38 protein-coding genes and 1 pseudogene (2 of these 39 cut by a window edge) are annotated in these 57,671 nt (G+C 60.2%); 23 read left to right on the top strand and 16 right to left on the bottom strand.

What is annotated here, in order from left to right; genetic code table 11:
- From C9422_RS00730 to tpx, 6 genes are all read right to left on the bottom strand, one after another.
- A protein-coding gene (locus C9422_RS00730) for a bifunctional diguanylate cyclase/phosphodiesterase (protein ID WP_116579309.1) crosses the window boundary here: on the bottom strand, positions 1 to 1,588 show its 5' portion. It extends 494 nt beyond the left edge of the window; 1,588 of the gene's 2,082 nt are visible here — the first part of the coding sequence; the start codon lies at positions 1,586 to 1,588; its stop codon lies beyond the left edge, outside the window.
- Positions 1,589 to 1,884: 296 nt separating this feature from the next.
- A complete protein-coding gene (locus C9422_RS00725; protein WP_116579308.1) occupies positions 1,885 to 3,366 on the bottom strand; it encodes an efflux transporter outer membrane subunit in 1,482 nt (493 codons plus the stop codon).
- A complete protein-coding gene (locus C9422_RS00720; protein ID WP_116579307.1) occupies positions 3,363 to 6,470 on the bottom strand; it encodes an efflux RND transporter permease subunit in 3,108 nt (1,035 codons plus the stop codon). The genes C9422_RS00725 and C9422_RS00720 overlap by 4 nt, the downstream gene beginning before the upstream one ends.
- A 100-nt stretch (positions 6,471 to 6,570) precedes the next feature.
- The gene (locus C9422_RS00715) at positions 6,571 to 9,666 is read right to left on the bottom strand and encodes an MdtB/MuxB family multidrug efflux RND transporter permease subunit (RefSeq protein ID WP_116579306.1); all 3,096 of its coding nucleotides are present in this window, start codon (positions 9,664 to 9,666) and stop codon (positions 6,571 to 6,573) included.
- A complete protein-coding gene (locus C9422_RS00710; RefSeq protein WP_116579305.1) occupies positions 9,663 to 10,979 on the bottom strand; it encodes an MdtA/MuxA family multidrug efflux RND transporter periplasmic adaptor subunit in 1,317 nt (438 codons plus the stop codon). Before C9422_RS00710 ends, C9422_RS00715 begins: the two co-directional genes overlap by 4 nt.
- 443 nt (positions 10,980 to 11,422) lie before the next feature.
- Complete coding sequence (gene tpx / locus C9422_RS00705; RefSeq protein ID WP_007974363.1) at positions 11,423 to 11,923, bottom strand: thiol peroxidase; 501 nt, start codon at positions 11,921 to 11,923, stop codon at positions 11,423 to 11,425.
- 419 nt (positions 11,924 to 12,342) lie between these two features.
- Between tpx and C9422_RS00700 the strand changes: the two genes are divergently transcribed.
- The gene (locus C9422_RS00700; protein WP_116579304.1) at positions 12,343 to 12,768 is read left to right on the top strand and encodes a YciI family protein; all 426 of its coding nucleotides are present in this window, start codon (positions 12,343 to 12,345) and stop codon (positions 12,766 to 12,768) included.
- Here the strand turns inward: C9422_RS00700 and C9422_RS00695 are convergent.
- The 3 genes from C9422_RS00695 to C9422_RS00685 all read right to left on the bottom strand — a co-directional run bounded on the left by C9422_RS00695 (position 12,710) and on the right by C9422_RS00685 (position 17,354).
- Positions 12,710 to 14,227: a bacteriocin immunity protein gene (locus C9422_RS00695; protein WP_116579303.1), complete on the bottom strand. Its 1,518-nt coding sequence runs from the start codon at positions 14,225 to 14,227 to the stop codon at positions 12,710 to 12,712. The genes C9422_RS00700 and C9422_RS00695 overlap by 59 nt on opposite strands.
- Positions 14,228 to 14,325: 98 nt before the next feature.
- Positions 14,326 to 14,802, bottom strand: a complete 477-nt coding sequence (locus tag C9422_RS00690; protein WP_116579302.1) for a DUF6392 family protein — start codon at positions 14,800 to 14,802, stop codon at positions 14,326 to 14,328.
- The gene (locus tag C9422_RS00685) at positions 14,802 to 17,354 is read right to left on the bottom strand and encodes an S-type pyocin domain-containing protein (protein WP_256589840.1); all 2,553 of its coding nucleotides are present in this window, start codon (positions 17,352 to 17,354) and stop codon (positions 14,802 to 14,804) included. The genes C9422_RS00690 and C9422_RS00685 overlap by 1 nt, the downstream gene beginning before the upstream one ends.
- A 365-nt stretch (positions 17,355 to 17,719) precedes the next feature.
- Here C9422_RS00685 and C9422_RS00680 point away from each other — a divergent pair, with 365 nt between their 5' ends.
- The 14 genes from C9422_RS00680 (at position 17,720) to C9422_RS00615 (ending at position 36,422) form a co-directional block, all read left to right on the top strand.
- Positions 17,720 to 18,511 (top strand): hypothetical protein, encoded by a 792-nt coding sequence (locus tag C9422_RS00680; RefSeq protein WP_116579301.1) that lies wholly within the window; start codon positions 17,720 to 17,722, stop codon positions 18,509 to 18,511.
- Positions 18,512 to 18,521: 10 nt separating this feature from the next.
- Positions 18,522 to 19,937, top strand: a complete 1,416-nt coding sequence (locus tag C9422_RS00675; protein ID WP_116579300.1) for a DUF1254 domain-containing protein — start codon at positions 18,522 to 18,524, stop codon at positions 19,935 to 19,937.
- 12 nt (positions 19,938 to 19,949) lie between these two features.
- Positions 19,950 to 20,897 carry a transporter gene (locus C9422_RS00670; RefSeq protein WP_116579299.1) on the top strand — a complete coding sequence of 316 codons (948 nt, stop codon included), beginning with the start codon at positions 19,950 to 19,952 and terminating at the stop codon, positions 20,895 to 20,897.
- A gap of 13 nt (positions 20,898 to 20,910) precedes the next feature.
- Complete coding sequence (locus C9422_RS00665) at positions 20,911 to 21,954, top strand: hypothetical protein (protein ID WP_116579298.1); 1,044 nt, start codon at positions 20,911 to 20,913, stop codon at positions 21,952 to 21,954.
- A gap of 14 nt (positions 21,955 to 21,968) precedes the next feature.
- Positions 21,969 to 22,949 carry a MoxR family ATPase gene (locus tag C9422_RS00660; protein WP_102673574.1) on the top strand — a complete coding sequence of 327 codons (981 nt, stop codon included), beginning with the start codon at positions 21,969 to 21,971 and terminating at the stop codon, positions 22,947 to 22,949.
- Positions 22,949 to 23,893 (top strand): DUF58 domain-containing protein, encoded by a 945-nt coding sequence (locus C9422_RS00655; RefSeq protein ID WP_371924641.1) that lies wholly within the window; start codon positions 22,949 to 22,951, stop codon positions 23,891 to 23,893. Before C9422_RS00660 ends, C9422_RS00655 begins: the two co-directional genes overlap by 1 nt.
- Positions 23,890 to 24,462 carry a DUF4381 domain-containing protein gene (locus C9422_RS00650; RefSeq protein ID WP_116579296.1) on the top strand — a complete coding sequence of 191 codons (573 nt, stop codon included), beginning with the start codon at positions 23,890 to 23,892 and terminating at the stop codon, positions 24,460 to 24,462. The genes C9422_RS00655 and C9422_RS00650 overlap by 4 nt, the downstream gene beginning before the upstream one ends.
- Positions 24,449 to 25,441 (top strand): VWA domain-containing protein, encoded by a 993-nt coding sequence (locus tag C9422_RS00645; protein WP_007979883.1) that lies wholly within the window; start codon positions 24,449 to 24,451, stop codon positions 25,439 to 25,441. The genes C9422_RS00650 and C9422_RS00645 overlap by 14 nt, the downstream gene beginning before the upstream one ends.
- Position 25,442: 1 nt before the next feature.
- Positions 25,443 to 27,029 (top strand): VWA domain-containing protein, encoded by a 1,587-nt coding sequence (locus C9422_RS00640; RefSeq protein WP_116579295.1) that lies wholly within the window; start codon positions 25,443 to 25,445, stop codon positions 27,027 to 27,029.
- Positions 27,026 to 28,468, top strand: coding sequence for a BatD family protein (locus C9422_RS00635; RefSeq protein WP_116579294.1), 1,443 nt, complete (start codon positions 27,026 to 27,028; stop codon positions 28,466 to 28,468). The genes C9422_RS00640 and C9422_RS00635 overlap by 4 nt, the downstream gene beginning before the upstream one ends.
- Positions 28,465 to 29,493 carry an HAD family phosphatase gene (locus tag C9422_RS00630; RefSeq protein WP_116579293.1) on the top strand — a complete coding sequence of 343 codons (1,029 nt, stop codon included), beginning with the start codon at positions 28,465 to 28,467 and terminating at the stop codon, positions 29,491 to 29,493. Before C9422_RS00635 ends, C9422_RS00630 begins: the two co-directional genes overlap by 4 nt.
- A gap of 71 nt (positions 29,494 to 29,564) precedes the next feature.
- Entirely contained in the window at positions 29,565 to 31,145 is a 1,581-nt protein-coding gene (locus C9422_RS00625) for an arylsulfatase (RefSeq protein WP_116579292.1), read from the top strand.
- Between the two features lie 178 nt (positions 31,146 to 31,323).
- Positions 31,324 to 33,837, top strand: coding sequence for a fused MFS/spermidine synthase (locus C9422_RS00620; RefSeq protein ID WP_116579291.1), 2,514 nt, complete (start codon positions 31,324 to 31,326; stop codon positions 33,835 to 33,837).
- A gap of 224 nt (positions 33,838 to 34,061) precedes the next feature.
- On the top strand, positions 34,062 to 36,422 hold the full coding sequence (locus C9422_RS00615; RefSeq protein WP_116579290.1) for a tetratricopeptide repeat protein: 2,361 nt from the start codon (positions 34,062 to 34,064) through the stop codon (positions 36,420 to 36,422).
- 278 nt (positions 36,423 to 36,700) lie between these two features.
- Here C9422_RS00615 and C9422_RS00610 read toward each other — a convergent pair whose 3' ends face one another.
- Together C9422_RS00610 and C9422_RS00605 are read right to left on the bottom strand one after the other, a co-directional pair.
- Positions 36,701 to 37,180, bottom strand: a complete 480-nt coding sequence (locus C9422_RS00610) for a DUF934 domain-containing protein (RefSeq protein ID WP_116579289.1) — start codon at positions 37,178 to 37,180, stop codon at positions 36,701 to 36,703.
- Positions 37,177 to 38,850 carry a nitrite/sulfite reductase gene (locus C9422_RS00605; RefSeq protein ID WP_116579288.1) on the bottom strand — a complete coding sequence of 558 codons (1,674 nt, stop codon included), beginning with the start codon at positions 38,848 to 38,850 and terminating at the stop codon, positions 37,177 to 37,179. The genes C9422_RS00610 and C9422_RS00605 overlap by 4 nt, the downstream gene beginning before the upstream one ends.
- Positions 38,851 to 39,179: 329 nt before the next feature.
- Between C9422_RS00605 and ccoN the strand changes: the two genes are divergently transcribed.
- Both ccoN and C9422_RS00585 read left to right on the top strand, forming a co-directional pair.
- On the top strand, positions 39,180 to 40,607 hold the full coding sequence (gene ccoN / locus C9422_RS00590; protein WP_102698834.1) for a cytochrome-c oxidase, cbb3-type subunit I: 1,428 nt from the start codon (positions 39,180 to 39,182) through the stop codon (positions 40,605 to 40,607).
- Positions 40,607 to 40,828, top strand: coding sequence for a cbb3-type cytochrome c oxidase subunit 3 (locus C9422_RS00585; RefSeq protein ID WP_116579287.1), 222 nt, complete (start codon positions 40,607 to 40,609; stop codon positions 40,826 to 40,828). The genes ccoN and C9422_RS00585 overlap by 1 nt, the downstream gene beginning before the upstream one ends.
- 40 nt (positions 40,829 to 40,868) lie before the next feature.
- Here C9422_RS00585 and C9422_RS00580 read toward each other — a convergent pair whose 3' ends face one another.
- The 5 genes and pseudogenes from C9422_RS00580 to C9422_RS00560 all read right to left on the bottom strand — a co-directional run bounded on the left by C9422_RS00580 (position 40,869) and on the right by C9422_RS00560 (position 44,864).
- Positions 40,869 to 41,363 carry a hypothetical protein gene (locus tag C9422_RS00580; RefSeq protein ID WP_007979904.1) on the bottom strand — a complete coding sequence of 165 codons (495 nt, stop codon included), beginning with the start codon at positions 41,361 to 41,363 and terminating at the stop codon, positions 40,869 to 40,871.
- A 189-nt stretch (positions 41,364 to 41,552) separates the two neighbouring features.
- Complete coding sequence (locus tag C9422_RS00575) at positions 41,553 to 42,074, bottom strand: GNAT family N-acetyltransferase (protein WP_116579286.1); 522 nt, start codon at positions 42,072 to 42,074, stop codon at positions 41,553 to 41,555.
- A 185-nt stretch (positions 42,075 to 42,259) separates the two neighbouring features.
- A pseudogene (locus C9422_RS00570) lies at positions 42,260 to 42,475 on the bottom strand (arginase family protein); the annotation flags it as partial.
- A gap of 246 nt (positions 42,476 to 42,721) precedes the next feature.
- A complete protein-coding gene (locus tag C9422_RS00565) occupies positions 42,722 to 44,260 on the bottom strand; it encodes an FAD-dependent monooxygenase (protein ID WP_116579285.1) in 1,539 nt (512 codons plus the stop codon).
- On the bottom strand, positions 44,250 to 44,864 hold the full coding sequence (locus tag C9422_RS00560) for a class I SAM-dependent methyltransferase (RefSeq protein WP_165824735.1): 615 nt from the start codon (positions 44,862 to 44,864) through the stop codon (positions 44,250 to 44,252). The genes C9422_RS00565 and C9422_RS00560 overlap by 11 nt, the downstream gene beginning before the upstream one ends.
- A gap of 600 nt (positions 44,865 to 45,464) precedes the next feature.
- Here C9422_RS00560 and C9422_RS00555 point away from each other — a divergent pair.
- The 6 genes from C9422_RS00555 to C9422_RS00530 all read left to right on the top strand — a co-directional run.
- Positions 45,465 to 48,545, top strand: coding sequence for a non-ribosomal peptide synthetase (locus C9422_RS00555; protein ID WP_116579283.1), 3,081 nt, complete (start codon positions 45,465 to 45,467; stop codon positions 48,543 to 48,545).
- A 13-nt stretch (positions 48,546 to 48,558) separates the two neighbouring features.
- On the top strand, positions 48,559 to 51,750 hold the full coding sequence (locus C9422_RS00550; protein WP_116579282.1) for a non-ribosomal peptide synthetase: 3,192 nt from the start codon (positions 48,559 to 48,561) through the stop codon (positions 51,748 to 51,750).
- A gap of 3 nt (positions 51,751 to 51,753) precedes the next feature.
- Complete coding sequence (locus C9422_RS00545) at positions 51,754 to 56,052, top strand: non-ribosomal peptide synthetase (RefSeq protein WP_116579281.1); 4,299 nt, start codon at positions 51,754 to 51,756, stop codon at positions 56,050 to 56,052.
- Positions 56,053 to 56,080: 28 nt separating this feature from the next.
- Positions 56,081 to 57,133 (top strand): hypothetical protein, encoded by a 1,053-nt coding sequence (locus C9422_RS00540; protein ID WP_116579280.1) that lies wholly within the window; start codon positions 56,081 to 56,083, stop codon positions 57,131 to 57,133.
- Between the two features lie 66 nt (positions 57,134 to 57,199).
- Positions 57,200 to 57,385: an MbtH family protein gene (locus C9422_RS00535; RefSeq protein ID WP_116579279.1), complete on the top strand. Its 186-nt coding sequence runs from the start codon at positions 57,200 to 57,202 to the stop codon at positions 57,383 to 57,385.
- A gap of 60 nt (positions 57,386 to 57,445) precedes the next feature.
- Positions 57,446 to 57,671, top strand: partial view of a methyltransferase gene (locus tag C9422_RS00530; protein ID WP_116579278.1) — the beginning only. The gene runs 842 nt beyond the window's last position; only the first 226 of its 1,068 coding nucleotides appear in the window; it begins with the start codon at positions 57,446 to 57,448; its stop codon lies off the right edge, out of view.

Raw genomic sequence — 57,671 nt, 5'->3', positions numbered from 1 at the left:
ACAGGTTCACGGCGATGCGCCAATCGGTGTAGCCCAGCACGTACCATTCGCGCATCTGGCGGCACGCTTCGTTGAGCACCCACTCGCCGATCGGAATGATCAGCCCGGTTTTTTCCGCCAGTTCGATGAATTTGTCCGGCAACAGCAACCCTTGCGTCGGATGCTCCCAGCGCAACAGGGCCTCGGCGCCCACAGGCCGGCCATTGGCGGCATCGAACTTGGGCTGGTAATGCAGGCTGAATTCCTGATGTTCCACAGCATTGCGCAAATCCTGCAGCAATTGCAGTTGCTTGCGCGCGTTGGTGTTCATCGAGGCGTCGAAAAAGCTGTAGCCGTTTTTACCGGCGCCCTTGGCGTGGTACATCGCCGCGTCGGCATTCATCAGCAATTCGTGGGCGGACTGACCGTTACCCGGATAGAGCGCAATGCCGACACTGGCGGAAATGTGCAAATCATGTTCGGCAACCCGGAACGCCTGCGCGATCAACCCGACCTGGCGGGCCGCGAGGTTCAAGGCATCGTTCTGTTCGCTCAATTGCACCAGCAACACGAACTCATCGCCGCCGATCCGCGCCAGGGTGTCCTGGCTGCGCAAGTCTTCGCGCAGGCGCAGGGCCACTTCGCGCAACAGCAAGTCGCCCATGTGGTGGCCGAAGGCATCGTTGACGGGCTTGAAGCCGTCCAGGTCGATGAACATCAGGGCAAAGCAACCACCCTGTTCACGAACCCGCGACATGGCCTGATCGATGCGGTCGGCGAGCAACGTCCGGTTAGGCAACCCGGTGAGGGTGTCATGCAGGGCCAATTGGGTCAGTTCACGGTTGGCTTCGGTCAGCGACTGGGCCAGGCTCGCGGTGCGGGCCTCCAGGCGCGCATCGAGGATCGAGGTCAGCAAGGCAATGCACAGCACCGCCAACGTGGTGATCAGCACCAGGTTGTCCAGGCCCTTACCATTCAGGCCGTTGACCGCCGCCCCGCAAAAGCTGCCATCGGCAAAGCGTGCAGCGGCCATCCCGGTGTAGTGCATGCCGACGATGGCGATGCCCATGATCACGGCGGCACCGCCACGGATCAGGCGGACATAAGGCGTGTGTTGGCGTAAATGGAACGCGATCCACAATGCCGCGCCCGAGGCAGCGACAGCGATCATCAGCGAAGCGCCGAACAGCGTTGGGTCATAGTCGATGCCCGGTTGCATGCGCATGGCGGCCATGCCGGTGTAGTGCATCGCGCTGATGCCGGCGCCCATGACCAGCGCGCCAAAGGCCAGTTGCCAGGCCGGCAGTTTTGGCTGGTTGACCAGCCACAGCGCAAAACCGCTGGAGAGCACGCCGATCAACAGCGACAACAGGGTGATTGCGCCGTCATAGCCCAGATCGATCGGCAGTTTGAACGCGAGCATGCCGATAAAGTGCATCGACCAGATACCGATGCCCATGGCAATGGCCCCGCCCGCGGTCCACAAATGCACGGAACGGCCTTTGGCAGTGGCAATGCGTCCGGTCAGGTCGAGTGCGGTATAGGAAGCGAGAATCGCTACACAGAGCGAAATGATAACCAGGGTGGGGGAATAGCTACCGATGAGCATGGGGACTTCTCGCGAATGCCCCCGTTAATGGTATTGATTCTCGCCGGGGGAAAATGCGGCGATTGTACTGATTCCAAATGAGAACGCACTCACAAAATTAGCAAAGGGCCATCAGTCCGATGAAACGTCTGTTTTAAGGTTTTACATTAAGTCGCATCAAGCTGCTGGCACCACAAAACCTGTGGGAGCGAGCTTGCTCGCGATGGCTGCGTCACATTCAGCATGAATGTTGCCTGAACCACCGCTATCGCGAGCAAGCTCGCTCCCACAGGGATTGCAGTGTCCGTTAGATTGCGCTATCGGCTCTCGCTCACCTCAAGCTGCCCGTCCCAGCCACCGCCCAGCGCGGCAATCAACTGCACGCTGGCGATCAGGCGGCTTTGCAACAGGTCCAGGTTGCTGCGCTCATTGCTCAGCGCTGCCGCCTGGGTCACCACCACATCGATGTACGCGATCAAGCCGGCCTTGTACTGGTTCTGGGTCAGGCGCAACGATTCACGGGCGGCGTCCAGCGCCTGTTGGCGCACGACGGCTTCGTCCTGCAGTACCTTGAGCTGCACCAGGAAGTTTTCCACTTCGCGGAACCCGTCCAGCACGGTCTGGCGGTACTTGGCCACTGTTTCGTCATAGGCCGCTTCACTGCGGTCGACTTCCGCCGAGCGCTGGCCGCCGTCGAACAGGGTCATGGCCAATTGCGGCCCGACGGACCAGAAGCGGTTCGGCAGGCTGAACAAGTCTTTCGAGGTACTGCTGCTGTAACCACCGTTCAAGCTCAGGGTCAGGTCCGGGTAATAGGCCGCCTTGGCCACGCCGATGTTGGCGTTGGCGGCCATCACCGAGCGTTCGGCGGATGCGATGTCCGGGCGACGCTCCAGCAACTGCGAAGGCAGGGCCGGCGGCACTTGCGGCAACTGTGGAATGTCCTGGCTTTCCGCCAGGCTGAACTCCGCCGGCGGCAGACCGATCAGCACGGCAATGGCGTTCTCGAACTGGGCGCGTTGCCAGATCAGGTCGATCATGTCCGCTTCGGTGCTCTTGAGCTGGGCCTGGGCCTGGGCCACGGCGTCCTTGCCCGATACGCCGGCGCGGTACTGGTTCTCGGTCATCTTCAGGGAGCGCTGATAGGCCTCGACCGTGTCCTGCAGCAGACGCTTCTGCCCATCGATCACGCGCAATTGCAGGTAATTCTGCACCAGCTCCGACTGCTGACTCAGGCGCATGGCCGCCAGATCGGCAAAGCTTGCCTGGGCATTCGCGGTGTCGGCTTCCAGGCCACGGCGCAGCTTGCCCCACACATCCGCTTCCCAACTGACGCCCGCCTGGGCCGAATAGGTGTCGCGAATACCGCTGGACGAACTGCTCAGGCTGGAGTTGCTGCTACCGGTGCCCTGGCTTGAACGGTTCTTGCTGACGTTCAGGTCGACAGTCGGGAAAAACGCCCCGCGTGCGCTGCGCACCAAGGCCTGGGCCTGGCGGTACTGGGCTTCGGACTGGGCGACGGTCTGGTTGGCGCTGTTGAGCTTCTCGATCAGGCCATTGAGCTGTTGATCGCCATACAGCTCCCACCATGCGCCGCGCGCCAGGGCATCGCTCGGGCTGGCCTGGCGCCAGCCTTCTGCGGCCTTGTACTGCGCAGGTTCCGCGGTTTGCGGGCGCTGGTAATCCGGGCCGACGGCGCAGGCACTGAGCATCGCCACGCACAGTGACAGGCTCAGCAGACGCGAGCCTCGAGCCGTGATCAGCGGTGCAGCCAGGTTGAAAAGCGAACGTTCAGTCATAGCGGAGTTTCCAGAGCAGCATCGGTACGCACTCCACGCCATTTGTTGAAGCGATGGCGCAGTTTGTCGAGATAGAGGTAAACCACCGGGGTGGTGTAAAGCGTCAGCACCTGGCTGAAGATCAGCCCGCCGATGATGGTCAGGCCCAGCGGCTGGCGCATTTCCGCCCCTTCGGCGCGGCTCAGCAACAATGGCAAGGCACCGAGGATCGCCGCCAGGGTGGTCATCAGGATCGGTCGCAAACGTTGCAGGCAGGCACTGCGAATCGATTCCAGCGGCGCCATGCCCTGATGCCGCTCCAGCTGCAACGCCAGGTCAATCATCAGAATGGCGTTTTTCTTGACCACGCCGATCAGCAGAAACAGCCCCAGCAACGAAATCAGGCTGAACTCGCCGCCCAGCGCATAGATCGACAGCAACGCGCCGACCCCGGCGGACGGCAGGGTGGACAGGATGGTCAGCGGATGAATGTAGCTTTCGTACAGCACACCCAAGACCAGATACACCGCCACCAGCGCCCCCAGAATCATCCACGGCTGACTTTTTTGGGTCGCCGCGAAAGCGTCGGCTGTGCCGGCCATTTTCGCGATCACCTCTTCCGGCAGCCCGACCTTGGCAATCGCCCGCTCGATGGCAGCACCGCCCTGCTCCACGGTCACGCCTTCAGCCATGTCGAAGGCAATGCTTTCCGAGGCGAACTGGCCTTCATGGCTGACCCGGTCGTTTTCCAGGCTGTTTTCGTAATGGGCGATGGTCGACAGCGGGATCCGCGCGCCATCGGCAGTGATCACCTGGACCTGCTTGAGGGTGACCGGGTCCTGAGCGTATTTCGGGTTGACCTCCATCACCACCTGATACTGGTTGAGGCTGTCGTAGATGGTCGAAATCTGCCGCTGGCTGTAGGCGTTGTTCAGCACCGCCGTGACCATCTCCATGTCGACACCCAGGCGCTTGGCCTGGTCGCGGTCGACGATCAGGGTCACTTGCCGGGCGCCCCGACCTTCCCGCGCATCGATGGCCGTCAGTTCCGGCAAGGCCTTGAGCGCGGTGACGACTTTCGGATACCACTCGCGCAACGCCCCGAGATCCCCGCTTTGCAGGATGTAGGAGTATTGCGAGGTGGTCTGCTCACGGCCGCCACCGAACTGCAGGTCCTGGTCGGCCATGAGCATCAGCTGAGCGCCGGGCACCTTGGGCATTTCCTTGCGCAGGCGTTCGATGACTTTCTGCGCGGAAATGTTGCGCTCCTTGATCGGCTTCAGGCGTACCAGCATGAAGGCGTTGTTGGTGCCGTTACTGCCGCCTATGAAACCGGCGACGCTTTCTACCGCCTCATCCTTCAATACAGCCCGACGGAAAATCTCCATCTTCGGCTGCATCACGCTGAAGGACAGGCCGTCGTCGCCGCGCACGAAACCGATCAGTTGGCCGGTATCCTGCTGAGGTAGAAATGTTTTAGGAACAACGACATACAGCGCAATATTAACGCCGATTGTCACGAACAGACTGAGCAACGTCAGGCGTTTGTGGCGCAGCACCCAGTCGAGGCTGGTGGCGTACTTGCCAACCATCCAGTCGTTGGCCCGCCGGCTCCAGCGTTGCAGGCGGTTCTCCTGCCCCGGCGTGTGCGGCTTGAGCCAGCGGGCGCAGAGCATCGGGGTCAGGGTCAAGGACACCAGCAGCGACACCACGATGGCCGCCGCCAGGGTGATGGAAAACTCGCGGAACAGGCTTTCAATGATCCCGCCCATGAACAGTATCGACAGGAACACCGCCACCAGTGACACGTTCATCGACAGCAAGGTGAAGCCGACTTCCTGGGCGCCGAGGTAGGCCGCCTTCATCGGCCGCACGCCTTCGTCGATGTGCCGGGAAATGTTCTCCAGCACCACGATGGCATCGTCCACCACCAGCCCGGTGGCCAGGATCAGCGCCATCAGCGACAGGTTGTTCAGCGAAAAGCCGTAGAGGTACATCACGGCAAAGGTACCGACCAGCGACACCGGCACCGCCAGGGTCGGGATCAGCGAGGCACGGAAATTACCGAGGAACAGGAACACCACCAGGATCACCAGCGCCACGGCGATCAGCAAGGTCATTTCCGCCTCATGCAGCGTCGCCTTGATCACCGGCGAGCGGTCCATGGCCAGGTTCAGCTTGACGCTGGCCGGCAACACCGCCTGCAGCGCCGGCAGCTGCGCCTTGATCTCGTTGACCGTCTCGATGATGTTGGCGCCGGCTTGCCGGTTGATCACCAGCAGCACCGCCGCGTCGTCGTTGAAGAAACCGCTGTTGTAGCGGTCTTCGACGCCGTCGCTGACCTTGGCCACGTCCTTGAGGCGCAGGGCCGCGCCGCCGTTGTAGTGGATGATCAGCGACTCGTAGTCCTTGGCTTTTTCCAACTGGTCGTTGGCCTGGACCTGCCACAGCCGCTGATCGTCTTCCACCGAACCCTTGGGCCGGCGCACGTTGGCATTGGCGATGGTGTTGCGCACATCGTCCAGGGCCACGCCGTATTGGTTCAGCGCCTGCGGTTCGAGTTCGATACGCACCGCCGGCAGCGAACTGCCGCCGATCTGCACCTCGCCGACGCCCTGCACCTGGGACAGGCTCTGGGACAGGATCGTCGAAGCCAGGTCATAGAGCTGGCCTTTTTCCAGCACATCTGACGTCAGCGACAGCACCATGATCGGCGCCTGGGACGGGTTGACCTTCTTGTAGGTCGGCATGCTGCGCATCCCGCTGGGCAGCAGGTTGCGCGAGGCGTTGATGGCCGCCTGCACTTCCCGCGCCGCGCCATTGATGTCGCGGTCGAGGTCGAATTGCAGGATCACCCGGGTCGATCCCTGGCTGGAGCGGCTGCTCATGGTGTTGACCCCGGCGATGGCGCCGAAGGAGCGCTCCAGCGGCGTGGCCACGGTCGACGCCATGACTTCGGGGCTGGCGCCGGGCAGGCTGGCCTGGACCACGATCACCGGAAAGTCCATTTGCGGCAGCGGCGACACGGGCAGCAAACCGAAGCTCACGCCACCCAGCAGCATGATGGCCAATGAAAGCAGCATGGTTGCCACGGGGCGTTTGATGAATGGACCCGAGAGATTCATAGGTGGTAACCACTAGCGGCAAGCTGCAAGCTGCAAGAAAAAAGCAGGGATCGCGCAGGCTTTAACTTGCGGCTTGAAGCTTGCAGCTTGTAGCTCGCCGTCATACCACCACCTCTTTCGAGTCAGACTTTCCAAAGCGGCGTCCCAACCGATCGAAATACAGGTAAATCACAGGCGTAGTGAACAGGGTCAACACCTGGCTCAGCAACAGGCCGCCGACCATCACCAACCCCAGCGGCTGGCGCAGTTCCGCGCCGGAACCGGTGGCCAGCATCAACGGCACGGCACCGAAGAGCGCGGCCAGGGTGGTCATCAGGATCGGCCGGAAACGCAGCAAGGCGGCCTGGTAGATCGCCGTTTGCGGGTCCATGCCCTGGTTGCGCTCGGCGTCGAGAGCGAAGTCGATCATCATGATCGCGTTCTTCTTGACGATGCCGATCAGCAGAATGATGCCGATGATCGCGATCATGCCCAGGTCGTTGCCGCTGAGGATCAACGCGAGCAAGGCGCCCACCGCCGCCGACGGCAAGGTCGAGAGAATGGTGATCGGGTGGATGTAGCTCTCGTAGAGCACGCCCAGCACGATGTACATGGTCACCACCGCCGCCAGGATCAGCAGCAAGGTGCTCGACAACGAAGCCTGGAACGCCTCTGCCGCGCCCTGGAACTGGGTCTGCACGCCAATCGGCATGCCGATGTCCTTCTGCACCTGCTCGATGATCTCGACCGCATGCCCCAGCGCCACGCCGGGCGCCAGGTTGAAGGACATCATCACCGCCGGGAACTGGCCGATGTGGGTGATCGCCAGTTGCGCCTGACGCTCCTCGATATGCGCCAGGCTGGACAGGCGTACCTGACCGCCATCGGTGGTCTTGACGTGAATCTGGTTCAACGCATCCGGGCCGATCTTCTCGCCGGACTGCGATTGCAGGACCACGCGGTACTGGCTCGCCTGGGTGTAGATCGTGGAAATCTGCCGCTGGCCGAAGGCGTCGTACAGCGCATCGGTGATGTTCGACACCGACACCCCGACCCGCGACGCCGCATCGCGGTCGATCACCAGATAGACCTGCAAGCCCTTGTCCTGAAGATCGCTGGCCACGTCGGTCAATTCCGGGCGGTCGGCCAAAGCCTCCACCAGGCGCCCGCTCCACAGAGTCAGCAGCTCCGAGTCCGGTGACGACATGCTGAACTGGTACTGCGTGCGGCTGACCCGGTCCTCGATGGTCAGGTCCTGCACCGGCTGCATGAACAGGCGGATGCCGACCAGCTTGTCCAGCTCCGGTTGCAGGCGGGCAATCACTTGCGTTGCACTCAGGTCACGGTCGTGGTGCGACTTGAGGTTGATCAGCAAACGGCCGCTGTTGAGGGTCGAGTTGTCGCCGTCCACGCCGATGTAAGAGGACAGGCTCTCGACCGCCGGGTCGGCCAGAATTACCTTGGCCAACTCCTGCTGGCGCTCGCTCATGGCGGCGAAGGAAATCGATTGCGGCGCTTCGGAAATGCCCTGGATAACCCCGGTGTCCTGCACCGGGAAGAAGCCCTTGGGCACCACCATGTACAGGAATACCGTGAGCGCCAGAGTGCCAATGGCCACCATCAAGGTCAGTGGCTGGTGCTTGAGCACCCACTGCAACTTGCGACCGTAAGCGGCGATCATCCAGTCGATGAACGCACCGCTGGCGCGATAGAAACGTCCCTGCTCGGCTTCCTTGGGTTCGCGCTTGAGCAGCCGCGCGCACATCATCGGCGTCAGCGTCAGGGAAACCACCAGGGAAATCAGGATCGCCACCGCGAGTGTGATGGCGAACTCGCGGAACAAGCGCCCGACCACGTCCGCCATGAACAGCAGCGGGATCAGCACGGCAATCAGCGACAACGTCAGGGAAATCAGGGTGAAACCGATCTGTTTGGCGCCCTTGAGCGCCGCGTTCAGCGGGCTGTCGCCCTCCTCGATGAAGCGCGCAATGTTCTCCAGCATGACGATCGCATCGTCCACCACGAAACCGGTGGCGATGGTCAGGGCCATCAGGGTCAGGTTGTTGACCGAGAACCCGGCCAGGTACATCACGCCGAACGTGCCGATCAGCGACAGCGGCACGGCCACCGACGGAATGATCGTGGCGCTGGCGCGACGCAGGAACAGGAAGGTGACCATGACCACCAGGGCGATGGCGATCAACAATTCGTGCTGCACGTCCTTGACCGAGGCGCGGATGGTCTGGGTGCGGTCGGTCAGCACCACCACGTCGAGGCCGGCCGGCAGGTTGTCGGTGATGCTCGGCAGCAGCGCCTTGATCCGGTCCACCACCTCGATCACGTTGGCGCCGGGCTGACGCTGGATGTTGAGCAGAACGGCCTGGTTCTCGTTGGCCCATGCCGCGAGGCGTTCGTTCTCGGCGCCGTCGACAATTTCAGCGACGTCCTTGAGCCGCAACGGCGCGCCGTTGGCATAGGCCAGGATCAGGTTGGCGTAGTCCTTGGGCGACGTCAGTTGATCGTTGGCATCGAGCATCGAGACCCGGGTCGGGCCGTCGAAGTTACCCTTGGGCTGGTTGACGTTGGAGGCACCGATCAGAGTGCGCACGTCCGACAGGTTCAAGCCGTTGGCGGCCAGGGCCTCAGGGTTGACCTTGATCCGCACGGCCTGGCGTTGACCACCGGCGATGCTGACCATGCCGACGCCGCTGATCTGGGCGATTTTCTGCGCCATGCGCGTATCGACCAGATCGTTGAGTTTGGGCAGCAACATGGTTTTGGAGGTGATGGCCAGGGTCAGCACCGGCGTGTCGGCCGGGTTGACCTTGTTGTACACCGGTGGTGCCGGCAGGTCCTTGGGCAGCAGGTTGGTGGCCGCGTTGATCGCCGCCTGCACCTGTTGCTCAGCCACGTCCATGTTGATGTCGAGGCTGAACCGCAGGGTCAGCACCGACGCGCCGCCGGAACTGGTGGAGGCCATTTGTGTCAGGCCGGGCATTTGCCCGAACTGCCGCTCAAGCGGCGCGGTCACCGCGCTGGTCATGACATCCGGGCTGGCGCCGGGGTACAGGGTCATGACGCGAATGGTCGGATAATCGACCTGGGGCAATGCCGATACCGGGAGCAGCCGATAGGCAATCACGCCGGCCAGGATAATCGCCAGCATGCTCAGCGTGGTGGCTACCGGGCGAAGGATGAACAGCCGCGAGAGATTCATGCGCCGCCCTTTTTCGCCTTGTCGGTGGTCGCGGGCTCAGCCGCGTTGAGCGCCGACTTGCCTTGCAGGTGTTCGGTTGGCGTGGTCGGCACGTCCTGGCTGTCGTTGACCACCTCCACATCGCTGCCGTCCTTCAGGCGGTCAGTGCCTTCCAGTACGACCCGCTCGCCCGCGGACAGGCCTTCGGTGACCACGGTGTTCAGGCCGTCACTGGCACCGACTTTCAACTGACGGATCTTGACCTTCTTGTCACCGTCCAGGACATAGGCGAATGTGCCGTTGGTGCCGAACTGGATCGCGGCGGACGGTGCGAGCACCACGTTTTTGAGGGTGTCGGCCAGCAGACGCACATTGACGAACTGGTTGGGGAACAGCGACTGATCGCGGTTCTCGTAGCGGGCCTTGAATTTCAGGGTGCCGGTGGTGACGTCGATCTGGTTGTCCAGGCTCTGCAGCACGCCAGTGGCCTGCAATTTGGTATCGCCACGATCCCAGGCTTCAGCCGGCAATTTGGCACCGCTGCGATAACGGGCGAGCACGGTGTCGAGGCTGTTTTCCGGGAGGGTGAAGGCCACGCTGATCGGTTGGGTCTGGGTGATGATCGCCAGGGCGGTGGTGTCGTTGGCCGCCACCAGGTTGCCGACGTCCAGTTGACGCAGGCCCACGCGACCGGTGATGGGGGCGCGGATCCGGGTAAATTCAAGGTTGAGCCTGGCATCGTTGACCGCTGCCTGATTGGTCTTGACCGTGCCCTGGAACTGACCGACCAGCGCTTCGGCGGTGTCCAGGGTCTGCTTGGCAATACTGTCTTCGCGGTACAGGCCGCGATAGCGCTCGACATCGACCTGGGCGTTTTTCAGTTGCGCCTGATTCTGCAGCAAGGTGCCTTCGGCCTGAAGCAAGGCGTTCTGGTAAGGGCGCGGGTCGATTTCGGCCAGCAGGTCGCCGGCCTTGACCATCTGCCCTTCTTCGAAATAGATCTTGACCAGCTCACCGCCGACTCGGCTGCGCACGTTGATGGTGTTCAGCGCCGTGACCGTGCCCAGCGCCTTGAAATACAGCGGGAAGTCACCGGTGACGGCCGGAGCCACCCGTACCGGCACCGGCCCTGACGCACCGCCGAATCCCGGACGCATGCCACCCGATCGACCAGTATGCCCGGCAACGGCTTTCTGCCCCGCCGCCTCTTTGGGTGCAGCGCTGCCCGGCCAGAATTTCCAGCACAGGGCGGCAATGACCAACAGGACAAGCAGGCCGAACAGCCAGCGACGGGGACTACGGGAAGCGGAGGATTGCATTGAGTGATCAACCATTGGGCGCGTGGGCTTTTTTACATGAGGCTGAACGATAAGCACTGGCGGGTTTTAAGCAAAGCGCCTTTACCGGCAATTTACTTTCGGCTTACGTAACAGGAGTTTTGTGTAAGACACTGAAGCACAAATGAAAACGGCCTGGACAGAGGGGGGCGGTCTTAATTGATTTCCACGCCGCGCCGGGCCTGCTGTTGTGCAGGGCAAGGCGCGAGAAGCGCGGTTTGGTGATTCCAAATAAGCTTCGAGCAACGCAGCCCTGCACAACAGCAGGCCCGGCCCTTCGGGTTGTGCCTTAAAACGGGCCAGGCTGCGTTGCAGGCCTTGGAAAGGGAACAACCATTCCCGGCGGCCTGCGCCTTGCCTGGCCCGTTTTAAGGCGACAACGCGGCGGGGAAATCAATTAAGACCGCCCCCCTAGGCCGTTAAACATTGTAAAGGTACGCTTATTTCAGAACAGCAAGTGCCGCTTCGTAGTTCGGCTCGTCAGCGATTTCGCCAACCAGTTCGCTGTGCAGCACGTTGTCGTTCTCGTCCAGAACCACGACGGCGCGAGCGGTCAGGCCCTTGAGCGGACCGTCGGCGATGGCCACGCCGTAGTTCTGGATGAACTCTGCGCCGCGCAGGGTCGACAGGTTCTGTACGTTTTCCAGGCCTTCGGCGCCGCAGAAGCGGGCCTGGGCGAACGGCAGGTCAGCGGAGATGCACAGCACAACGGTGTTGGCCACGTCGCTGGCCTGGGCATTGAACTTGCGTACCGAGGTGGCGCAGGTCGGGGTGTCAACGCTTGGGAAGATGTTCAGCACTTTGCGCTTGCCGGCAAAGTCCTTGAGGGTGACGTCGGACAGATTGCCGGCAACCAGGGAAAAGGCTGGCGCCTTGGAACCGGCTTGTGGCAGTTGGCCGTTGACTTGAACCGGGTTGCCTTTAAGAGTGACTTGAGCCATGAACGGAGTCCTTCTGAACGTTGTGGTGGAGAATTTTGACGAGGCCGAAGTTAACCACGAAATTGTCCTGCGACCTACGGTCAAACATAAATTGTCATGTATCAGCGCACAAAACTGGATACAACCCATAACGCTGTGGGAGTGGGCTTGCCCGCGATGACGGCAGCAGCTCCAACATACCTGCCGACTGTCCCATCGCTATCGTCGGAGCGCCGCCCGGAGCAAGCCCGCTCCCACAGGGTTCGCGTGTTACGTGAGTGATCGTAATCCAGCGTAACCCCTTCACCCACAGCCACCCGGTGTTCATGACGAAAGGCAGCCGAGGCAACCCGATGACAAATTTCGTTACGGGCCTGTCGAATTGCGTCCCGGTCAATCGACTATAAATCGAATCACTCAACTGCAACGGAGACGACACCATGCGATTCATGATCATCATCAAGGCCAGCCAGGATTCCGAAGCCGGCGTCATGCCCAGCCAGGAACTGCTGACCGCCATGGGCAACTACAACGAAGAACTGGTCAAGGCCGGCATCATGCTCGCGGGCGAAGGCCTGCATCCGAGCAGCAAGGGCGCTCGAGTAAAGTTTTCAGGTGACCAACGCACGGTGATCGACGGCCCCTTCATCGAAACCAAGGAACTGATTGCCGGTTTCTGGTTGTGGAAAGTGAAGTCCAGGGAAGAAGCCATCGAATGGGTCAAGCGCTGCCCCAACCCGATGCCGGGCACCGAGGCCGAGATCGAGATTCGCCAGGTGTTTGAAGCCGAAGATTTTGGCGCCGAGTTCACTCCCGAATTGCGTGAGCAGGAAGAGCGAGTGTTCGGGCAAGTGAAGAAGTGCTGAGCGTGACGTACAGCGGGTCAATTCCGGAGTCGGCGGGGAAAACCAGGATGTAATCGTCGAACCGAGGGACATCTCCTTCGTCGGACATAGGCTCGAGTATCGGCACTGGCGAAGATTGCACAAAACCCACGCGGCGCGGTGAGGTTTGAGCTTCGGGCGGACTGGCTTGAAGCGTGGTCGGGGCCGTCAGGCAGATGGTAATGGGTGTGGCGCCATCGGTGGCGAAACTGAATGTGTTCAGTTGCGGGTCGTATTGCACCGCCCTCACCCTGACCGACCTTTGAATACCAAGGGCCGGGGCAATGTAAACCTGCACCAGGGCTTTGACCTCGCGCAAGCCTTTGAACATCTTTCCAGGATTGGCGCGGACAATCGTCGCACCCATTCTGAAAGGAACCTCTATCTCCGATTGGCTCGCCGCCAACGACAGCCAATCCTGCCCTTCCAGTGGCATCAATTCCACGAGTGCCACGCTGTGACCATGAATCTGAGTATCTGCACGACTTGAAAACTCAAAGCGCAGCACCGCGGCACAAAGGTTTCCATCGGTCGGTTCGGCGCAAGTGTTCCTCCAGGTAAATTCGGCAACGACCGAACGAATGGCCTTGAGCCAATCGATCTGTTGACTCGACAACAAGCCCGATGGCCCACTCTCCAGCAAAACATCCGGACGTTTGTGAACAGAGGCCAATGACGCAGTAATCACGCTGCCAACCTGAGCCAGACTACGAGCCCCCATCAATTGCTTCTGCGCCTGTATCAACAGTCCTTCTGCCTGGTCATGCAAGAATCGGTGGCGCTGGGCAAATGCCGCCAATCGTCCAATGTAACGAACCTGTATTGCGTTGATCTGTTGAGCGATGTCCTGCCACTGCGCTTGCTCGGACCGAGCATAAGCGAGGTTACGCTGGGCATCGTTTTTTGCGAACTCCACCATCATTTTCAAGGACTCGAACTTCCTGACTGCCGTTATCGCTTCATGCTGAACATGTTCCAGTGCAACGATGTTCGTCTCCAGGACCGGAATGTCAGTTGTACCGCCTGACTGACCATGCAATTGCTGGATACCTTGTTCAAACCGATCAAACGTCGTTTCAATGGCCCTTTCCGATATGGCCACGTCTGCAGCAATTTTTTGAACTTTTGCGAGGCTGCGCGCAACGGGAGTGTTTGGTTTCGACGGAGCAGGTACCGACACCGGCACTTGCTTGAACGCTGTCATACCCTGCCTGTCGTGCCAGTCACTGACCTCATGCACAACCGATTCCGGATCATTGATGTTGGTAACGTCGTCAGGATAAAACAACAAGTCCGCCCCCTTGGGGTGGCCACATATCCGGTCAAAATGGTTGATCAGCCGGTCATGCTCCTGTTTGGGTAGATCCACGGCCCAGATCTTGTCGACCAGAGCCTGGAATTCCGTTGCGGTGTAATCCTGGAGTGTTGGTTTAAGTTCCATCTTGGGTTCTTCCTTGTGTGTATTTCGCAGCAATGGCACCTGCTCAATCCTTGCGAGCAGGTGCGCAGGAAACGTTCAAAACCTTCCAAAACTCACAATCAGTCGTGACCTTTGTCGATCAAAGTAAAGACCAGCGTTTTAACTTCCATTGCAGCCGTGTATTGAAAGACGACCTTCTTGCCCGGATAAACAGCAGGATCCAGTGGATAGGATTCCCATCCACCTGTTTGGCCCATCGGCTGAGGCATTTTGATTGGGCCTCTTGATTCCATTGGCTCGCCAAAAAGCGTATGGACGTCGGACTGGGTCATTACCAATTTATAAGGCTCAGGAAGTTCGCCTTCATACTTCAACGTACTAGGCGTTGTCTTCATCAAAGTTACAAAAAAACTATCCAACACTTTTGTTTCATACCAAAACGTCAACGCTATTCCATTTTCCATCTCGAGATCCAATCGGTCACAATCGGGATAGAGCTCAGCAAGAGGTTGGTCGGGAATAACTCCGCTCGCCAACAATGATTCATGAGTGCAACCAACACCCTCTATTAGCTCCACAACTTTTGCAGCATCCATTAGTACCACCCCTGTTGTTTATGAAGAATATGCAACTGCTCGCGCCCAATCTCGATGCTGCTTTCGTCCATACCCGAGTCAAGCAACCCAATTTTAATCGCGTCAAAATTCTGATCCACAGCTTGTTTCAGATCAGATGCATCTTGAGAGCGTTTTATTGCGGTATTACGCCCGCCATAGGTTTCACTGAATTTTCTGTGCACTTCAGCAGGTATCGCTATGCTCGGGGCTCGCTGAACATAATCTCTACGTTCACGCGGTGTAATATCGGCGAAGTTTTCTAGAAGGTACTCCTCCAACGCTCTCCGCGATGGAATATGATCAATATCCAACCCATCTCCCCTACTCCGGCCACTTAACTCGTTATACGGTCCAACTTCCAAAGGCTCAACCGGCGGACCAACGAAAACCAGTCCCGGCGAGGGAAGCTCCATATCCCCCGGATACCCCGGAATACTCGCACCAACTTCCCCTACATCAACAGCCGGAAATGTCTCGTTTTCCGGTAGGACGGGGATGGCCGGGCTACCGGGATAAATCAACGGATCGGTCGGTGTAATCGGCGATGTCGTCGACCCGATGTGTTCGCTGCCTGGCGGCACCACGGGTTTCCAGCTGCTGGCCGGAGGAATCGGCCAAGGAACAACCGCCGGGACGATCCCGAGCCATCCTTCAGTAGCTTGCGGCGTCTTGATGCTGATTCTGTCGAGGTTGAAAGGATCAGACCAGAACTCCGAACGCTCCTGGTAACGCAGTTCGAATTCACGGCTTTCACCCACCCATGTGCTTTTCGGCGCGTAGGGGGCGAAACCTTGTTCGACGCGTTTTTTGTTCACCTCATCGAATGACGAGACAAGTGGGTGATGCTCTCCTATTGTTCGCCACAACGCTTCATCGAAGGCCTCGAACGACTTGAATTCGCGACCTCGGAACTGGTCTCCGACTTGAGTCGGGATAGCCGCACCCGCAGTCTGAGTCGCCGAATTCCACCATTCTTTTGTCGGCGGCTGACCTGTTCCTGTAACGACGCCTGTGCCCATAGGCGGGACGCCGAAAGACAGATAGATCGGCTCAAGGCCAGGCACGCAAACAATGCAATCCTGGATGCGCAGATCGACGCCTGAGGGGATGTCTTGAGCCTGGGGCTCCATCACCGCCAACGGCGTCCGGCCAGGCATCGCAGCCTGGGAAGGGGCATCGGCAGCGAACAGCAGGTGCCGGGTTGGCGATCCAGGGACCTCGGCGGTGTAGAGCCCTGTCAGAGGGTCGAGTACTGCATTGACGACCGGAACCCGGGAGTCGATCTCGCCGCCAGTACTGGCGATGACAATTGCAACACCTTCCGGCATGGGTAAGGGCTTGAGCCGGTACTCTGCTTCTACCGAGCCACGTTCGTCAGCAATCCCTTGCAGTTCCTGAGCGTCGTAAAGCTCCAGTGTTCTCGCGGGTACACCTACGGCGTAGAACAAGCGATCTCGTTGCTCCGGAGTCAACTCACCGTTGCCCAGGACGGGTGACTCCAGCATCCCCGTAATGAACACCGGTCCTGTTTTCAGCGCTATGCGACCGAGATCGATCAGACCTTTGATGCCAGCCTGGACTGCATTTTCGAGTACTGCTGCAACTTCCTGGGCAACAAGCACGCCTTGTGGTGTCAACACCACGCCGCCAGCGGCCAGCGCAGTGGCAGGTAACCTCAGTGTGTTGGCTTGCCTGATGCGCTCAATGCGCGTATCCGCATCTGCCTGTTGCTTGAAACGGATGCGTGCATCACGTTGCTCGGCAATCTGCCGAAGACGCTCCCAATGAGCTTCCCTTTCACGCCAGACAATGGTCTGTTCAGCATGATGACTGGCTAGTCTGTTTGACTTTTCGGTGAGCGAAGTAACTTGAGTGGATAGCAGCCGGGATTCATGGGCAGCTGTATAGGCGTTTTCCCAAGCTTGATAACCACTGTCGAGCGCATCGCCGAACTGGTCCAGTCGCTCCAGAAAATCAGCTGGCGTACGCGTGAGAGGATCGTGCCCATCAAACGATCGGGCAACGATATTCCTTGCATTGAGTTCCGATGTTTTGCGGGCGATCAGCCCATCTATTTCGTTTTTTTCTTTGCTGATCAAATACAGTTGCCAGCGTTCGCTGCTCGAACCACTGTCAAGAGGTTGTCTTGCGCTCGATATCTCGTGTTCAAGTGATGACGACAGCTGAGCAGCCCTGGCCGCAAAGGCCTGGTCAATCTCAGCCCTCACGATGCCATGACGCTGAGCCTGCCCTGCAAGCAGTTGTTGCCGCGTCTGTACACGGGCCTGCTCCTGCGCCCGAGCTGCAGCGTCTGCTGCATCTTTGGCCGCCTTCTCTTTTCGCTCCTGTTTGGCCTTTTTCCTGAGCGCAATGGTCTTGGCGCCCGGGCCACCAAAATTGCCGGACGCGCCGACACGATTACCCCCGAAACCACCACCTCCCCATGAACCACCACCGCCACCCGAAGCCGGCGGGCCGGACCTTATTACTACGTCTCCTGACGTCCCATCATTGAATGTTCGCTGTGCCATACAGTCTCTCCTTGTCTGTAGGGCACAGCTTGTTTACAGGGCAGCGATCAGGTGCGGTACATATGTATAGGATGCGATTGGTTTACGAGATCAATCAGTGATCGGATGGATTACAATCAGCTCCAACGTGATGACATTTTTAGCTAATGATCCTAACCAACTGATCCGCATTAACTTTTTAGTACACGAAAATAACGAGAATCCACACACAAAACGAAAGAATTAATCCACAGGACTGGCCAACCCGTGGTTAACTGCTAACTTCATCCGATAAGTCCTACAGGCTTGATCGGAAAGGGATTACGCAGTTACGGCCAAACTTAAGGACCGTCTGCCCAATCAGCCACCAGGGAGCCGGGGGATTAATGTCAAAGAAATTGGGGAAGTACGCCTTCGTCTGGGTGACTTCGCTCGCGCCTGTTTTTTGTGCTCACGCCGATAACGCCGAGACGGCCAACAAAAGCAACAACCCGCTGAACCTGGCGCCCGGCGTCAACCTTCAGGACTACTACACACCCAGGTTGTTCGACACCAACGCTCATACCAATGACGCGCTATTGCGTGGTGCGTTGCCCATGGCGCCGAATGATTTCATTGGTGTCCCGCAACTGTTGCGCGTCACCCTTCCCGTCAGCACCCGCCCGGATCCCCACAACGGCTACAGCACCGGCATCGGTGACCTGAACCTGTTCGATATTTTCCTGCTCAAGACCGAAGGCGTGCAGTTGGGCGTCGGCCCGCAAATCACTGCGCCGACCGCTGAGCAGGATGAGTTGGGAACCGGCAAATGGCAGGCCGGACTGTCCGCCATCGCCATCGACTCCTCGCCGCGCGGGCTCCTTGGCGCACTGGTGCAGTACCAGAGCTCGTTCGCCGGTGATCACGACCGCCCCCATGTCGAGTCCGCCACTTTCCAGCCGTTCATCATCCACAACCTGGAAAAAGGCTGGTACCTGCGCTCGACCGGCATCTGGACGTTCGACCTGAAGAACAACACTCACTACATCCCACTCGGTTTGGGTGGCGGCAAAGCCTGGAAGTCCGGGTCCAATATCCTCAATGCCTTTATCGAGCCACAGTGGACCGTTGACCGAAAAGGCGATGGCCTGCCGCAATTCACCCTGTTCGCCGGGATCAATGTCACCTTCGGTAAATAAGGACTTTTGTATGCACGGTGCACTTCGCGCAGCCGGTTTCAGCCTGATGACAATGTTCGTCAGTTGTGGTGCAGGGGCCAGTGTCGACTTCACCGCCACCCCGGACGAAGCCCGGGCCATTGCCAAGGAGGCCTATCTGTACGGTTTCCCGGTGGTGGAGATGTACAAGACCCTCTACACCCAGGCCGTGGACAGGAAGAGCCCGAATTTCAAGGCACCGTTCAATCAGATCGGCAATACCGCCAAGGCGTTTACCGCGAAGGACACGGCGTTCGTCACCCCGAATTCCGACACGCCCTACTCCTTTGTCTGGATGGATTTGCGCACCGAGCCGTTGGTGCTGACCCTGCCGCCCATCGAAGAACACCGTTACTACTCGGTGCAACTGATCGACGCCTACACCCAGAACTTTGGCTATCTGGGCACTCGCAGCACGGGCAACAACGGGGGTCACTACATGATTGCCGGCCCGAACTGGCAGGGTCAGCAACCGGTCGACATCGACCGCATGGTCCGCAGTGAAAGCAACATCGCTTACGCGCTGTACCGCACGCAATTGTTCGATGAAAAAGACCTGGCCAAGGTCAAGCAGATCCAGAAAGGCTACAAGGTCGAACCCCTGAGTCACTACGTCAAACAGAAGGCCCCGGCTGCCGCGCCGAAAATCGACTGGCCGAAACCGACGCCGACCATGAGCGAGACCCCGGACCTGTTTCGCTACCTGAATTTCATGCTGGCATTCACCCCGGCCCAGGACGTGGAAAAAGACCTGCTGGCGCGCTTCGCAAAAATCGGCGTCGGGGCCGGCAAACCCTTCAAGCTCACTGATCTCAGCGCCGAACAACGCAAGGCACTGGAAGACGGCATCAGTGACGCCAGGGCCGAGTTCGCCGAATTCAAGAAAACCAAAGTCGACACCCATGAGATCAGCAGCGGTGACCTGTTCGGCAGTCGCGACCACCTCAAGGGCAACTACCTGTACCGCTATGCAGGCGCCAACATGGGGATTTTCGGCAACTCTGCCGAAGAGGCGAACTACTTCGGCTATTTCATCGACAAGGACGGAAAACCGGTCGACGCGTCAAAAACCGACTACACCCTGCATTTTGACAAGGACGCCCTGCCCCCGGTCGATGCGTTCTGGTCGCTGACCATGTATGACGGCAAGAACAAATTGCTCGTGGCCAATCCGCTCAATCGCTACTTGATCAATTCGCGAATGTTGCCCGACCTCAAGCTCGATGCCGATGGCGGCCTGACCCTTTACGTGCAGCACAAGGCACCGGCCAAGGCATTGCAAAGCAACTGGCTGCCGGCACCGAATGGTCCGTTCTACGGCGTGCTGCGCCTGTACCTGCCCAAACCTGAAGTCAACAACGGCCAGTGGAAACTGCCGCTGTTGACGCCAGCCACCCCACAACAATAAGCGGAGTCGTTCATGATCAGGCCTTTCGTAGTGCGCCCCTTGTTGGCGCTGTGCATGGTCAGCGTCAGTCCATGGGGCCTGGCGGCCGAAGGCGGTGTCGGTCGCCCGATCACCGGCCAACAAGTGTTTTCCGATGCCGGGATCGTGCCCCCGGAGCCGGGTTGGGTCATGTCCCTGACCAGCATCTGGTACGACGGCGACCTCAAGGGCAACGCCCAGGTGCCGATCGTGGGCGCCCTGGGTACCGGGCTGGACATGAAAGTGTCTTACACCATGGCCAACTTCACTCACGTCTGGGACACGGGCAAGGGTCGCTGGAACTACGCCTCGGCCATCGGTGTACCGGTGCAGTACACCGACATTACTGCAAGCATCACCGGCCCTCGCGGCAGGACCCTGGGCTCCGAGGATACCGGCACCCAGTTCGCCGACATGCTGGTGACGCCGATTGCCGCCGGTTATCACTTCGACGAGCTCAACCACATCGCGTTCTCGCTGCCGATCTACGTGCCGACCGGCGCCTACAACGACGATCGCCTGGCCAACCCCGGGCAGAACACTTACACCTTCATGCCGACCGTGGCGTTCACTCATCTGGACGGCAAGGGCGGCGAGTTCACGTTGTCGAGTGGCCTGGAGTTCTACACCGAGAACGACGCCACCGATTATCGCAACGGCAACATTTTCACCCTCGACGCCCTGTGGACCCACGGCTTCGGCAACGGCTGGAACGCCGGTTTGGTGGCAGGCTATATCCAGCAGGTCACCGATGACTCCGGATCCGGCGCAACCAGCGGTTTTCGCGGACGCTCGGTGGGCGCGGGCCCGACGGTAGGCTGGAGCGGCAAGTTCGCCGACGCCCAGGCCAACATCAGTGCCCGCTGGGTGCCGGAGTTCGACACCAAGAACCGGCCCGAAGGCAATGGCATCAGCGTCAACCTGACCCTGGCATTTTTCTAAGAGGTAGCCTGGGATGGCCATCAGTACTCGTTTGACCTTTTGCAGTGTCCTGTTGAGCGGCTTCGCCTGCGCCAGCGGTGAATTGCCCACGCTGACTGACGCGCCGGCGCAGGCCGCCGCCAAAGGTGACCCCGAGACTTGTCACCGGCTGCAACAGGACTTCGACATCGACCTGAAAAAAGTCGTGGCGGCCGGCTGCGACCCGTCGACCGAGCAAATCGCCAAGTTGATGGATAACCCGGTGGGCAATCTGGTGTTGCTGTTCAATCAGTTCGACTACACCGCACTCAAAGGTCCGCACAGCAACGGCACACGCATGCTGGGCAAGTACAGTTTCATGCCGACCTTCCCGATTTCCATCGGCGAAGACTGGAACCTGATCAACCGCCTGCCCATTAGCTACGTCAGCGCCCCGATCAACCACCGGGCCGGCAACCTGATCGGCATGGGCCCCAGCGATATCCTCAGCGACCGTGGCGACTTTGCCTCGGTCGTGCAAGACCCGTTCGACCGCACCAGCGGTTTTGGCGATCTGGCCTATGTCGGTGTGTTCTCGCCCAAGGAGCCGGTGCGCTTCGCCGGGGGCGGCAAGATGGTCTGGGGGTTCGGCCCGACCGCGATGTTCCCCACTGCGGAAAAAGACGTTCTGGGCACCGGCAAATATTCCCTGGGCCCGGCGTTCGTCGCCGCGTACCTGGGCGAAGACTGGACCCTGGGCCTGTTCCCGCAACACTGGTGGTCGGTCGGTGGCGACAGCCGGCGCAAGGATGTGAGCCTGACCAACATTCAGTATTTCATCCAGCGCGCCATTCCCGGCCCCGAGCAATGGCGGATCGGCATGACGCCCAACGTCACCGTGAACTGGAAAGCCGAAGGCGGCAACAAAGTGACCTTCCCTGTCGGCCTCGGCGCCGGGCGGATATTCAACTTCGGCAAGCTGCCGGTGCGTATTTCCGGGGAGATCCAGTATTCGGCGATTCACCCCGACGACCTCATCAGCAGTCGCTGGAATTTCCGGCTGTCATTCATTCCGGTCATTCCGACCTTCATGCTTTGAGCGAGGAACCTTTCATGACCGCACTCAACGACCTCAACGCCCTGCAAGCCAGCATCGCCGAAGCGGTGCTCGGTCAGGACCAGGTGATCCGGCAAATCCTCGTCGGCCTGCTGGCCAACGGGCATCTGCTGCTGGAAAGCCTGCCGGGCCTGGCCAAGACCCGCACGGTGAAAGCACTGGCCAAACACCTGGACGCGAAGATGAGTCGCATCCAGTTCACCCCGGACTTGCTGCCGTCGGACATCACCGGCGCCGAGGTACTGCATCAGGTCGAAGGCAAGAACGAAATCCGCTTCCAGCCCGGCCCGCTGTTCGGCAACCTGATCCTGGCCGACGAAATCAACCGTGCGCCGGCCAAGGTCCAGGCGGCGTTGCTCGAAGCCATGGAAGAACGCCAGATCACCGTGGCCGGCAACAGCCATGCCCTACCGGAACTGTTCATCGTGGTGGCGACCCAGAACCCGATCGAACAGGAAGGTACGTACCCGCTGCCGGAAGCGCAGATGGACCGCTTCCTGATGAAAGTGCTGCTCGATTACCCGAGCGCGGAAAACGAAAGCCAGGTGCTGCGCCTGCTGCGCGAAGAAGAACAGGCGCTCGGCGCCAAAACGGCTGCGGTGCAGGGGTTCGCCCTGGCCCAGGACGTGATCTTTGCCGCGCGCCGGGAAGTCAGTGCCGTGCACGTGTCCCCGGCCATCGACCGTTACCTGATCGACCTGATCAACGCCACGCGCCATCCGGCCGACTACGACGCCGATCTCGGGCGCTGGATCAGCATCGGCGCCAGCCCTCGCGGCGGTATCGGCCTGGACCGTTGTGCCCGGGCCGACGCCTGGTTGCAGGGCCAGGATTTCGTGTCTCCGGACAACGTCCGCGCCGTGGTGCACCCGGTGCTGCGCCATCGTCTGCAACTGAGCTACGACGCGGTGGCCGATGGCGTGAGCGCAGACCAGGTGCTCGACCGTCTGCTCGATAAAGTCGCGATCCCGGCCTGATGCCCATGAACAGCGTCGACGGCCTGGTGTATGTCTCTCTGGCGCAGTTGATGGCCCTGGAGTTCAAGGCCCGTGACCTGAGTTTTGTCGCTCGCCAACCTCAAGGCAGCATCCTCGCAGGCAATCACGCTTCACGCTTGCGTGGCCGCGGCCTGAACTTCGATGAGCTGCGCCGTTATCAGCCGGGGGACGATTTGCGTCATCTCGACTGGCGCGCCTCCCTGCGCACCGGCAAACCGGTGGTACGGACATTCACCGAAGAGCGCGACCGCCCGGCGCTGATCCTCGTCGACCAGCGCATGTCGATGTTCTTTGGTTCGCAACGCAGCTTCAAATCCGCGGTCGCCGCCGAACTCGGCGCCCTGGCGGCGTGGATGGTGTTCAACGCCGGCGACCGGGTTGGTGGGCTGGTATTCAACGATCAACGCATCGACAGCATCGCCCCGCTGCGCAGCCGCAAACGCGTCGAGGCGCTGTGCAGTCGCATTGCCCAACAAAACCAGGCGCTCAATGCGGGCAACCCGGATGCCGAGGGCGCAGACCAGCTCGACAAGGTCCTGCAGCATTGCCTGGCCGTGGCCGGTCACGATCACCTGATCTGCATCGTCAGTGATTTTGCCGGGGCCGGCGAACGCACCTTGCAGCTCATGCGGCAACTGGCGGCCCATAACGATGTGATCGCCATGCAGATCTATGACCCGCTGGCGCTGAACCTGCCGAAAAACGGCCGCGTGCTGATCACCCAGGGGCAATTGCAGGTGGAATTGGCGGTGGATCGGCAACAGGTGCATCAGCCCTTGGGGGATTTTCTCAGCGGTCGGCTCAAGGACGTCGCGACCTTGCTGCGCCGCAGCCAGGTGCCGTTGATGATGTTCAGCACCGCCACCGAAGCCCACGAACAACTGCGCGCCGAACTGGGCAAGCTCGCCGGGAGACGCCGATGAACCCCGCTATCCCGAGTATCGACCAACTCAAGGAAATGGCCCTGCCGGCTCCGGTCAGCTATGCGCCGCAGACCTGGGGTTGGTGGGCGTTGCTGACATTATTGGTGCTCAGCCTGTTGCTGGTCGGTGCCCGACGTTACTGGCAATGGCGGCGCGATTGCTATCGGCGCGAGGCGCTGGCACGGTTGGCGGAGTTACAGCAACGCAGCGATGACCTGAATGCATTGCGCGAACTTCCGGAATTGCTCAAACGCGTGGCCCTCTCCATGCCCGCCCCCCATGCCCCCTGTAGGAGCTGCCGAAGGCTGCGATCTTTTACCGCTGAAGATCAAAAGATCGCAGCCTTCGGCAGCTCCTACAGGGGGACGGTTGCGGCGTTGGGAAAGGAGGACTGGCAGGTGTTTTTGCAGCGGCACAGTAAACAGCCCTTACCGGCCGATTTCAGCCAGCAACTGGCGCGGCTTGCCTATGCGCCGGACGCCTCCTTGCGGGCCATGCCCAGCGAACAGCGACAGCAACTGTTCAATACCTGCAAAACCTGGGTGGAGCGTCATCATGTGGCAGCTTGATTACCCCTGGTTGCTGATCCTGCTGCCCTTGCCATGGTTGGGCTATCGCTACCTGCCCGATTACCGCGAGGCGCGCAGTGCCGTGCGCGTACCGTTTTTCGGCGCCATGAGCCGTGCTGTCGGCCAGGCACCCAGCCAGGCCGGTACCCGCAGCAACGGCTGGCAGTTACTCCTGAACCTGCTGGTCTGGACACTGTTGCTGGTGGCGGCGAGCCGGCCGGTGTGGGTGGAACAGCCCATCGAGCGCCAGCAGCCGGTGCGTGACCTGATGCTGGCCATCGACATATCCCAGTCGATGGAAACCACCGACTTCACCGACGCCAACGGCCAGAAAATCAACCGCCTGGCCGCGGTCAAGGACGTGGTGCACGGGTTCATTGACAAGCGCAAGGACGATCGAATCGGACTGATCGTGTTCGGCACCGGCGCCTATCCGCAGGCCCCCTTGACCCTCGATCACGCCAGCCTGTCACTGCTGCTGGACGACACCGGCATCGGCATGGCCGGCCCCAACACCGCCATCGGCGACGCCATCGGCCTGAGCCTGAAACTGCTGGAGCAGGCCCACGAGCAGGAAAAAGTGCTGATCCTGCTGACCGACGGCAACGACACCAGCAGCGCCATCACCCCGGATCACGCGGCCGCCATGGCTGCTGCCAAAGGGGTGGTGATTCACACCATCGGCATCGGCGACCCGAACGCCGAAGGCGAAGCCAAGGTCAACCTGCAAGGTTTGCAGGACATCGCCCAGGCCACCGGCGGACGCTTCTTCCGCGCCGAAGACCGCAACGCTCTGGATCAGGTCTACAGCACCCTCGACAAACTCACCCCGCATCAGGTGAAAACCCTCAGCCACCAGCCCAAACGCGATCTGTTCTGGTGGCCGCTGGGCGCGGCCATTGCTCTGCTGGCGATGTATCACCTGGGCGCCCTGCTGCTTCCACGGCTGATGCTCGCCCGTCAACGGCAGGAGACCTGAGATGGACATCAACCTCGGCGACTTCCATTTCCTGCGTCCTGTGTGGCTGTTGATCGCCGTGTTCGGCGCACTGCTGCCAGTGCTGTGGCGACATAGCCAGGATTTGCAACGGCGCTGGCGCAGCAACATCGCGGCGCACCTGCTGCCGCATCTGCTCATCACCCCGCAAGACCGGCACCGCCTGCGCCCGGTGCATCTGCTGTGTGCGCTGTTGGTACTGGGTGCCCTCGCCGCAGCCGGACCGACCTGGGAACAGGATCGCCCGGACTTTCTGGAAAACCGCGCGCCGCTGATCATCGCCGTCGACCTGTCGCCGTCCATGGACGCCAGCGACGTTCCACCCAGTCGCCTGGAAGCGGTCAAGCACAAGCTCCACGACCTCATCCAACGCCGCGCCGGTTCGCGCAACGCCTTGATTGCCTATGCCGGCAGCGCACATCTGGTGTTGCCCGCCACCGATGACCCGGCCCTGCTCGATACCTTCATTCAGGCCCTGAGCACCGACCTGATCAACAAACCGGGGAAAGATGTCGGCGCGGTCATCGATCAGGCCAAGCGCCTGCTGGCCGCCGAAAAAACACCCGGCACCCTGCTGCTGATCACCGATGGCGCCGACACCTCGACACTGGCCGGGCTGGACAAACGACTGGCTGGCAGTGCCTTGCAAGTGCTGATTCTGGCGGCCGGCAGCAGCGACGGCGGGATCATCCGAGATGCCAGCGGCCAGCCACGCATCGACAGCAAGGGTCGCCCGCAACTTGGCAGTTTCGACCAGGACGCCCTCAAGCAGCTTGCCTCAACGTTGGATGCCCCGCTGGGCAGCCTGACTCTCAACGATGACGATCTGGACTGGATCGAATTGCACGCCGAGCAGCACTACCAGTCCGCCAGCGACGAACAGCGTGAATTGCACTGGAAAGACGCCGGCTACTGGTTGTGCTGGCCGCTGTTGCTGTTCGCTTTCTTCAGCGTACGCAGGGGCTGGAGCGTGAACTGGATGGCTGGACTGCTGCTGGCGGTGGGCCTGGGCCTGGGCCTGCAACCGGCGCCGGCACAGGCCAATGCGCTGACCGATGCCTTTTTCACCCGCGACCAGCAAGGCCGCTGGGCCTTCGAACACCAGCACTACCCTCAGGCCGCGGCGCTGTTCGTCGATCCGTACTGGAAAGGCGTGGCCGCCTACAACGCGGCCGATTTCGACCTGGCACTGGCCAGCTTCGCGCGGCTCGATACACCGCCGGCCTATTTCTACCTGGGCAATATCTACGTGCGCAGGTTCAAGTTCGATCAGGCCATCGCGGCCTATCAGCAGGCACTGAAGTTGCAACCGCAGTTCCCGGAAGCCACGGCCAACCTGGCCCTGGCCATCGCCTTGCAGAAAGACACCGAAAGCGCCGAGAAAAACGCGCCGGAGGTCAAACCCGACGAAATCAAGATGGACAAGGCGCCGGGTAAAGGCCAAAGCAAAAAGATGGAAACCCAACAAGCGGCCTCGGATGAGCAATGGTTGCAGAACCTGACCACGTCGCCGGCGAAGTTTCTCAAGCAGAAGTTCAGTCTGCAGGATCAGGCGGGGGCCAAGCCATGAGCTGCCTTAAAAACCGCGTCGCGGCCATCGTCGGATCGCCGCCCGGAGACAAGCTCGCTCCCACACTGGATTTGTGTGCGCCACCGATCCCCTGTGGGAGCGGGCTTGCCCGCGAAAGGGCCAGATCGCTCACCACAAAACTCGGCACCTTGTTCCTTTGCCTGATCAGCACCGGCACCCTCGCCGCCGAACCCCAGCTGCGGGTCAACGCCACCCTGCAACCCACCGACCCCGTCATGGTCGGCAGCCTGGTCGAACTGCAACTCGATGTCTTCACCGACACCTGGTTCACCAATGCCCCCACCCTGCCCGACCTGAAACTGCCCGGCGCACTGGTGATGCCACCGGACGGCCACGCCGAACACCTGAACCAGACGATCGACGGCCAATCCTTCAGCGGCATGCGCTACAGCTACCTGATCACCCCGAACCTGGCCCGGGGCTTCGACATTCCGGCACTGACCGTTCAAGCCACACCGGGCCAGGCCAGCCACGAACTCAGCGCCCAAAGTCAGCCATTGCACTTCAACGCCGCACAGCCGCCGGGATTCCAGCCCGGGGAGGCGGTGCTGGTGGCGCAGGGGCTGCGCTTCACCCAGAAGACCATTAATTCAGCCACGCCGCTGAAGGTCGGCGACAGCATCACCCGGGAACTGACGCTACAGGCCGACGGAGCCCTGGCCATGTCACTGCCGACACCGACGCTGGAGGCCATCAAGGGCCTGAGCCGTTACCCGAAAGCCCCACAAATCCGCAATCTGGATGACGGTCGCGGTAACTTCATTGGCGGCCAGCGCATCGACAGCGTGACGTATCGAATCGACACCGAAGGCCACTACAGCCTGCCAGCCGTCGAACTGAAGTGGTGGGATGCCAGCAGCCGGCAAACCCGCACGGCCACGGTGCCTGGCGTGACCTTCGACGCCGCGGCCAACAGCGCCTACAAGCCGGTGTTCTCAATCACCGAAGACCTGAAAAAACTCGGTCAGCACAATCGTTTGCACCTTTCCGGGCACTGGTTCGGACTATTGGCACTGGCGTTGGCGGTGGGGGCCCTGGGCTGGTTCAGTCGCCCGCTTGTACGCCGCGCACACCTCAAGTGGCAAGCGCGCCGCCGCGCCCGGCACGCCGCCTGGCTCGAGTCCGCCGACTACGCATGGCAGCAGATTCCGGCACAACTGGAGGGCAAACCGACGCAATTGAGCGCCCTGTACCTGTGGACCCGACGCAGCCGCCGGGGCCTGAAACTGACCGGTCTCGGCCCGCGCCTGCAAAGCTTCCTGCGGGCCTGTTACGGCCGCGAACCGGAAAAAGAGCAGGCCTTGCGCCAAATCAGGGAATCCTTGTCTACGCTGCATAGTCAGGCCGAGTGCAACAGGGAATCAGTCTCTTCTGCTCTTCATCCGCTCAACCCCGTTCACGAGAAGGGTCTCCCATGACCAATTCAATATCGTTACGCCATCCTCGCGTATTCAGCTTCCTGTTGACCCTGGCCTTGAGCCTGCCGCTGTTGGTCCAGGCAGCCGAACCGCTGCCCTCGTGGAACGATGGACCGTCGAAAAAGCAGATCATCGAGTTCGTGCAGGCGGTGACCGATCAAAACAGCAAGGACTTCGTCAAACCCGAGGACCGCATTGCCGTGTTCGATAACGACGGCACCTTGTGGAGCGAGCAGCCGATGTACTTCGAATTGCTGTTCGCCCTCGAAGAAGTCAAACGCACCGCGGCGCAGCACCCGGAATGGAAAACCACCCAGCCATTCCAGGCCGTGCTGGAAAACGATCACAAGGCCCTGGCCGCCAGCGGCCTGGAGGGCATGATGAAGATCTTCGGTGCGACCCACACCGGCATGACCAGCGAAGCCTTCGATGACTACGCCAAGACCTGGCTGAGTCAGGCCAGACACCCGAAAACCGGCAAGCCGTACACCGAAATGGTCTTCCAGCCGATGCTGGAGATGCTCGACTACCTGCGCGGTAACGCCTTCAAGACCTACATCGTCTCCGGTGGCGACACCGGGTTCATGCGAGCCTTTGCCGAGAAGGTCTACGGCGTTCCACCGGAACAAGTCATCGGCACCACCTTCGTCACCGCGTTCCAGTACAAGGACGGCCAGGCGTCGATCCTGCGCACGCCGAAACTGGCCCACAACGACGATGGCCCGGGCAAACCGGAAAGCATCAATGCCGTGATCGGCAAACGACCGATCCTCGCGTTCGGCAACTCCGACGGTGACCTTCAAATGCTCCAGTGGACCGCCGCCGGTCCCGGCAAACGATTCATGGGACTGGTGCATCACACCGACGCCAAACGCGAATGGGCTTACGACCGACAGTCGCAGATCGGTCGCCTGGACAAGGCCCTGGACGAAGCGAACAAGCGTGGCTGGACAGTCGTCGACATGGCGGCCGAATGGCGCCGGATCTATCCGTACGACGCCGCCACCCCCGAGCAAGCGCAGTAAAAAAGACGTAACGCAGGACCGCAATAAACGTTTGTCGCATTTCAGCGACGTAGTGAAAAGGAGCCAGTCAGATGACTCGCATAGGTAAGTGGCTACCGAAACTCGCCCTGGTGGCAGCCTCGGTGATGGCGATTTCGGCAACAGCCGGAGCCGCTGAAAAACCCAACATTCTGGTGATATTCGGCGACGATATCGGCCAGACCAACATCAGCGCCTACTCCATGGGCGTGGTCGGCTACAAGACCCCCAACATTGACCGAATTGCCAAAGAAGGCATGATGTTCACCGACTATTACGCGGAGAACAGCTGCACCGCCGGGCGTTCGTCGTTCATCACCGGGCAGACGCCTTTGCGTACCGGTCTGTCGAAAGTCGGCATCCCGGGCGCACCGGTGGGCCTGCAAAAACGCGACATCACCATCGCCCAGGCGCTCAAGTCGCAGGGTTATGCCACCGGCCAGTTTGGCAAAAACCACTTGGGCGACAAGGATGAATACCTGCCGACCAATCACGGTTTCGACGAGTTCTTCGGCAACCTGTACCACCTCAACGCCGAAGAAGAACCTGAGCGTCCGTACTGGCCAAAAGACGATGCCGAGTTCGTCAAGGCCAACACCCCGCGTGGCGTGATCCACAGCTTCGCCGACGGCAAGATCGAAGACACCGGTGCGCTGACCACCAAGCGCATGGAAACCATCGACGACGAAACCACGGCGGCGGCGCAGGCGTTCATCGAGAAACAAGCGAAGGCCGACAAGCCGTTCTTCGTCTGGATGAACACCACGCGCATGCATCTGTTCACCCACGTACGCGACTCGATGAAGGGCCAGAGCGGCATGCCCGGCAACGATTACGCCGATGGCATGCTGGAGCACGACGGCGACGTCGGCAAACTGCTGAAAACCCTCGACGACCTGAAGATCGCCGACAACACCATCGTCGTCTACACCACCGACAACGGCCCGAACCAGTTCTCCTGGCCGGACGCGGCGACCACGCCGTTCCGTAACGAGAAGAACTCCAACTGGGAAGGCGCCTACCGTGTGCCGGCGATCATTCGTTGGCCGGGCAAGATCAAGGCCGGTGAAGTCTCCAACGAGTTGTTCTCGGGCATGGACTGGTTCCCAACCCTGCTCGCCGCAGCGGGTGAAACCGACGTGAAGAACAAGTTGCTCAAAGGCTGGGCACCGACCTCGGGTGGCAACAACTTCAAAGTGCACCTGGACGGTTTCAACCAACTGCCCTACCTGACTGGCCAACAGCCTAAAGGCGAGCGCAAGGAGTTCTACTACTTCAACGACGACGGCGTGCTGGTATCGATGCGCTTCGATAACTGGAAAGTGGTGTTCTGCGAGCAGCGCGAACCCGGTGGCTTCAAAGTCTGGAGCGAACCGTTCGTGTGCCTGCGCGTACCGAAAATCTTCAACCTGAGGATGGACCCGTATGAACGGGCCGACGTGGTTTCCGATCAGTATTACGATTGGCAGACCAAAAACGTCTACCTGGCCGCCCAAGCCGTACAAAAAGCAGCCGGGTTCCTGCAGACGTTCATCGAATACCCGCCAAGCCAGAAACCGGCGAGCTTCAGCATCGACCAGATCCGTGCTGCGGTAGATGCCAAGATCGCTGAAAAAATGAAAGCTGCACAGTAAGACCGCCGCTCGCCCTCACCGGCGAGCGGACTTTTCTGCAATGTGAATACGATCACTGTAGGAGCTGCCGCAGGCTGCGATCTTTTGATCTTGCTTCCTTAAAATCAAGATCAAAAGATCGCAGCCTGCGGCAGCTCCTACGTAATCGATTCGAAAATTCGCACAAGGCAACAGATCCATGACCTCACGTGTCACCAGCAAGTCGTCGGCCATACCTGCCCCGCAAGTCGCCTCCCCGGCACTGTTGATCCCCGCCCTGCTGCTGTTTGTCTCCGGCGCTGCGGCGCTGGTGTATCAAGTGCTGTGGATCAAGCAGCTGTCGTTGGTCGTAGGCGTCGAGGTCTATGCCATCACCACCGGGATCAGCGCATTCTTTGCCGGGCTGGCCTTGGGCGGCTTGCTGTTCGGCCGTTGGGCGGACCGGATGCAGCACCCGGTTGTGCTCTACGCCATTCTGGAAGTGCTGGTGGCGCTGCTGGGTGTCGCTGCGACCTTCGCCATGAGCCTCGCGGCCAGCCCGTTTGCCTGGCTGGAAGCGCACGTGGGTTTGCTGGCCTGGGTGCTGCCGTTCGCGCTGGTGGGCATTCCCGCGCTGTTGATGGGCGGCACCCTGCCGGTGCTGGTTCGCTCCCTGGCCACTGATCCGCAACACCTGGGCAAGGCCGGCGGGCAACTGTATGCGGCGAACACCGCCGGGGCCATCGCCGGCACCCTGCTCGCCGCGTTCGTGCTGATTGCCACCCTCGGCGTGCGCGGCAGCGCGCTGGCCGCCGCCATGCTGAACCTGCTGGCCGCCGCCGGGGCCCTGTGGTTCCAGCGCCGGCACGTGGCCCCCGTCGATGCTGCGGCGAAACAACACGTTGAAAAAGCCCCCGACCGCCTGGCCCTTTGGCTGTACTCCATTGCCGGTGGCGTAGCGCTGGGCTACGAAGTGGTGTGGTCGCAATCGATCGTGCAGTTCATGAGCACCCGTACCTACGCCTTTGCCGTGGTGCTGGCGACTTACCTCACCGGGTTGTTCCTGGGCAGCATGCTGCTGGCCCGTCGGGTCGATCGCCTGCGCGATCCCTGGGGAGTGTTCGGTTTGCTGATTGCCGCCGCCGGGGCGATTGCCCTGCTGGAAGTGGCGTTGCTCGGACGCTGGCTGGTGCTCGCCCAGACCCTGGCCGAATCCTGGGTATTGTCATGGGGCGGCAGTGAACTGGCGGGCATGAGCACGCGGTTTGCGGTAGCAGCCTTGAGCATTGTATTTGTACCGACCCTGTTACTGGGCGCGGCGTTCCCGTTGGCCCTGCGCTTGAGCGTCGGCGGCGCACAGGTGGGGCGTAACGTTGGCGAAGTCGTCGCGTTCAATACCCTTGGCGGGATCATCGGCGTGATGCTCTGCGGCTTCGTCCTGATCCCGATGCTGGGCCTGGTACGGACCCTGGGACTGCTGGCAATTATCGCCGCCGGTATCGCGTACCTCGCCGTGCGCAAGGGCCATGGCGTGAAGAAAGGCCGGCGCCAGGCGGTGGTTGCCATTGGCCTGGTGTCCCTGGCACTGGCCGTGTTCACGCCGGTCAACAAGCTCGCCAGCCTGCTGCCGGGCGCGCGCAATGGCACGCTGACGTTTTACGAAGAAGGCCGTGGCGGGACCGTCGCCGTGGTCACCCAGGGCAAGGGCGAACGGGCGTTCCAGCGTTTGTATATCCAGGGCGTGTCCAATACCGGCGACGCCATGCCGTCCCTGCGCTACATGCGGGTTCAGGCGCTGCTGCCGTTGTTGATCCACAACGGTGAACCGCGTTCGGCGCTGGTGATCGGCTTCGGTACCGGCATCACCGCCGGTGCCCTGACCCGCTACCCCGCCCTGGACCATCGCGTGGTCGCCGAACTGCTGCCCTCGGTGGTCAAGGCGGCACCCTTGTTCAAGGGCAATTTCAATGCTGCGGCCGATCCGGGTGTCGATGTGCGCTTGCGCGACGGTCGCCAGGAACTCTTGCGCAATCCACAGCGCTACGACCTGATCACCCTTGAACCGCCACCGCCCTCCGCTGCCGGCGTGGTCAACCTGTATTCCCGGGACTTCTACCAACTGGCCGCCAGCCGTTTGCAGAAACAGGGCCTGGTCGCCCAATGGCTGCCGCTGCCGACGCAGAACATCGACGACTCGCGCTCGCTGGTACGCAGTTTCCTCGACGTATTCCCCTACGCGACCCTGTGGACCAGCGAGTTCCACGAGATGCTGCTGGTGGGTTCGATGGAACCGATCGAGCTGGATGCGGCGAAAATCAACGCACGCTTCCAGCAGGACAGCGTTCGCAGCACCTTGCAGGATGTCGGCATCGGCTCGGCCGCAGCATTGCTCGCCACCTGGGTGACTGATCGTACGGGGCTGGAACGCTTCGCTGGGCAAGCGCAACCGGTGACGGACGATCAACCGCGAATCGAATACGCGCCGTGGGTGCGGGCCAAGGAGATCACACGGGTACTGCCGGCCCTGCTCGACTTGCACCAGCCGCCCGCACTGCTGAACGCCGATGCCGGGTTCATCGAGCGCATGAACACCCAGCAACAACGCCTGATGCAGTTCTACCGGGCCAGCCTGCATGCCTATGAGGGTGACCGTGAGGGCTGGGCCAGGGATATGCGCGAGGTGATGCGTGGGGATGCCGGGAATCCATATTACCGGTGGTTTGTCGGGGAGTGATGCAGCGCCTTGGAGGCCGCCTTCGCGGGCAAGCCCGCTCCCACAGGGGACTTGTGGCGCTCACAGATCCAGTGTGGGAGCGGGCTTGGTCCGGGCGGCGTTCCGACGAAGGGGCCATCAGCTTCACAACATCAGTTATTTGACAGACGCCGACCATCCGGCAAAGCTGCATCAAGCTTCAACGCGCGCCTGACGGCAATCGCACCTGGACCATGGAAGTCGTAATGCCGACCTATAAAAACAAAGCTGCACAGCCAAACCCTGATTCGCAACCGACCCTGATCAACCGTTATCTGTTCCCCGTCACCATCGGCATCCTGTTGCTGACTGTGGCGGGTATTGGCTGGTTTTTGCTCAGCAGTACACCGACGCCGCCCAAGCCGGTCACCGTCAGCCCCCCTGCTGTTCAACCGGCCAAACCGCAACCTGTTGCCATCGCGCCTGCAAAAATGGTCGACGAGCAGCAATGCCAAGGTTGCCACGGCGAGCAGGTCAAGGACTGGCAAGGCTCCCACCACCAGTTGGCGATGCAGCAAGCCAACGCCGACACGATGCTCGGGGACTTCAACAACGTCACCTTCAAGGCTGAAAAGGAGACCACGGTGTTCTCGCGCAAAGGCGACGAATTCTGGGTCAACACGCCGGGCATCGATGGCAGGAATACCGATTTCAAGGTGGCCTATGCCTTTGGCATCGCTCCCTTGCAGCAGTACCTGATCGAGGTCGGCGAAGGCCGGTTGCAGGCCCTTGGCATTGCCTGGGATACCGAAAAGCACCGCTGGTTTCACCTCTACCCGGGCCAGGGCGTGAACTTCAAGAACCCGCTGCACTGGAGCAAACCGAGCCAGAACGCCAACTTCATGTGCGTCGAATGCCATACCACCGGCTTCAAGCGTAATTTCGATGCGTCAAAAAACACCTTCGACAGCCACTGGAACAGCCTGGGTGTCGGCTGCCAGGCCTGTCATGGCCCCGCATCCAATCACCTGGAATGGACGGCGAAGAAGACCGACCTGATCCATGCCGGCTTCGCCGTCGACCTCAAGGACAAGAACGCCACCGTCGAAATCGAAACCTGCGCCCGCTGCCACTCGCGCCGCGCACCTCTGGACGACGGCTACACGGTCGGCAAACGGCTGATGGACGACTACCTGCCAAGCGTCCTGACCCGCGAACTGTACGCGCTGGACGGCAAGATCAAGGACGAAGTGTTCGAACACGGCTCCTTTGCCCAGAGCAAAATGTTCGACAAGGGCGTGCGCTGCAGCAACTGCCACAACCCGCACAGCACGCAATTGAAAGCGCCAGGCAACGGTGTCTGCCTGCAATGCCACAACACCGCCGGCAAAACCACCGTGGAAGGCGTCGACGGCAAGGGCCTGCAAGCAAAAAACTACGACTCCGTCGAACACACCCGCCACACCCTGGGCCAACCGGGTTCGCAGTGCGTGGATTGCCACATGCCCGGCAAGTTCTACATGGGCAATGATTTCCGGCATGACCACAGCTTCAGCATCCCCAATCCTGAGCGGGCAAAGAAACTCGGTACACCTGATGCCTGCCTGACCTGCCACCAGGGCAAGGCCGGCGACAAGGTCACCGAGCAGTTCAAGCTGTGGAACACGGCCAACGCCAGCGCGGTACAAGCCCCTCGCTACGACGAAAGCCTGTGGTTGATTCGCAACGGTCAGCCCGGTGCCGCACAGGCCTTGATCGAGCAACTGCAACGCAGCAACCTGCCGGCGATCCAACGCGCGACGCTGCTTGGCGAATTGGCGCAGTATCCAAGCGAGCAAGCGTTGAAACTGGCCACCAGGGACCTCAACAACCCGGCGCCGCAAGTCCGTGAGAGCGCCATCCGCGCACTCAGCGCCTTCCTGCCGCCAGCGGAACGTGCGCCACTGCTGACACCCTTGTTGAGTGACCCTGTGAGAGCCGTGCGCATCGCCGCCGCCCGTGATCTGCTCAGTGTCGCGGCCAACGGCCTCGGCACGGCGCAGGACAGCTGGAATGTCGCCATCGCCGAATACGAGGCGGTGCAGAAAAACCTGCTCGAACGCGCCGAAGCGAACCTCAACCTGGCGATGCTGTATCAGGCCAGCGGTCGCAACGCAGAAGTCGAAGGATTCCTGCGCACGGCCCTGCAGCGCGATCCGGACTTCTACCCGGCGCTGGTCACGCTGGTGCAGTGGCTGGAGGCCAACGGTCGCAGCCAGGAAGGTCATGCCCTGCTGGCGCAAAGCCTCAAGGACCATCCTGACTCGGGCCTGCTGCAATACACCCAGGGCCTGGCGCTGATTCGTGCCGGCCAGGCGGCTCAAGCCATGCCGTACCTGCGCCAGGCCGCGAAACTGGAACCGCAGAGCGGGCAATTTGGCTACGTACTGGCGGTGGCCCTGCATGACAGCGGGAAGATTGACGAAGCCTGCGCAGAACTGGAACGGCTGTTGAAAGAGCAACCGGCCAACCGCAATGCACGGCTGTCGCTGATCCAGTATTACCTGGCCAACGGCCAGGAACCCAAGGCACAAGTGCTGTTGCAGGGCTGGAAGAAGATGAATATGGGGGACCCGGCGTTGAAATGACGGGAGACGCCTGTAGGAGCGAGCTTGCTCCGGGCGGCGTTCCGACGATGATGTTACAGATGACGCGTTTATCCAGAATATTCGCGTTTTCGTTGACGTCCATCGCGAGCAGGCTCGCTCCTACAGGGGAGGTATTGGCTCTATCACCACCGCATATTCAGCGGATTTGTCTTCACGCATTTGTAGGAGCGAGCTTGCTCGCGATGGTGTTACAGACGACGCGTTTATCCAGAATGTTCGCGTTTTCGTTGACGTCCATCGCGAGCAAGCTCGCTCCTTCAGCGGCGCCTGAACAAGGGCCGTGGCTCAATCACCGAGCGCCCGTACAACACGCTCATCCCCGCCAATCCCTTCAACGCATCTTCCGCGGATTTGTCTTCACGCACGGCAAAGCTGTCAAAACCGCATTGGCGCATGTGGCTCAGTTGATCACGCAAGACATCGCCGATGGCGCGCAACTCGCCGGCCCAGCCCAATCGCGTGCGCAGCAGATACGCCTGGCTGTACCCGCGGCCATCGCGAAAGCTCGGAAAATCCAGGGCGATCAGGGGCAGTCGGGCAAACCATGGCTGCAGGCTTTCCACTTCATCGTCCGGCCCCAGCCACACGCCGTTATGCGACGGGATTTCCAGCCAACGGCTCAGCGGCAGAATCGCGGCACCCACGGGCCGCGCTGCTTGCGGGTCGCGCACGAGTTCCCACGGATCATCCGCGACAATCCGCACCACGCCCCCTTCCAGCCGCAACAGATTGTTCATGCCGACACCTGCGGCACTTTCCCGTAGACCGCCTCCTTGAACGGCTCCAGCCCGATCCGCTGGAAGGCGTCGACGAACAGTTCTTCGCTCTCGCGATAGCGCACGAAGGTGTCGACAATGCGCTCGATCACCCCGGGCACTTGCGCGGCGCTGAAGGACGGGCCGATGACCTTGCCTAGCGCACTGTTCTTGCCCTGGGCACCACCCAGGGTGATCTGGTACCACTCGGCGCCGTTCTTATCGACGCCCAGAATACCGATGTTGCCGATGTGGTGATGACCGCAGGCATTCATGCAGCCGGAGATATTGAGGCTGATGTCGCCCAGGTCGTGCAGGTAGTCGAGGTCTTCGAAGCGTGCGGCAATGGCCTTGGCGATGGGGATCGACTTGGCGTTGGCCAGCGCGCAGAAGTCGCCACCGGGGCAGGCGATGATGTCGGTGAGCAATCCTGCGTTGGCGCTGCCCAGATTGTGTCCGCAGGCCAGTTGCCACAGGGTGAACAGATCGGCCTTGGACACGTCCGGAAGGACGATATTCTGCTCATGGGCAATGCGGATTTCACCGAAGCCGAAGCGTTCGGACCACTCGGCCACCGCCTCCATCTGTTCGGCAGTGACATCGCCCGGTGGCGCAGCGCTGCCGGGCTTGGTCGACAACACCACGCTGGCATAGCCCGATACTTTGTGCGGCTGCACGTTACGCTGCACCCAACGAGCGAACGTCGGGTTTTCGGCCAGGTGCGTGCCGAAATCGAGATGGGTGTCGGACAGATGACGATAAGGCGGTGCGACGAACGCACTGGCCACACGCTCGAACTCGTCGAGGGTCAGTTGCGCCGGGCCGTCCTTGAGGTACAGCCACTCTTGCTCCACTTCCCGGGCGAAGGCCTCGATGCCCAGGGCCTTGACCAGAATCTTGATTCGCGCCTTGTACTTGTTGTCCCGCCGGCCATGGCGGTTATACACCCGCAGCACCGCCTCTACGTAAGACAGCAGGTGCTGCCACGGCAAGCCTTCGCGGATCTGCAAGCCGAGGATCGGCGTGCGCCCCAGGCCGCCGCCGACCATGACTCGCAGGAGCATGTGCCCGTCGGACCCCGGGTAAAGATATAGGCCGATGTCATGCATCATGATCGCCGCGCGGTCCTGCTCGGCCGAGCAGATGGCGATCTTGAACTTGCGCGGCAGGAACAGGAACTCCGGGTTGATGGTCGACCACTGCCGCAGAATTTCCGCCAACGGTCGCGGGTCGATCATTTCGTCGGCCGCCACCCCGGCAAAGGCTTCGGTGGTGATGTTGCGCACGCAGTTGCCGGAGGTCTGGATCGCATGCATTTCCACCTCGGCCAGGCGTTCGAGGATGTCCGGCACCTGGGCCAGTTCGATCCAGTTGAACTGCATGTTCTGCCGGGTGGTGAAATGGCCGTAGCCGCGGTCGTAATCCCGGGCGATGCTCGCCAACGTACGCATCTGCCGGGCGCTCAGCGTGCCGTAGGGAATCGCCACCCGCAGCATGTAGGCGTGCTTTTGCAGGTACAGGCCGTTCTGCAGGCGCAATGGCAGGAACTCTTCTTCGCTCAGTTCGCCGGCCATGAAGCGCTCGACCTGATCGCGAAACTGCGCAACCCGTTCGAACACCAGTGCCCGGTCGTAATCATCGTACTGATACATGTGGCAACCTCATCAGGATTCACCGCATTCCCCTGTGTAGGAGCTGCCGAAGGCTGCGATCTTTTGCTCTTAAAGAACAGAATCAAAAGATCGCAGCCTTCGGCAGCTCCTACAGGTCGGTGGGTGCGGTTGTTGTGTGAGGTCGACTATGGACTTGCGGCTCAGCGCATTACAGATTCACCTGAGTGCATAAAAACCGTATCAGAGCGCGGCAGATGGCCGCAGGCGGCTCTCGGATCTGATCCGCACAAATGAAATATTCCTGAGCCTGTTTTGTTTCCATCGGGGTTTCTACAGTGCACGGCATTGCAACCGTGGAAGCATTGAGCATGAGCACAACAACTATCAGTCAGGCCTATAACTACAAGGTCGTGCGCCAGTTCGTGGTGGCGACAGTCTTCTGGGGCGTCGTGGGGATGGCGATGGGCGTGTGGATCGCCTCGCAACTGGTGTGGCCGCAGATGAATCTTGACCTGCCGTGGACCACCTTCGGCCGCTTGCGCCCGTTGCACACCAGCCTGGTGATTTTCGGTTTCGCCGGCAGCGCGCAATTTGCCGCCAGCTACTACGCGGTACAGCGCACCTGTCAGGTGCGGCTGTTCTCTGACAAGCTCGCCGCGTTCACCTTCTGGGGCTGGCAATCGGTGATAGTAGTGATGCTGATCAGCCTGCCACTGGGCTACACCACCACCAAGGAATACGCCGAGATCGAATTCACCGGCGCGGTGTGGATGACCGTGGTCTGGATTGCATACGCTGTGGTGTTCTTCACTACCCTGGTGCAACGCAAGACCCGGCACATCTACGTCGGCAACTGGTTCTTCGGTGCATTCATCGTGGTCATTGCCATGCTGCACGTGGTCAATCACCTGTCGATTCCAGTCGACTGGTTCAAGTCCTACCCGGTGTATTCCGGGGCCACCGACGCCATGGTCCAGTGGTGGTACGGACACAATGCCGTGGGTTTTTTCCTGACCACCGGTTTCCTGGGAATGATGTACTACTTCGTGCCGAAACAGGTGGGCCGGCCGGTGTACTCCTATCGTCTGTCGATCGTGCACTTCTGGGCGCTGATTACCCTGTACATCTGGGCCGGCCCTCACCACTTGCACTACACCGCGCTGCCGGACTGGGCGCAGTCCCTGGGCATGGCGATGTCGCTGATCCTGCTGGCGCCGAGCTGGGGCGGGATGATCAACGGCATGATGACCCTCTCGGGCGCCTGGCATAAGCTGCGCACCGACCCGATCCTGCGCTTTCTCGTGCTGTCCCTGGCGTTCTACGGCATGTCGACCTTCGAAGGGCCGATGATGGCGATCAAGACGGTCAACGCCCTCTCCCACTACACAGACTGGACCATCGGCCACGTACACGCCGGGGCGCTCGGCTGGGTGGCGATGATCACCTTCGGCGCGACCTATCACATGGTGCCGAAGGTATTCGGACGCGATCGGATGCACAGCACGCCGCTGATCAACCTGCACTTCTGGCTGGCGACCATCGGCACCGTGCTGTACATCGCCTCGATGTGGGTCAACGGCATCACCCAGGGCCTGATGTGGCGCGCAATCAACGATGACGGCACGCTGACCTACTCCTTCGTCGAAGCCTTGCAGGCCAGCCATCCGGGATTCGTCGTGCGCTTTGCCGGCGGGGTGTTCTTCCTCAGCGGCATGCTGCTGATGGCCTACAACCTGTGGCGCACGGTGCGGGTAGCGGACGTGGCGATGGCCGAACGCGAGGCGCAGTTGGCCTGATGATTGAAGTCATGTTGAACATGGCGGGGGTGGCATTTTTGTGGTTCGCCATCGAGTATTGTCTGCGCCACCAGACCGCCGAGAGCCTGGACGACGCGAGCCTGATCCCGTTTGCCGACGACCCTGAGGTGGCTCGGCGAGTAGAGGCGGCTACCGGGAAGACCATCAACGCAGTGGCGCCCGAAGAGGCGAAGCCAGGCTGGGGAAACACCGATTTCTGATGCGACACCGCTCCCTATTGTTCACAAAACCGGCCCCCCCTCAGCCACGATCCCGGGGGATCAAAACCTGTAGCTGCTGCGCCAGAAAATCCGCATTGAATGCAAAGGTATCCGGGTCTTTCAAGCCATTGGTCTTGCGCCACTGCCAGCCAGTGGATGGCGGCAGGCACACCAGTGACACGCTGCCATAACGTGCTGCTGTAAAGCCCATCACCGCCACGGAAATCTGCCCGCCGACACCCATCACCTCCGGCACGAATTCCACCGGTTTACCCGCGATCAGGATGCTCAGCTTCTCAGTCTTGAAGGGAGAGGTTTCCACCGGAACACTGGGCCCCGACGCAACATACACTTCGCGGTTCACTTCGAGCAGGTCAGGTGCCTTGACCGGTTCGAGCCACTGCTGGATCTCATCGAACAGCGCACCAATGCGCTTCGCCCACTCGGCCGATTGCGACTCGAACACTTGTTTTTTGTGCGCTTCGCTTTCGGCGTAGTGGCGAAGCATTTCGCCCAGTTGCTGTACATCGTCCATAGCGGTGTTCCCTGAATAGACCGGTGTTGCGGACCTGGAGCATGGCAGATGCCCGCACGCTGCGTACGACTAAAACCTGACGACAGTTTGCACCGTCGCGTAATCGCGGGCACTGCAGGTGCGCACTTCACCTGACAAACGGAGCACAGCATGGGCCAGCTGCGGTGGCGTGCGCCCTGAGCGAGTGACTCAGCCGACCCTGGGCGTGCGACGCAGGCGCGCCATGCTCAAGGTGTCCACCAGGACGCCGTCGCGAACGGCATAGTCACGAAACAGGCCCTCGGTTTCGAAGCCGAACTTGCGATACAGGGCAATGGCCGCTTCATTATCGGCATACACCGAAAGCTCGACGCGCTGCAGGTTCATCCAGTTGTCGGCGATATCCAGCGCCGTCGCGAGCAACTTGGAACCCACGCCCTTGCCCTGCCACTCGACCGCAACGCCCATGCCGAAACTGCCGGCATGGCTGCGACGAATGCGCGAGAACTGCTCCAGGCCAATGTTGCCGATGACCGTGCCTTGATGCAGGGCCACTACCTTCACCACGCGCTCGTTATCCGACGCCAGACGACTGCGCCAGAGCTCGGTGGACTGAAACGGCATTTGCAGCGTCTGCCGGGCGATGGCGGGATCGTTGTACAGCGCCGTAATGCCTTCGATATGGGATTCGTTGAAGCGCTCGAACGTGATAACGGGTTCGGTGGTCGGCATGGGTGAATCATCCTTGAAGCAGACATGGCTGTTCACTCTATAACGCTTTCTTCACGTGTGGCGAGAACCGATGTGGGAGCGGGGGTGCGGCGATCCGACTTGCTACCGAAGGCGCCATCACATTCAACGTTGAAGGTGTCTGATCAACCGCTTTCGCGAGCAAGCCCGCACAATTCGACCGTGTACTACTTATCGACCTTATGCCTGGCCGCATACAGACACAACATCTCCATCGTCAATGTCGCCGCCGCCAGTGAGGTGATCGCCGCACTGTCATAGGCCGGCGGCACTTCCACCACGTCCATGCCCACCAGATTGATCCCGCGCAGGCCACCGAGGATCTCCAGCGCCTGCACTATGCTCAGGCCGCCGCACACTGGCGTTCCGGTACCCAGGGCGAATACCACAACGATAAATCATTTTGCCATTACGACTTCAGTTGCCCTGGTGGGACTGGGCAAGGCCCATGGCTCGAGGGTGTTGTTCCTTGCAATCAAACGGCACTTGACGGATGCGATAGTGCAAAGACAGGAGCGTCCACAATGAAATGTGGACACACAAGAAAGGCTCTCTTCAAAAAAGTCAATGGATTCGAGAGCAAAGCCGCTTTCACGTACGATCAGTTTTCCCAGCGTTTTAGCGGGTTGTCACCTGTTCCAGATCAGGTTCTGACGCGCGAAACCAGAATCGTCCAGCAACCAATCAGCCAAACGTTCCTTGGCCATGTTCGACTTTTTACCGACCCAGATCACCACACCATCCGGCCTGACAATGACTCCCTCGCCAGCGGACAAGCTGTTATTGCGCGAATCCTCGCTGATAGACGCCGTTTGCAATCCCGGAAAATCACGTCGAAGATCGGCGGCCAGCCCATCGGCACGATGATGCACCAGGACAAACCGCCCCCCTCGCAGTAACTGGGTCAAGCTCTGTCGTGGCAATCGCTCGCCCTCAGGAAGCAGGCTCAGCAGGGGTAGACGTCGGCCCACCAAGCGATGATCGCCTCGGCGTCGCATACTGCCATAGCGCACGCCCTCTCCTGCCAGTGAACTGACCACCTTCTGCGCCACATACGGGGTCCGCGTCGCCTGCAACCCGATCCAGTGAATCAGACGGCCTACCGGGCCGGAAGCCGTATTGAAGCGGAAAAGCAGATCCGTGTTGCGCAATGCCGCCGCCGCGATAGGCTTACGCTCGGCCTCGTAACTGTCCAGGATATCCATCGGCAATGTGCCCTGGATCGCACCCGCCAGCTTCCAGGCCAGGTTCGCCGCGTCACCGATCCCCATTTGCAGACCTTGCCCCCCCGCAGGGACATGGGTGTGGGCGGCATCTCCCAGCAGAAATACCCGCCCCTGGCGGTAATGAGCAGCCAGGCGCTGCTGGCTGCGGTAACGTGCGCTCCACAGCACATGCGCCAATCCGAAATCGCTTCCCAGGATGTCCCTCATCCCACAGGCAATTTCCTCGTGGGTGACCGGCTGTTTGACCGGAGTATCCATGCGCTCGTTGTCTTCGATACTGACGCGATAACTGCCATCGGGTAATGGAAACAGGGCGATCAGCCCCCTGGAGACCGACCTTGCATGGACCGCGGGTAAAGGAGGATTTCTCAAGACAATGTCCGCAACCACCAATGAATGCTTGTAGTCCTGTCCGACAAACGAAATATCAAGGAGCTGACGGACAGAGCTGTTGACCCCATCAGCCCCCAGCACCCAGTTGTAGTGGCTGTACTGGACACTGCCGGACTCATTGTGTTCTAGGGTCACCTCAACTTGTGCATCGCCAGCAACCAGAGCCTTTAGCGCATACCCGCGCCTCAGATTCACCCCTACGCGATTGACCCAATCGGTCAAAACCGACTCGGTTTGAGACTGCGGGATTATCACCATGTAGGGATACTCACAAGGGAGCTTGGAAAACGAGAGCGACCTGCCCGCCTTGTCACCCAGCGGCGCGCTTGTCCAGACGATCCCCCGGCGTATCATCTCATCTGCCACGCCCCAGGCATTGAGCAGCTCCAGGGTGACGGGCTCCAAGCCAAAGGCCCGGGAATGGGGGGAGGCAACCGGTCTTTTATCGATGAGATCAACCTCTATCCCCAACTCGGCCAGGGCTGCTGCCACAGCCAACCCGACCGGGCCCGCCCCCACGACAAGGACCTGTTCGTTTTTAACGACCATGATCACCCGCCTCTCCACGGTAGGGGCGGAAAGTGGCGACAATGACGTGCTGGTCGGTGATTCTCGTTTCCATACTCTGCAGCCCGGCCGTTTGCGCGAGCTGGATTACCTCATGCTCTGATCGATAATCTGCCAGTGAACCCAGCAGCCAGTTGATCAACGAGGTCAATCCCCAACCCGCGGGCTGGTTCTCCACCAGGCAGAAAAAGCCCTGAGGCTTGAGCACGCGACGGACCTCATTCAGGCCGGCAGGCTTGTCGGCCCAATGGCCGAACGACATCGAGCACACCACCAGATCCATGCTTTGCGAGGGGAATGGCAAGGCTTCAGCAACGCCATTGACGAACGAGGCGAAGGGACGTCGTTTGGCGCCCTCGTCCACCATGCCTTGAGCCGGGTCGACGCCCTCGAAGCGCGCATCGGGCCACTGAGCGAACATGCGTTCGATCAGTGCGCCGGTACCACAACCGATGTCCAGAACACCTTCCGGGCTCGAGCTGCACATCCATCGGCTCAACATTCGCAGACATTCGTCATGGGCCTGACTCAGTTTGGTACCGTACTTCTCTTCATAAGTCGGCGCAATACGACTGAACGTATGCACAAAACCTGGATTTCCATTCCCTTTTCCGTCAGAAAAAACGCTAGGCATTATTGAGTATCCAATTATCAATAGTTATCCATTACGGACCTTAGTAGTGAAACCCATCCCATACAAATAAAAATCAAATAATAAGCCACCAAGCAAATAACACCCACGCCCAACTAGCGTCCTGACTCAAAAATTAATCTCCCATTTGAGCTACTCCTATATAGCCTGGCGCGACCTAGGGAAACTCTGAAAAAACCCACTCTTTTGAAAAAAATTTCTGCAGCCCCCGCATTTCCAGAACTTATGTTTTTGATGTCGCGCTTTTTCCCAGAACACTCCTACAGATCATTCCTAAAAGTTGGCTTCCCACCCCCATTTTTGGGCCATTGCAATATCCTGTTACTTTCTTATCATTTGATTTTCAATCTAAATAGCCAATCATAAATCCAACTACAGCAACCGCACAGCGCCTAAAACCCAAGACAACAAATTCAACTGCATCTTGTAATCAAGGGCACTTTACTAGCTGCATGAGACATAAAATTCCGCTGCTTCCCCGTATCAGCACGACAAGTAAAAACGCTTATCCCACTACCAAGGAGATGGTATACGGTGCAAGCTTCGTTACGCCAAAAAGTTCTCTGCTTACAGCAGGCTATCGACCCCAGCCTGCCTGGCCTTTTACTTGAAGTCGCTTTTCACGTGGTCACCGATCTTTCCACTTCGCAGTTGGTATCGCGTATCGACAGAGTGGCCGAGCGGCATGCCTCTTTGCGGCAGCGCTTCGTCATGCGCGATGGCACTTACTGGATTGAACAGGCCCCACCGCAACAGCGACGCTACTGCCTGGTGCGCATCTGTAATGAGGCATCAACCAATTCACTGCTGACGCCGAGCCGCGAGCACATCGGGGTTGAGTCTGAGCAACTGTTCCACGCCGAAGTCGTGGAGCGCAGCGACGGACAACGCTACCTGGTCTTCCGAATCCATCACGCCATCGCCGACCTATGGTCTGTCGGCCTGCTGATTCGTGATTTTGCCGAAGACTGTAAAAACCGCTCCAGCGTCACCTTGGTGCCAAGGCCGATTGCCCCGGTGATCGACCGTGAGTTCTGGCGGCGCCAAATGTCGCAGGACACGCTGTTTTCCTTACCCATGGCCTCCCAGGACCAGCGCACGAACCGCCGTATGGTGCTGTCCTCCTTTATCATCGACCAGGAAAGTACCGCTGCCTTGGCCCGACTGGCCACGGCATGCGCGGTGACCCCCTACGCCATTCTGCTCGCCGCACAGGTACTGGCGTTGTCCAGAATCGGCCAGAGTAGCCGTCTGTCGCTCGCGGTGACGTTCCATGGCCGCAATCGGGGCAACAAGGACGCGGTGGGTTACTTCGCCAATACGCTTCCCGTGCCTTTCGATGTCAGCGAAAGCAGCGTGGGCGAGTTTGTCAAACGCACCGCACAGCGCCTGGAAGAGACATCAAAAGCCAGCGTCGGTGCCGGTTATCCCGAACTGGCAGAGTTCATGGCACCACAGGGATGGGCACCGACCGTCCCGTCCAGTGCGGTGATTTTCCAGCAAGATATGCCAGGCATGCCAAGAGGATTGGCGGCAGCCCTGCTGGGACTGGGCACGGTGCAATTAGAGGACCTGGCACTGACCGCGGTACAGGCACCGCCCAGCATCGGCCCCTTTGCCACCGCGCTGTTACTGACGCGCCATGAGGGCCAGTTGCATGGCCGGGTCGAGGTCGATCCTGCGCAGCATCCCGGTTGGCTGGCAGATGCGATAGCCGGTCAGTTCGCCGTGATCCTGAAGGAAATGGTGCGTGATCCACACGCCAGGCTGTCAACCATTCCAGCGTGCCTGTTGCACCTGCCAGAAGCCCAGGGCCAACCGAGGCCGGGGCCCGCATCAGAGACATTGGTTGCAGCCTTTCTCCGGCAAGTCGCCATCGCGCCGGACAATCCCGCGCTGCTTACGCCCCAGGCCACCATCAGCTATGGCGAATTGGCCAGTCGAGTAGCCAGGCTCTCGGCAGCCATGCGCCTGCGTGGATTCGAGCCTCGACAAACCCTGGCGATACTCCTGCCTCGCGATATCTATCTCGTCCCGGCCCTGCTGGCGGTCATGGCCTGCGGAGGCAGTTATGTGCCCATTAGTGAAGCGAACCCTGTCGAGCTCAACCGCTCGATTCTGGCCAAGGCCCGCTGCCGCGCGATCCTCACGGACCAAGAGGGCGTGACCCGTTTCGCCCACTTGGCGCCCTGCTGGTCCTTGAGCGACCTGCTGTCGATGCCCGACGCCCCGCTGCAGGACCACTCCAGGCTTCAAGCCAAGGCCTACATCCTGTTCACCAGCGGCTCCACCGGGGAACCAAAAGGCGTGGCGATCACCCATGCCAATGCTGCCAACTTGCTGCGTTGGGCGGCTCAGGATTGTGGCCCCGAGTACCTGGCGCAAACACTGGCGGCAACCCCGACGACGTTCGATCTTTCGATTTTCGAGATGTTTGCCCCTCTTGTGGTCGGTGGCTGCGTCCGGCCCGTCTCCTCGGCCATGTCGCTGATCGACAATCCGGCGCTGCTGACCGGCACCACACTGGTCAATACGGTGCCGTCGGTGGCCGACGCCTTGTTGCAGCATGATGTGCTGGATCCCTCCCTGTGCATGCTCAACCTCGCGGGAGAACCGCTGAGCCGGGATCTTTACCTGAGGCTTCAGGAAAAGCTGCCCGCCACACGCATCGTTAACCTCTACGGCCCGACGGAAACGACAACCTACTCCACCGCCCTGGTGATCGAACCCGCTCAACAGGAGATCACCATCGGTTTTCCACTGCCTGGCACCTGGGTCGATGTCGTGGATGAAAACATGCAGAGCGTCGGTATCGGTGTGCCTGGCGAACTGATCATCCATGGACACGGCGTGGCGCAAGGCTATGTCAGCGACCCCGTGCGTAGCGCCGCTTCTTTTTTGCCAGCACCCGATGGATTGCGTTGCTACCGCACGGGAGACCGTGTCCGCTGGTTGCCCGATGGCCGCCTAGACTTTATCGGCCGACAGGATGATCAGGTCAAAGTCCGCGGTTTCCGGGTCGAGCTGGGGCCCGTTCAGGCCGAACTGCATGCCATTGAAGCCATTCGTGAATCCGCAGTGGTCGTTGTCGCCAAAGGACAGCAGCGCAGCATCGTGGCTTTCGTCTCCCTGAAAGAGCCGAGCGAAGATGAATCGGAGCAGCGCAATGGCATAAAACAACACTTACTTGGCGTACTTCCCTATTACGCAGTACCAGACAAGTTTATTTTTCTTGAAGCACTGCCAAGAAACAAACATGGCAAGATCGATAGAACCCTGCTCTTGAAACATGTGCCCCAGACTGCGCAAGAGCGCAAGATGCGAGAAGCGAGCGACCTCGAACAACGCGTTGCCAACTGCTGGCAAACAATCATCGGCCATCATGTCCAACTCCACGAGAACTTCCTGGAAATTGGAGGCCACTCGCTTTCCCTTACGCATTTAACCGGTCTATTGAGAAAAGAATTCAATATTCATATTTCACTACATGACCTCTGGATCAGGCCAACCATAGAACAACAGGCAAAGTTCATTCACAAGTTGCAAAGTTCGGCACTGGCAAAGTCTGCCGCCGCGCCAATCCCACGACTTGACCGAAAGATCTCTCATCATTAATCAGGAGTACCGCATGAGCATTAATACATGCCGGACTGCAGCTTTCCCTGCGTCATACGGCCAGGAACAGATCTGGTTTCTGAACGAACTGAACCAGAAATCCCAGCTGGCTTATACCATGGCGATGAAAGTATCTATTGTCGGAAAACTGAACACACTACAGTTGCAGCGCGCGGTCAACCAGGTCGTGGGCTCCCAGGAAGTTTTGAGAACCTCCTTTGCCTATAATAATGGGAAGTTGAGCCAAGTCATTTCACCCTCCGCCACACTTCCCATTCGCTGCGTGGAATGCATTGACGATGTACCTGCGATGCAACGCCTGATCAACATGGAAGTCCAGCGTGGCTGGTCGCTGAGCAGCGCGCCGCTGTACCGCCTTTTGCTGATAAAAACCGGCGACCAGCAACATGAGCTGGTCATTTGCACCCACCATATCGTCTGCGATGGCATCTCGCTGCAACTGTTGCTGCAAAAAATAGTCGTCGCCTATCAAGGCCAAGGCCATGAGGGGGCACCCACAATCCCGGATGAAGAGGCCCTGCAATTCGTCGACTATGCGGCTTGGTCAAGACAGCACGAACACGCTGGACTCGAGTACTGGCGCAAGCAGCTGGCCGATGCCCCGACGATACTGGACATTTCGACAAGGCCCGGCCGAAGCGAACAACAGACATTTGTCGGCGCGCGAATTCCCCTCGAGTTCAACCACCACCAATGGCAGGCACTGCGCCAGACGTTCAGACCCCAGGGCATCTCCTGCGCAGCGGTGTTCCTGGCCGCCTACTGCGTCGTCCTGCACCGCTTGGCCGAACAGGACGACATTCTGATCGGGCTGCCAACCTCAAATCGCCTGCGCCCGGAGTTGGCACAAGTAATCGGCTACCTATCCAATATGTGCGTGTTTCGCAGCCGATATGCTCAGGACCAAAGCGTTACGGACTTTCTTCAACAGGTTCAGCTGACCCTTACCCATCTGATCGAACATGGGGAAACCCCTTTCTTGCAAGTGTTACAAAGCGTTGAGCATACACGGCACGCCGGTATGACTCCGTTGTTCCAGGTGCTGTTTGGCTATGAGCAGGACGTTCAACGCACGCTGGATACCGGCGACCTGCAATTTACGGTTTCGGATGTCGATACCGGGGCCGCACGCCTCGATCTGTCACTGTTCCTGTTCGAGGACCACGACCTCAACGTCAACGGCTTTCTGGAATATGCCACGGACCGTATCGACGCCGCGGCTGCCGAAAACATGGTCGGCATGCTCACCAGAGTGCTGCGCGAGTTCGTCACGGCGCCGCAGGCCCCACTGAGCGCCGTACAGCTGGGGGCGGCGGACTCCGAAGAGCAGACACCTGCGATCACGCCGACTTTCCCGAGTGTGCCAGCCCGTCTGTTCGCCTTGGCAGACAGTCACCCCAGTGCGACCGCGCTGCGTGACGAGCAAGGCGAACTGACCTATGCGCAGTTGCGCCAGCAGATCATGCAGGCGGCGGCCACCCTGCACACCCAGGGCGCGAAACCCGGTACCCTGATCGCGGTCATAGGCGAGCGCGGCATCCCCTGGGTGGTCACCATGCTGGCCATCTGGCAAGTCGGGGGCATCTACGCTCCGTTGTCCAAGGACCTGCCCGAACAGCGTCTGCAAGGCATCCTGGCGGAACTCGACGGGGCCATGCTGGTTACCGACGACAGCGCGCCGGAACGCTTCGGGCAACCTGTGACGCTGGCTATGGACGCGTTATGGGCCGATGCCGTAACGCAACATGAGCAGCACGCGACGGACGCCAGCCTCCAGTCCGGTTACATGATGTTCACCTCCGGATCGACCGGCAAACCGAAAGGCGTGCACGTCAGCCAGGCCAACTTGGTCGCTACCCTGAGCGCATTCGGCCAACTGCTGCAGGTGAAGCCAAGCGATCGGATGCTCGCGCTGACGACCTTCTCCTTCGACATTTCACTACTGGAATTGCTGCTTCCCCTGGTGCAGGGCGCCAGCGTGCAGATAGCCGTCCCACAGGCTCAGCGGGATGCGGAAAAGCTCGCGGGCTATCTCGCCGATCCCCAGATCACCCTTGTCCAGGCCACGCCAGTGACCTGGAGGCTGCTACTGTCGAGCGGCTGGCAGCCACGGGAAAGCTTGACCCTGCTGTGCGGTGGCGAAGCGCTGCCACAGGATCTGGCGGACAGATTGTGCTTGCCCGGCATGACCCTGTGGAACCTCTACGGCCCGACCGAAACGACGATCTGGTCCACGGCCTGTCACCTGCAACCCGGTGCCCCTGTGCAACTGGGCCATCCCATTCCAGGTACGCATGTGGCCCTGGTAGATCGGGACCTGCGCAGCGTGCCCAGAGGGATAATCGGCGAACTGCTGATCTGCGGTCCCGGCGTCAGCCAGGGCTACTATCGCAACCCGGTTGAAACAGCGAAGCAGTTCGTACCGGACCCAGTTGCTGCAGGTAGGCGCGCCTATCTGACCGGCGACAGGGGGCGCATGCTGCAGGACGGTTCACTGGTCTATATCGGTCGACGTGACGACCAGATCAAGCTACGCGGCCATCGTATTGAGCTGGGAGAGATCGAGGCTGCACTGCGAACGCTGCCCGGGGTACGGGATGCCGCCGCCCAACTCCACGGCCAGGACGCAAGCCGGGGCATACAGGCCTTCGTCCAGCTTTGCGCAACAGTCGATGAAAGCCGGATCGATATCGGACACTGGCTCGAGGTACTGCGCCTGGCACTGCCTGAGGCGTGGCTGCCGACGGAATATTACAGGATCGATGGCATTCCCCTCACCTACAACGGCAAGCGGGACAGGAAGCGCCTCCTGACCCAGGCCGTCAGGTTGCAAACGCCCAGCCAGCGGGTCGCCCCCGGGAGTGGCACCGAGGCCCAGGTTCAGCAGATCTGGTGCGAACTGCTCAACCTAGAGGATATCGGCGTTACGGATGATTTTTTCCAGTTAGGCGGCCACTCCATTCTGGTGGCGCGCATGGTCGAACGCATCGAAACCACGTTCGGACGACGCATACCTATCGCAGATATCTATTTTTCTCCGACGATCGCCCGTGTGGCGGCGACGCTGAACTCCATGACATTCGAAAGAGGGCTGGCTGCACACAGCATGAAAGGCGATTGGGAGTTCACCGCCATCAGCCTTCAACACAACGCCGACAGCACAGCCGCCGTTCAGGAAAGATAAATCATGCAAAGCCCCAACATCGATTCTTTCGAGGCAGCACTGCGCTCGCTGCCCGCAGCCCGCGATGCACTCGGTGCCTATCCGTTGTCCAGCGAACAAAAGCGCCTCTGGTTACTGGCCCAGCTGGCGGGCACGGCAACGTTGCCGGTGACGGTGCGTTATGAGTTCACCGGCAGGGTGGACCTTGCCGTCGTGCAACAGAACCTGAGCTCATGGGTCTCACACAGCGAGTCCCTGCGCAGCCTGTTCGTCGAAGTGCTGGGACGCCCCGTCAGGCTTCTGATGCCTACGGGCCTGGTGAAATTGGAATTCTTCGGTCACCCGCAGTCTGATGCCGACATGGCCGGGCACCTGGGAGCCGCCTTCGAACTCGACAAGGGGCCGTTGCTGCGTGCGTTCATTACTCGAACCACCGCGCAACACCATGAATTGCAACTGGTCGGCCATCCTATCGTAGTGGACGAACATGCCTTGCAACGCATTGCCCAGACCCTCTTCCAGGCCCAACCCGCTCATCAGCACCCCGCCGTCGGTGCGCTGGCCGAGGTGTTCCAACGCGAACAGACGCTGGCACGGGATGCGCAGACCACCGAGCAATGGCAGCAATGGGGAATAAGCCTTCAGGCGCCTGCCGCCACGGAAATTCCGACAGAAAATCCCCGCCCCGCCATCAAAGGTTCAGATCGTCAGGTATATGAAGTCCTTACCGCATGGGGCGACCGATCAGTATCAGAAGCCGATATCGTCACCAGTTGGCTGGCCGTGCTGATGCGCTGGCAGGGATCGCAATCTGCGCTTTGCGCAATCAAGGTGCGCGACAAGGCGCATGCTAACCTGATCGGCCCGCTGCAAACCTACCTGCCGATCCGCGTCGATATACCGGATGACAGCACCCTGGCACAACTGCGACGCCAGGTGGAGGAACAGCTCAACGGCAACGACCATCCCTCCTTCTCCACGTTGCTGGAAGTTTGCCCGCCGAAGCGGGACCTGAGTCGCACACCCTACTTCCAGACCGGCCTGCACCTCATCGCGGATGATGTTCAACAGCGCTCCACCCGCGCGGGCAACCTGACGCGCCTGTCAACGAAGCAGCCCTGCAGCGACCTTGACCTGTTCATCTCCTGCTGGATGAACGACGGCATCCTTGGTCTGACGCTGGATTATGATTGCGCCGTGCTGAATTCGAGCCAGGTTGGGGCTCTGGCCCAGGCGCTCATCAGCGTATTGTCAGCGCCCGGCAAGCAACCAATCGCAACCGTTGCGCTGATGGGCCAGCAGATGCAGCAAACCGTTCTAGCTCAGGCCCATGGCCCCCATACGACACCGCCACAGCTGACGCTGACCGAACTGGTCGCCGCCAGCACGGAAAAGTCCCCGCAGGGCATTGCGGTTATCGACCACAGCCAGCAACTCAGCTATGGCGAGCTATGGGCAAGGGCAGCACTGGTGGCGGCGAATATCAGCCAGCATGTGCCAAAGCCTGGGAGCATCATCGCCGTGGCACTGCCCAGATCGGCCGAGTTCATTGCCGCGCTGCTGGGGGTACTGCGAGCAGGTCATGCGTTCCTGCCCATCGATCCCCGCCTGCCCACCGACCGCATCCAGTTCCTGATTGAACACAGTGGCTGCGAGCTGGTCATTACCTCCGACCAGCAATCTGTGGAGGGGTGGCCCGAGGTCGCCAGGATACGAATGGAGGCGCTTGATCCAGTCATACGCTGGACGACGCCCCAGGGGCTCAGCCACAGCGATGCCGCCTACCTGATCTATACCTCCGGCAGCACCGGCATTCCCAAGGGTGTCATTGTCGAGCACCGGCAAGTCGTCAACAACATCCTGTGGCGGCAACGAACCTGGCCGCTGACTTCACAGGACAACGTGCTGCATAACCATTCGTTCAGCTTCGACCCCAGTATCTGGGCGTTGTTCTGGCCTCTGCTGAACGGTGGCGCCATCGTGCTGGCGGATGCCAGGACCATGGAGGACAGCACCGCCCTGCTCGATCTGATGATCCGACATCATGTCAGCGTGCTGGGTGGCGTACCGAGCCTGCTCGGCACCCTGATCGACCACCCGTTCGCCAATGACTGCCGGGCGGTCAAGCTGGTACTCAGTGGCGGCGAAGTCCTCCACCCCGAACTGGCACGCAAGATTCAAAATGTCTGGCAGGCAGACGTCACCAACCTCTATGGCCCCACCGAAGCAACCATCGATGCGCTGTATTTTGCGGTCAAGGAAAACGGCACCGGCGCCATTCCGATTGGCTATCCAATCGACAATACCGAAGCCTACATCGTTGACCCCGATCTCAATCCGGTCCCCCCAGGCGTTCCGGGGGAAATCATGCTCGCCGGCCAGAACCTGGCGCGTGGCTATCTGGGCAAACCTGTGGAGACCGCGCAGCGCTTCCTACCCAACCCATTTGCCAACGGACGCTTGTATGCAACGGGCGATATGGGACGACGCTGGTCATCGGGGGCCATCAGCTACCTGGGTCGACGCGACCACCAGGTGAAGATTCGCGGGCATCGCATTGAGCTCAATGAAGTGGCTCATCTGTTGAGCCAAGTGCTTGAGCTGAAGGAGGCCATCGTATTCGCTCAGCACGCAGGAACCGAACAGGCACGACTAGTGGCGGCCATCGAACAACAGCCCGGCCTGAACAGCGACAGCATCAAACAGGAATTGCTGCGCCACTTGCCGGCCTATCTGATCCCCAGCCACCTCCTGCTATTGGATGAACTGCCAAGAACCGCCACCGGCAAGGTCGATATGCTCAAGCTGAATCAGTTGGCGGCCCCCCAACTGAACGAAGCCACGGCAACGGAATACCGTGCGCCACGGACCGACCTTGAACAATCGGTCATGGAGGATTTCGCGCAAGTACTCGGCCTCGCGGCTGTAACGCCGGACACAGATTTCTTCGAGCAAGGCGGTAACTCGATTCTGCTCACGCGCCTGGCAGGCACCCTGGCGGCCAAATACCAGGTGCAGATCCCACTGCATGAGTTCTTCCTGGTACCGACCCCGGCAGCGGTGGCGGAGGCGATTGAAATCTACCGCCGCGAAGGCCTCACGGCCCTCCTGTCACGCCAGCATGCACAAACGCTGGAGCAGGACATCTACCTGGAAGAACACATCCGGCCGGACGGCTTACCGCATGCCAACTGGTACCAGCCTTCTGTCGTGTTCCTGACCGGAGCCACCGGCTATTTGGGGCTGTACTTGATTGAACAGTTGCTCAAGCGCACCACAAGCCGGGTCATCTGCCTGTGCCGCGCGAAGAGTGCCGAGCATGCCAAGGCCAGAATTCTGGAAGGCCTGAAAACCTACCGCATCGACCTGGGCAGCGAACTTCACCGGGTGGAGTGCGTCGCGGGCGATCTGGCTTTGCCGCACCTGGGCCTGAGCGAGCATCAATGGCAAACACTGGCCGAAGAAGTCGATGTGATTTATCACAACGGCGCTCTGGTCAACTTCGTCTATCCCTACAGCGCGCTGAAATCCACTAACGTGGGAGGCACGCAGACCATCCTGGAATTGGCCTGCACCACTCGACTCAAGAGTGTTCAGTATGTCTCCACCGTGGATACTCTCCTGGCGACGCATATCCCCCGCCCCTTCATCGAGGACGACGCCCCCCTGCGTTCCGCCGTCGGCGTGCCAGTGGGCTACACCGGCAGTAAGTGGGTGGCTGAAGGGGTGGCGAATCTTGGCCTCTGCCGCGGTATTCCGGTCAGCATCTTCCGCCCAGGGTTGATCCTGGGTCATACCGAAACTGGCGCCTCGCAGAGCATCGACTACCTGCTGGTGGCGCTACGGGGTTTCCTGCCCATGGGAATCGTGCCGGATTACCCACGCATCTTCGACATCGTACCCGTGGACTACGTTGCCGCGGCGATCGTGCACATATCGCTGCAACCGCAAGGCAGGGACAAGTTCTTCCACCTGTTCAACCCGGCGCCGGTCACCATCCGTCAGTTCTGCAACTGGATCCGCGAGTTCGGCTATGAGTTCAAGCTGGTCGACTTCGAACACGGTCGGCAGCAGGCATTGAGCGTACCGCCCGGGCACCTGCTGTACCCGCTAGTGCCCCTGATCAGGGATGCCGATCCGCTGCCTCATCGTGCGCTGGATCCTGACTACATCCATGAAGTGAACCCCGCGCTGGAATGCAAACAGACCTTAGAGCTGCTGGCCTCCTCGGACATCACCTTGCCGGAAACGACAAAGGCCTACGCGCACACTATTTTGCGTTACCTGACAGAGACCGGCTTCATGGCCAAGCCTGGCATGTAGCGGATTGATCAGAGACAGGACGAATATCATGGAATCGATAGCCTTTCCCATTGCACATGCGCCCTTCATCCTGGGCTGCCCTGAAAACCTGCCAGCCACCGAGCGGGAGCTTGCCCCCTCCGCTGCGATGGCATGGCAGGTTTTGGAGTATCTGGAAGCGTGCTCCCAACCGAAAAACCTCGAGCAGTATCTCGGCACGCTCCGTGAAGTCATGGCGCAACTTCCATGCGCTTCCACGGGGCTGATGACCGATGATCCACGGGAAAACCAGGAAAACCGGGACAACGATTTCGCCTTCGGTATCGAACGCCACCAGGGCGACACTGTTGCCCTGATGGTCAATGCCGCCCTCGATGCGGTGATTCGAACGGGCGAGCTGGTCCGGTGCAGTGGCATCAGCCTGGATCACTCGGAATGGAGCGACATGATGTCCGTCGCGCAGGTGATCCTGCAGACGATTGCCAGCCCCCGGCTCATGTCCGAATCCCGCGTGATTTTCCAGGCACCGAAAAGCAAGGTCGAGGAGGATGAACAAGCCCCCCTGAGACGCTGGGTGCGCGGCCACCTGCTGTTCATGGTCCTGTGCCAGGGCATGAGCCTGTGCACCAACCTTCTGATCAGCGCTGCCCACGATAAGGATCTCGAACTGGCTTGTGCACAGGCCAATCGGCTGATTCAACTGATGAATATCTCGCGAATCACGCTCGAGTTTGCCACCGATCTGAACTCGCAACAGTACGTCAGCCAGATTAGACCGACCCTCATGCCACCGATCGCCCCACCCAAGATGAGTGGCATCAACTGGCGTGACCATGTGGTGATGATCCGTTCAATGCGCCGGTCCACCGAGGCCTGGAACTTCATTGAACAGACCTACCCTCAACTGGTTGAGCGTATGCGAACCATATTGGCACAGGTCTACAGCGCTCATCGCGGAGTCTGCGAAAAATTCGTTGGCGAAGAGAACACCAGTTTGTTGGCCAAGGAAAACGCCACGAACACCGCCGGCCAGGTGCTGGAAAACCTGAAGAAATCAAGATTGAAATACCTCAAGACAAAAGGCTGTACCGGTGCGGGATAACGCCTGACTGCACCTCACACCCCAATTAAAACCGGTCCGATATACGGGAAAGCAAAGGAGAGAGCCATGCCGACATTCCTGGGGGATGACGACACAGTGCCATGCGTGGTCGTCGTTAACGCTGACAAACAATATTCGATATGGCCAAGCGCAAGAGAGATTCCATCGGGTTGGTCCGAAGCAGGATTCAAGGGGTCACGCGCAGACTGCTTGAAACATATCGCGGAGATCTGGCCAGAGCCGACGGCATAGATACAACGTGATGCAAAAAGATTGCGTGAAAACATCCATTAGCCAAAGCAAGGAAGAAAAATGACTTTTACCCATCGCACCACCGATCAAGTCAAGCCTGCGGTACTGGATATGCCGGGCCTGTCGGGCATTCTTTTCGGCCACGCCGCTTTCCAATACCTGCGGGCCAGCTGCGAACTGGATCTATTCGAGCATGTCAGCGACCTGCGCGAAGCCACCAAGGACAGCATCGGCAGCCGACTGAAACTACAGGAACGCGCTACCGATATTCTGCTGCTGGGCGCCA

This window comes from Pseudomonas sp. B1(2018) (assembly GCF_003097365.1).
In the GTDB taxonomy this organism is placed as follows: Bacteria; Pseudomonadota; Gammaproteobacteria; order Pseudomonadales; family Pseudomonadaceae; genus Aquipseudomonas; species Aquipseudomonas laurylsulfatiphila.
Note: the sequence above shows the minus strand (reverse complement) of the source record. Positions and strands in the feature narration are given on the sequence as shown.

Bases quoted from the DNA above. Each gene is read 5' to 3' on its own strand.
- C9422_RS00545 (WP_116579281.1), top strand. From the start codon at position 51,754: ATGCAAAGCCCCAACATCGATTCTTTCGAGGCAGCACTGCGCTCGCTG.
- C9422_RS00615 (WP_116579290.1), top strand. From the start codon at position 34,062: ATGCCGACCTATAAAAACAAAGCTGCACAGCCAAACCCTGATTCGCAA.
- C9422_RS00540 (WP_116579280.1), top strand. From the start codon at position 56,081: ATGGAATCGATAGCCTTTCCCATTGCACATGCGCCCTTCATCCTGGGC.
- ccoN (WP_102698834.1), top strand. From the start codon at position 39,180: ATGAGCACAACAACTATCAGTCAGGCCTATAACTACAAGGTCGTGCGC.
- C9422_RS00610 (WP_116579289.1), bottom strand. From the start codon at position 37,180: ATGAACAATCTGTTGCGGCTGGAAGGGGGCGTGGTGCGGATTGTCGCG.
- C9422_RS00565 (WP_116579285.1), bottom strand. From the start codon at position 44,260: ATGGTCGTTAAAAACGAACAGGTCCTTGTCGTGGGGGCGGGCCCGGTC.
- C9422_RS00575 (WP_116579286.1), bottom strand. From the start codon at position 42,074: ATGCCGACCACCGAACCCGTTATCACGTTCGAGCGCTTCAACGAATCC.
- C9422_RS00550 (WP_116579282.1), top strand. From the start codon at position 48,559: ATGAGCATTAATACATGCCGGACTGCAGCTTTCCCTGCGTCATACGGC.
- C9422_RS00620 (WP_116579291.1), top strand. From the start codon at position 31,324: ATGACCTCACGTGTCACCAGCAAGTCGTCGGCCATACCTGCCCCGCAA.
- C9422_RS00715 (WP_116579306.1), bottom strand. From the start codon at position 9,666: ATGAATCTCTCGCGGCTGTTCATCCTTCGCCCGGTAGCCACCACGCTG.
- C9422_RS00725 (WP_116579308.1), bottom strand. From the start codon at position 3,366: ATGACTGAACGTTCGCTTTTCAACCTGGCTGCACCGCTGATCACGGCT.
- C9422_RS00675 (WP_116579300.1), top strand. From the start codon at position 18,522: ATGCACGGTGCACTTCGCGCAGCCGGTTTCAGCCTGATGACAATGTTC.
- C9422_RS00635 (WP_116579294.1), top strand. From the start codon at position 27,026: ATGAGCTGCCTTAAAAACCGCGTCGCGGCCATCGTCGGATCGCCGCCC.
- tpx (WP_007974363.1), bottom strand. From the start codon at position 11,923: ATGGCTCAAGTCACTCTTAAAGGCAACCCGGTTCAAGTCAACGGCCAA.
- C9422_RS00585 (WP_116579287.1), top strand. From the start codon at position 40,607: ATGATTGAAGTCATGTTGAACATGGCGGGGGTGGCATTTTTGTGGTTC.
- C9422_RS00690 (WP_116579302.1), bottom strand. From the start codon at position 14,802: ATGGATGCTGCAAAAGTTGTGGAGCTAATAGAGGGTGTTGGTTGCACT.
- C9422_RS00580 (WP_007979904.1), bottom strand. From the start codon at position 41,363: ATGGACGATGTACAGCAACTGGGCGAAATGCTTCGCCACTACGCCGAA.
- C9422_RS00680 (WP_116579301.1), top strand. From the start codon at position 17,720: ATGTCAAAGAAATTGGGGAAGTACGCCTTCGTCTGGGTGACTTCGCTC.
- C9422_RS00710 (WP_116579305.1), bottom strand. From the start codon at position 10,979: ATGGTTGATCACTCAATGCAATCCTCCGCTTCCCGTAGTCCCCGTCGC.
- C9422_RS00640 (WP_116579295.1), top strand. From the start codon at position 25,443: ATGGACATCAACCTCGGCGACTTCCATTTCCTGCGTCCTGTGTGGCTG.
- C9422_RS00650 (WP_116579296.1), top strand. From the start codon at position 23,890: ATGAACCCCGCTATCCCGAGTATCGACCAACTCAAGGAAATGGCCCTG.
- C9422_RS00670 (WP_116579299.1), top strand. From the start codon at position 19,950: ATGATCAGGCCTTTCGTAGTGCGCCCCTTGTTGGCGCTGTGCATGGTC.
- C9422_RS00625 (WP_116579292.1), top strand. From the start codon at position 29,565: ATGACTCGCATAGGTAAGTGGCTACCGAAACTCGCCCTGGTGGCAGCC.
- C9422_RS00645 (WP_007979883.1), top strand. From the start codon at position 24,449: ATGTGGCAGCTTGATTACCCCTGGTTGCTGATCCTGCTGCCCTTGCCA.
- C9422_RS00700 (WP_116579304.1), top strand. From the start codon at position 12,343: ATGCGATTCATGATCATCATCAAGGCCAGCCAGGATTCCGAAGCCGGC.
- C9422_RS00720 (WP_116579307.1), bottom strand. From the start codon at position 6,470: ATGAATCTCTCGGGTCCATTCATCAAACGCCCCGTGGCAACCATGCTG.
- C9422_RS00685 (WP_256589840.1), bottom strand. From the start codon at position 17,354: ATGGCACAGCGAACATTCAATGATGGGACGTCAGGAGACGTAGTAATA.
- C9422_RS00630 (WP_116579293.1), top strand. From the start codon at position 28,465: ATGACCAATTCAATATCGTTACGCCATCCTCGCGTATTCAGCTTCCTG.
- C9422_RS00695 (WP_116579303.1), bottom strand. From the start codon at position 14,227: ATGGAACTTAAACCAACACTCCAGGATTACACCGCAACGGAATTCCAG.
- C9422_RS00605 (WP_116579288.1), bottom strand. From the start codon at position 38,850: ATGTATCAGTACGATGATTACGACCGGGCACTGGTGTTCGAACGGGTT.
- C9422_RS00535 (WP_116579279.1), top strand. From the start codon at position 57,200: ATGCCGACATTCCTGGGGGATGACGACACAGTGCCATGCGTGGTCGTC.
- C9422_RS00655 (WP_371924641.1), top strand. From the start codon at position 22,949: ATGCCCATGAACAGCGTCGACGGCCTGGTGTATGTCTCTCTGGCGCAG.
- C9422_RS00660 (WP_102673574.1), top strand. From the start codon at position 21,969: ATGACCGCACTCAACGACCTCAACGCCCTGCAAGCCAGCATCGCCGAA.
- C9422_RS00665 (WP_116579298.1), top strand. From the start codon at position 20,911: ATGGCCATCAGTACTCGTTTGACCTTTTGCAGTGTCCTGTTGAGCGGC.